Annotated in this window: 45 protein-coding genes and 1 tRNA gene; 26 read left to right on the forward strand and 20 right to left on the reverse strand. The window is 59.7% G+C overall.

All coding sequences use genetic code 11. The annotated features are described in order from the left end of the window. The 5 genes from FHP24_RS27835 to FHP24_RS27855 form a co-directional block, all read right to left on the reverse strand. The coding region (locus FHP24_RS27835) for an electron transfer flavoprotein subunit beta/FixA family protein (protein ID WP_394344675.1) at positions 1-271 on the reverse strand (271 nt) is incomplete at its 3' end. Between the two features lie 139 nt (positions 272-410). Then, entirely contained in the window at positions 411-1,157 is a 747-nt protein-coding gene (locus FHP24_RS27840) for a rhomboid family intramembrane serine protease (RefSeq protein ID WP_139679506.1), read from the reverse strand. A gap of 89 nt (positions 1,158-1,246) precedes the next feature. After that, positions 1,247-1,819 (reverse strand): cob(I)yrinic acid a,c-diamide adenosyltransferase, encoded by a 573-nt coding sequence (locus FHP24_RS27845; protein WP_139679507.1) that lies wholly within the window; start codon positions 1,817-1,819, stop codon positions 1,247-1,249. Between the two features lie 9 nt (positions 1,820-1,828). After that, positions 1,829-2,032 carry a twin transmembrane helix small protein gene (locus FHP24_RS27850; RefSeq protein ID WP_139679508.1) on the reverse strand — a complete coding sequence of 68 codons (204 nt, stop codon included), beginning with the start codon at positions 2,030-2,032 and terminating at the stop codon, positions 1,829-1,831. A gap of 20 nt (positions 2,033-2,052) precedes the next feature. Beyond that, complete coding sequence (locus tag FHP24_RS27855) at positions 2,053-2,886, reverse strand: SDR family oxidoreductase (RefSeq protein WP_139679509.1); 834 nt, start codon at positions 2,884-2,886, stop codon at positions 2,053-2,055. Positions 2,887-2,968: 82 nt separating this feature from the next. On the opposite strand from FHP24_RS27855, the gene FHP24_RS27860 reads away from it, so the two are divergent. Then, on the forward strand, positions 2,969-3,943 hold the full coding sequence (locus FHP24_RS27860; protein WP_139679510.1) for a YihY/virulence factor BrkB family protein: 975 nt from the start codon (positions 2,969-2,971) through the stop codon (positions 3,941-3,943). On the opposite strand, the gene gluQRS is transcribed toward FHP24_RS27860, so the two are convergent. Then, on the reverse strand, positions 3,872-4,753 hold the full coding sequence (gene gluQRS, locus FHP24_RS27865) for a tRNA glutamyl-Q(34) synthetase GluQRS (protein WP_246091975.1): 882 nt from the start codon (positions 4,751-4,753) through the stop codon (positions 3,872-3,874). The two genes, FHP24_RS27860 and gluQRS, sit on opposite strands and share 72 nt — an antisense overlap. On the opposite strand from gluQRS, the gene FHP24_RS27870 reads away from it, so the two are divergent. Together FHP24_RS27870 and FHP24_RS27875 are read left to right on the forward strand one after the other, a co-directional pair. After that, positions 4,752-5,444: a DNA-3-methyladenine glycosylase family protein gene (locus FHP24_RS27870; protein WP_246091976.1), complete on the forward strand. Its 693-nt coding sequence runs from the start codon at positions 4,752-4,754 to the stop codon at positions 5,442-5,444. The two genes, gluQRS and FHP24_RS27870, sit on opposite strands and share 2 nt — an antisense overlap. Before the next feature lie 100 nt (positions 5,445-5,544). Then, positions 5,545-6,102 carry an HNH endonuclease gene (locus tag FHP24_RS27875; protein ID WP_139679512.1) on the forward strand — a complete coding sequence of 186 codons (558 nt, stop codon included), beginning with the start codon at positions 5,545-5,547 and terminating at the stop codon, positions 6,100-6,102. 154 nt (positions 6,103-6,256) lie between these two features. On the opposite strand, the gene FHP24_RS27880 is transcribed toward FHP24_RS27875, so the two are convergent. From FHP24_RS27880 to FHP24_RS27890, 4 genes are all read right to left on the reverse strand, one after another. Then, entirely contained in the window at positions 6,257-6,772 is a 516-nt protein-coding gene (locus FHP24_RS27880) for a disulfide bond formation protein B (RefSeq protein WP_180356159.1), read from the reverse strand. Between the two features lie 250 nt (positions 6,773-7,022). Then, on the reverse strand, positions 7,023-7,433 hold the full coding sequence (locus FHP24_RS27885; RefSeq protein ID WP_139679513.1) for a YkgJ family cysteine cluster protein: 411 nt from the start codon (positions 7,431-7,433) through the stop codon (positions 7,023-7,025). A gap of 204 nt (positions 7,434-7,637) precedes the next feature. Next, positions 7,638-7,766, reverse strand: coding sequence for a hypothetical protein (locus tag FHP24_RS29300; RefSeq protein WP_281287477.1), 129 nt, complete (start codon positions 7,764-7,766; stop codon positions 7,638-7,640). Positions 7,767-8,014: 248 nt separating this feature from the next. Then, positions 8,015-8,099, reverse strand: a tRNA-Leu gene (locus FHP24_RS27890). A gap of 232 nt (positions 8,100-8,331) precedes the next feature. Between FHP24_RS27890 and FHP24_RS27895 the strand changes: the two genes are divergently transcribed. Beyond that, complete coding sequence (locus FHP24_RS27895) at positions 8,332-9,096, forward strand: hypothetical protein (protein ID WP_139679514.1); 765 nt, start codon at positions 8,332-8,334, stop codon at positions 9,094-9,096. A gap of 49 nt (positions 9,097-9,145) precedes the next feature. On the opposite strand, the gene FHP24_RS27900 is transcribed toward FHP24_RS27895, so the two are convergent. The 3 genes from FHP24_RS27900 to secA form a co-directional block, all read right to left on the reverse strand. Next, positions 9,146-10,417: a GNAT family N-acetyltransferase gene (locus tag FHP24_RS27900; RefSeq protein WP_139679515.1), complete on the reverse strand. Its 1,272-nt coding sequence runs from the start codon at positions 10,415-10,417 to the stop codon at positions 9,146-9,148. A gap of 2 nt (positions 10,418-10,419) precedes the next feature. Next, positions 10,420-11,829, reverse strand: coding sequence for a lipopolysaccharide biosynthesis protein (locus tag FHP24_RS27905; protein WP_139679516.1), 1,410 nt, complete (start codon positions 11,827-11,829; stop codon positions 10,420-10,422). Between the two features lie 161 nt (positions 11,830-11,990). Then, positions 11,991-14,702, reverse strand: a complete 2,712-nt coding sequence (secA, locus tag FHP24_RS27910; protein ID WP_139679517.1) for a preprotein translocase subunit SecA — start codon at positions 14,700-14,702, stop codon at positions 11,991-11,993. A gap of 243 nt (positions 14,703-14,945) precedes the next feature. On the opposite strand from secA, the gene FHP24_RS27915 reads away from it, so the two are divergent. The 6 genes from FHP24_RS27915 to FHP24_RS27940 all read left to right on the forward strand — a co-directional run bounded on the left by FHP24_RS27915 (position 14,946) and on the right by FHP24_RS27940 (position 18,999). Next, entirely contained in the window at positions 14,946-15,845 is a 900-nt protein-coding gene (locus FHP24_RS27915) for a peptidylprolyl isomerase (RefSeq protein ID WP_139679518.1), read from the forward strand. Between the two features lie 80 nt (positions 15,846-15,925). Beyond that, positions 15,926-17,167: a bifunctional glutamate N-acetyltransferase/amino-acid acetyltransferase ArgJ gene (gene argJ, locus FHP24_RS27920; RefSeq protein WP_139679519.1), complete on the forward strand. Its 1,242-nt coding sequence runs from the start codon at positions 15,926-15,928 to the stop codon at positions 17,165-17,167. Positions 17,168-17,175: 8 nt separating this feature from the next. Then, positions 17,176-17,946 carry a GNAT family N-acetyltransferase gene (locus FHP24_RS27925; RefSeq protein WP_139679520.1) on the forward strand — a complete coding sequence of 257 codons (771 nt, stop codon included), beginning with the start codon at positions 17,176-17,178 and terminating at the stop codon, positions 17,944-17,946. Continuing rightward, on the forward strand, positions 17,943-18,353 hold the full coding sequence (gene mutT, locus FHP24_RS27930; protein WP_139679521.1) for an 8-oxo-dGTP diphosphatase MutT: 411 nt from the start codon (positions 17,943-17,945) through the stop codon (positions 18,351-18,353). Before FHP24_RS27925 ends, mutT begins: the two co-directional genes overlap by 4 nt. A gap of 102 nt (positions 18,354-18,455) precedes the next feature. Continuing rightward, complete coding sequence (locus tag FHP24_RS27935) at positions 18,456-18,776, forward strand: hypothetical protein (RefSeq protein WP_139679522.1); 321 nt, start codon at positions 18,456-18,458, stop codon at positions 18,774-18,776. A gap of 46 nt (positions 18,777-18,822) precedes the next feature. Continuing rightward, positions 18,823-18,999 (forward strand): Flp family type IVb pilin, encoded by a 177-nt coding sequence (locus FHP24_RS27940; protein ID WP_139679523.1) that lies wholly within the window; start codon positions 18,823-18,825, stop codon positions 18,997-18,999. Positions 19,000-19,005: 6 nt separating this feature from the next. On the opposite strand, the gene FHP24_RS27945 is transcribed toward FHP24_RS27940, so the two are convergent. Further along, on the reverse strand, positions 19,006-19,878 hold the full coding sequence (locus FHP24_RS27945) for a methyltransferase domain-containing protein (protein WP_139679546.1): 873 nt from the start codon (positions 19,876-19,878) through the stop codon (positions 19,006-19,008). 159 nt (positions 19,879-20,037) lie between these two features. Here FHP24_RS27945 and FHP24_RS27950 point away from each other — a divergent pair, with 159 nt between their 5' ends. Genes FHP24_RS27950 through FHP24_RS27970 form a run of 5 tightly spaced genes read left to right on the forward strand, consistent with a single transcriptional unit; the run spans position 20,038 to position 22,994 of the window. Beyond that, entirely contained in the window at positions 20,038-20,814 is a 777-nt protein-coding gene (locus FHP24_RS27950) for a ComF family protein (RefSeq protein WP_139679524.1), read from the forward strand. A 47-nt stretch (positions 20,815-20,861) separates the two neighbouring features. Beyond that, on the forward strand, positions 20,862-21,119 hold the full coding sequence (gene grxC, locus FHP24_RS27955) for a glutaredoxin 3 (protein WP_139679525.1): 258 nt from the start codon (positions 20,862-20,864) through the stop codon (positions 21,117-21,119). A gap of 9 nt (positions 21,120-21,128) precedes the next feature. Further along, positions 21,129-21,998, forward strand: coding sequence for a carbon-nitrogen hydrolase family protein (locus FHP24_RS27960; RefSeq protein WP_139679526.1), 870 nt, complete (start codon positions 21,129-21,131; stop codon positions 21,996-21,998). After that, positions 21,995-22,423 carry a DUF1178 family protein gene (locus tag FHP24_RS27965; protein WP_139679527.1) on the forward strand — a complete coding sequence of 143 codons (429 nt, stop codon included), beginning with the start codon at positions 21,995-21,997 and terminating at the stop codon, positions 22,421-22,423. The genes FHP24_RS27960 and FHP24_RS27965 overlap by 4 nt, the downstream gene beginning before the upstream one ends. A 1-nt stretch (position 22,424) precedes the next feature. After that, the gene (locus FHP24_RS27970) at positions 22,425-22,994 is read left to right on the forward strand and encodes a DUF3291 domain-containing protein (RefSeq protein ID WP_139679528.1); all 570 of its coding nucleotides are present in this window, start codon (positions 22,425-22,427) and stop codon (positions 22,992-22,994) included. Positions 22,995-23,018: 24 nt separating this feature from the next. On the opposite strand, the gene FHP24_RS27975 is transcribed toward FHP24_RS27970, so the two are convergent. The 4 genes from FHP24_RS27975 to FHP24_RS27990 are packed head-to-tail and all read right to left on the reverse strand — an operon-like array spanning position 23,019 to position 24,830. Further along, positions 23,019-23,318, reverse strand: a complete 300-nt coding sequence (locus FHP24_RS27975; RefSeq protein ID WP_139679529.1) for a type II toxin-antitoxin system RelE/ParE family toxin — start codon at positions 23,316-23,318, stop codon at positions 23,019-23,021. Beyond that, entirely contained in the window at positions 23,315-23,584 is a 270-nt protein-coding gene (locus tag FHP24_RS27980) for a type II toxin-antitoxin system ParD family antitoxin (protein WP_139679530.1), read from the reverse strand. The genes FHP24_RS27975 and FHP24_RS27980 overlap by 4 nt, the downstream gene beginning before the upstream one ends. A 48-nt stretch (positions 23,585-23,632) precedes the next feature. Beyond that, positions 23,633-24,379, reverse strand: coding sequence for a bifunctional 2-polyprenyl-6-hydroxyphenol methylase/3-demethylubiquinol 3-O-methyltransferase UbiG (ubiG, locus tag FHP24_RS27985; RefSeq protein ID WP_139679531.1), 747 nt, complete (start codon positions 24,377-24,379; stop codon positions 23,633-23,635). Positions 24,380-24,431: 52 nt separating this feature from the next. Then, positions 24,432-24,830: a hypothetical protein gene (locus tag FHP24_RS27990; RefSeq protein WP_139679532.1), complete on the reverse strand. Its 399-nt coding sequence runs from the start codon at positions 24,828-24,830 to the stop codon at positions 24,432-24,434. Between the two features lie 609 nt (positions 24,831-25,439). Between FHP24_RS27990 and FHP24_RS27995 the strand changes: the two genes are divergently transcribed. The 9 genes from FHP24_RS27995 (at position 25,440) to FHP24_RS28035 (ending at position 35,663) form a co-directional block, all read left to right on the forward strand. Next, on the forward strand, positions 25,440-26,312 hold the full coding sequence (locus tag FHP24_RS27995) for an SH3 domain-containing protein (RefSeq protein ID WP_246091977.1): 873 nt from the start codon (positions 25,440-25,442) through the stop codon (positions 26,310-26,312). A gap of 246 nt (positions 26,313-26,558) precedes the next feature. Next, positions 26,559-27,833 (forward strand): aspartate kinase, encoded by a 1,275-nt coding sequence (locus FHP24_RS28000; RefSeq protein WP_139679533.1) that lies wholly within the window; start codon positions 26,559-26,561, stop codon positions 27,831-27,833. Between the two features lie 83 nt (positions 27,834-27,916). Then, positions 27,917-30,181, forward strand: coding sequence for a phosphoenolpyruvate--protein phosphotransferase (ptsP, locus tag FHP24_RS28005; protein WP_139679548.1), 2,265 nt, complete (start codon positions 27,917-27,919; stop codon positions 30,179-30,181). A gap of 156 nt (positions 30,182-30,337) precedes the next feature. Then, positions 30,338-31,420 carry a peptide chain release factor 1 gene (gene prfA, locus FHP24_RS28010; protein WP_139679534.1) on the forward strand — a complete coding sequence of 361 codons (1,083 nt, stop codon included), beginning with the start codon at positions 30,338-30,340 and terminating at the stop codon, positions 31,418-31,420. Beyond that, complete coding sequence (prmC, locus tag FHP24_RS28015) at positions 31,417-32,322, forward strand: peptide chain release factor N(5)-glutamine methyltransferase (protein WP_139679535.1); 906 nt, start codon at positions 31,417-31,419, stop codon at positions 32,320-32,322. The genes prfA and prmC overlap by 4 nt, the downstream gene beginning before the upstream one ends. Positions 32,323-32,574: 252 nt before the next feature. Then, positions 32,575-33,441: a DUF4167 domain-containing protein gene (locus FHP24_RS28020; protein WP_139679536.1), complete on the forward strand. Its 867-nt coding sequence runs from the start codon at positions 32,575-32,577 to the stop codon at positions 33,439-33,441. A gap of 306 nt (positions 33,442-33,747) precedes the next feature. Further along, on the forward strand, positions 33,748-34,713 hold the full coding sequence (locus tag FHP24_RS28025) for a class 1 fructose-bisphosphatase (RefSeq protein ID WP_139679537.1): 966 nt from the start codon (positions 33,748-33,750) through the stop codon (positions 34,711-34,713). 224 nt (positions 34,714-34,937) lie between these two features. Continuing rightward, positions 34,938-35,279 carry a hypothetical protein gene (locus tag FHP24_RS28030; RefSeq protein ID WP_246091978.1) on the forward strand — a complete coding sequence of 114 codons (342 nt, stop codon included), beginning with the start codon at positions 34,938-34,940 and terminating at the stop codon, positions 35,277-35,279. A 168-nt stretch (positions 35,280-35,447) separates the two neighbouring features. Next, entirely contained in the window at positions 35,448-35,663 is a 216-nt protein-coding gene (locus FHP24_RS28035) for a hypothetical protein (protein WP_139679538.1), read from the forward strand. 202 nt (positions 35,664-35,865) lie between these two features. Here the strand turns inward: FHP24_RS28035 and FHP24_RS28045 are convergent, their stop codons facing one another. Next, positions 35,866-36,045: a hypothetical protein gene (locus tag FHP24_RS28045; RefSeq protein WP_139679540.1), complete on the reverse strand. Its 180-nt coding sequence runs from the start codon at positions 36,043-36,045 to the stop codon at positions 35,866-35,868. Positions 36,046-36,373: 328 nt separating this feature from the next. On the opposite strand from FHP24_RS28045, the gene clpB reads away from it, so the two are divergent. After that, positions 36,374-38,974, forward strand: a complete 2,601-nt coding sequence (clpB, locus tag FHP24_RS28050; protein WP_139679541.1) for an ATP-dependent chaperone ClpB — start codon at positions 36,374-36,376, stop codon at positions 38,972-38,974. 83 nt (positions 38,975-39,057) lie between these two features. Further along, positions 39,058-39,966, forward strand: coding sequence for a S66 peptidase family protein (locus tag FHP24_RS28055; RefSeq protein ID WP_139679542.1), 909 nt, complete (start codon positions 39,058-39,060; stop codon positions 39,964-39,966). 5 nt (positions 39,967-39,971) lie between these two features. Here the strand turns inward: FHP24_RS28055 and FHP24_RS28060 are convergent, their stop codons facing one another. Continuing rightward, a complete protein-coding gene (locus tag FHP24_RS28060) occupies positions 39,972-41,906 on the reverse strand; it encodes a M23 family metallopeptidase (protein WP_139679543.1) in 1,935 nt (644 codons plus the stop codon). Positions 41,907-42,481: the final 575 nt, after the last annotated feature.

The raw sequence follows: 42,481 nt of genomic DNA on the forward strand, positions 1-42,481 counted from the left end.
GATCGTCGGTCTCGATGAGGATCGCCCGGTCGGCGCCCATGGCGAGCGCTGTCCGCAGCGTTTCTTCGGCTTTCGCCGGGCCGATCGAGACGACCACCACTTCTTCGGCCTTGCCTGCTTCCTTCAGGCGAAGCGCCTCTTCGACGGAGATTTCGTCGAACGGGTTCATCGACATCTTGACGTTTGCAAGCTCGACACCCGTGCCATCCGGTTTCACACGGATCTTGACGTTGTAATCGACGACACGCTTAACAGGCACCAGGATCTTCATGGGGTCCTTCCTTGACTATCACCGACGGCAAAATGCGACATTTGCCGTCTCCTCATTGGTCAGTGGGCGACATGGATACGCATTTTTCACCCGATTACAACGCTGTTTCCATGCCGACACTTGCGCATTTGTCATAACCCTATTCGACGTGTGCCGGTACCTGCGGAACGCTCGGTTTGTGATGCACGGCACGCGGCGTGACGATCCGGCGGTCGAACAGCGGAACGCCTGGACGCCGCATGACGAGGACCAGCAAGGCGCCTGCAATGATGCCTCCGACATGGGCGCCCCAGGAGACGGCATCATCCATGTTCAGCGCCAGCATGACGAATTGCTGGGCGATCCATAGCGCCAACGGAATGAAGGCCGGGAGCGGTAGCGGAATACGAAACAGGACCAGTACCCAGACGCGAACCCGCGGATGCAGGAGGAAATACGCGGCCACCACACCGGATATCGCGCCCGACGCGCCGATCAGCGGGCCTTCCGATTCCGGCGTGACGAAACCGTGCAGGGCGGCGCCTGCCGCGGCGCACAGGAGATAGAAGATCAGGAAGCGGAAATGCCCCAGCGCATCCTCGACATTGTCTCCGAAGACCCAGAGAAACAGCATGTTCGGTGCCAGATGCCAGAAATCGATATGCAGGAAGGCGTAGGTGAGGAAGGTCATGTCTTCCGGCACGAGAACCAGCGACGGGTCGAGTACGGCATGGTCGAAGATCAGGGCGGGAATGAAGCCCAGGCCCAGCGAAGCGCGCTCCGCCTGCTCCACGGATGCGAAAGTGGTAAACAGCCATGCGGCCACGTTCAGGACGATCAGGGTGATCGTGACATACTGGACGCGGATATATTTCAGTTCGTTCGTGTCATGCAGCGGGACGAACATATCTGGTCTCCACGGTTTCCGATCTCATTCCTGTGACAAGCACAGGAATGAGGGAGGTTGTTGCTCTCCCCGCGCGCAGTCATCGCGCCTTACCGGTGTTTCCCCGGAACCCACAAAATATCGACCTGACCGCTATCGTTGGCAAAACGGGCGGCGACGAAGAGGAAGTCGGAGAGGCGGTTGATGTATTTCAGCGCCGCGGCGCCGACCGTTTCCTGCCGCGACAACTCGACCATCAGCCGTTCGGCGCGTCTTGCGATGGTTCTTGCCATATGCAGATGAGCGGCAGCCGGGGTGCCGCCGGGAAGGACGAAGGATTTCAGCGGATCGAGTTCGCCGTTCAGGCTGTCGATCTCGCGTTCCAGCCGCTCGGCCTGCGCCTCGATGATGCGCAGCGGCTCGTAATCGAGCGTCTCGCCGGTATCGGGTGTCGCGAGATCCGATCCCAGATCGAAAAGATCGTTCTGGATGCGGGCAAGCATCACGTCCAGCTCGTCGAAACCGACAGTGTGCAGACGGGCAACACCGACTGCGGAATTGGTCTCGTCGACCGTGCCGTATGCCTCTACCCGCAGATCGAATTTTTCGCGGCGCGGGCCGGAAACGAGGCCGGTCGTGCCTTTGTCGCCGGTGCGGGTATAGATCTTGTTGAGCTTGACCATGTCGATTTCCTAAGTGGGCCGACCGCCGCCGGTAATCCAGAGCGTCAGCATGATAAGCGCGATCGCCACCGCCTGCAGGATGACGCGCATTTGCATCAGCTTGTTGGACTTGTTGGCGTCGGTCCCCTTCAGCATGTTGAACAGGCCGCGGATCAGGACAAGCACGACGAGGCCCATCACGATCAGGGTGAGAATGGTGGTAACACTCGACATATCCTGCCTCCCGTCAGTTGTCAGTCGATACGGCGCATGAGCGCGTAGAAGAGCGTGGCCGGAAGCAGCCTCTTCAACAACGCGCCCTGCTTTGCAGGTCTGGTTACCAGATAATGCGGCCGTGGACGAGGCGCGTTCAGGGCATGATCGAGCACCTTTTGAACCGCTTCGGGGCCGAGCTTGTGGCGGTTGATCGGTCCGCGGCCGTCGAGGCGCTTCAGCTGCTGCGCGTAATCGGCTGCATGCACAGAATTTTCGAGGTCGATATGTTCGTTGATCTTGGCAAGCGCGTTGGCGGTGAAACGGGTGGCGATCGGGCCGGGCTCGATGAGGCTCACCTCGATCCCGCTGCCGGCAAGCTCCATGCGCATGGTCAGCGTCAGGCCCTCCAGCGCATATTTCGAGGCCGTGTAGGCGCCGCGAAACCGATAGGGCATCAGCCCGAGGATGGATGAGCAGTTGACGATCCGGCCAGAACCTCTGGCCCGCATGAGAGGAATGATCTGCCGCGTCAGTTCGTGCCAGCCAAAAAGATTGGTCTCGAATTGGACGCGAAGCACGTCGGTGGTCAGATCCTCGACCGCTCCTGGCTGACCATAGGCGCCGTTGTTGAAGAGTGCGTCGATCCGGCCGCCGGTTCGCTCGACCACGGTTTCGACCAGGCGGTCGATCGTTTCCTGTCTGGTATAGTCGAGCAACAGGGCTTCGAGGCCATCAGCCTCGAGCGCGGCAAGATCCTCGGGTCTGCGAACCGTTGCGAAGACACGCCAGCCTTGTTTCTTCAAGGCCCTTGCACAATAGGCACCGATGCCGGAGGAACAGCCGGTCACGATGATCGTTCTTGTCGCAGTCATTTAAGGACACTTCCTCGGCGCTTATCTGTACAAGTGGCGGTGTACCTCCCATATTTCGACGCAAGTCACAACGGAGTCCCCATTGCAGGAAGAAACGCGCCGGCCGCGATGGCACCGATTGGCTTTCAAGGTCCTGTGGGATGCCTATTGGCATTTCACCGAAGATGACGGCTGGGCAATGGCCAGCCATGTGGCGCTGTCCGGGCTTCTGGCGCTTTTCCCGTTCCTGATCTTCGGCACCGCTCTGGCAGGTTTTCTGGGGGCCGGCGGATTTTCCGAAACGGCCATCCATCTGATGTTCGACGCATGGCCGGCCGATATCGCCAATCCGATCGCGTCGGAAATCCAGCGGGTGATCGAGATGCCGCGCGGCGGGCTGCTGACGGTCTCGGTTCTCGCGGCCGCCTATTTCGCCTCGAACGGTGTCGAGGCGCTGCGCATTTCGCTCAACCGCGCCTACCGGGTCACCGAGACACGAGCCTGGTACGTGACGCGTCTGGCGAGCCTCGGTTATGTCATTGTCGCGGTGGTGATTTTCGCGGTTATCAGCATCGTGCTTCTGGCGGTGCCGGTGGCGCAGCGGTTTGCCGAAACCAAATTCCCCTGGCTGATGAGCGACCTCAATGCTCTGGCAAACTGGGGCCTGCTCGGCACCGGCCTGCTGCTGATGATCGGGTTGCTCTTCTCGCATAAATGGCTTCCGGCGGGAGATCGCCGGATCATCGACGTGTTGCCGGGCGTGGTGATGACCATCGTCATCTGGACGCTCTTCGGCCTCGGTTTTGCCGCCTATCTCTCTACCTTCGCCAATTACGCAGCCACTTATGCGGGGCTGGCCTCGATCATGATCGTGCTCGTATTCCTCTACATGGTCGGCGTGATCTTCATGCTGGGCGCGGAACTCAACGCCGCTATCCTGAAATACAAGGTCTATTCGGTGGTCAACCAGGTCAACAAGAAGCGCAAGGCCAAGCGTGCCGCGCGGTCACAACCCGACGAGCCGGCGAATATCGTCGGGCCGGAGCCCATCCTGCCGAAGAGCAGTAATTCCGGTTGAGCCTTCGCTTTTCGACAGTTTTCGCCCGTCGCTGCCGAGGATCAGCCGGTGATGGTGATAGACCGGCTCCGGAAGCCTAAGCAGTTCCTGCAGCAGGCGGTGGATGGCGGTGGCGGAAAACAGATCCTGTCCGCGTACCACATGGGTAATACCCTGCAAGGCATCATCGACGACGACCGACAGATGGTAGGTCGACGGTGCATCCGAGCGCGAGAGGACGACATCGCCCCAGATCGCCGGGTCGGCATCCACGCGTTGCAACGTTCCGTCTCCCGTTTCCTGCCATGAAAGCGGCCTGCCGATCAGGGCCTTGGCCTTGGCGATATCGAGCCGCCAGGCATGGTGGGTCTCGGCCGCAATCAATCCTGCCCTTTCTTCTTCGCTGCGTTCCCTGTCGTCGGGCGGATAAAGCGGCGAGCCGTCCGGGTCGCGCGGCCATGAGCTGCCGGTGTCTTCACTGGCCGCCACGCGCGACCTGATCTCTCCGCGGGTCATGAAGGCGGGATAGATGAGCTGCATTTCCCGCAATCTCTCGAGTGCCTGCCGGTAGAGGTCGAAATGCTGCGACTGGCGGCGGACAGGTTTTTCCCAGTCGAGGCCCAGCCAGCGCAGGTCGCGATAGATCATATCCTCGAATTCGGGTGTGCAACGGGAGAGATCGATGTCTTCCATGCGCAGCAGAAAACGCCCGCCCGCAGCTTTTGCCATATCGTGATTCAGCATCGCCGAAAGCGCGTGGCCGAGATGCAGATGGCCATTGGGGCTTGGCGCGAAGCGGAAGACGGGGCTATCAGAAAAAGGAGAAGACATGCCGTCTTCTGCCACGCTTTCGGCCGTGCGGCCAATGGGGAATGATGTCGTGACGATCATCCGCAACGAGACGGACATCGAAGACGGGCTGGAGCGATTGCTGAAGCTCGATCCGAGACTGGCACCGATCATCGAATTTTCCGGTCCGGTGCCGTTGCGACTGGCCACCCCCGGCTTTGCCGGTCTCGCGTCGATCATCGTGTCGCAAATGGTCTCGCGGGCAAGTGCCGATGCGATCTGGCGGCGGATCGAAGCTGTCGGGCCGGTCACGGCGCAAGCCTATGCGGCACTCGATCCCGATGTGATCGCCACGTTCGGCCTGTCGCGTGCCAAGGCATCGACGCTGAGAGGTCTCGCTCATGCGGTTATCGGCGGCGACATCGATCTGGACGCTATCTGCGCTCTCGATGGCAGCGAAGCCCTTCGACGGCTGGTTCTCCTGCCCGGCATCGGCCCGTGGACGGCCGAGGTCTATCTGATGTTCTGCGGTGGCCATCCCGACATCTTTCCGTCCGGCGATGTGGCGCTTCAGGCATCGGTCGCAAAGGCGTTTCTGATGGAGGCGCGGCCGAATGCAAGACAGCTCAGCGAAATTGCCAAGGTCTGGGCGCCGCACCGGTCCGTTGCCGCCCGGCTTTTCTGGGCGCATTATGCCGCGACCATGCGCCGCGACGCTCTGCCGCTGGTGTAAATCGGGGTGAAGTATCCCGTTGCATTTATAGGGCTTCACAATCCTGTAACAACGGACCTAATATAGAAGAGATAGATGCCGAATCGGGTAGGAGCGTCACTTGACGATTGCAGTCTCCCCGCAGGCCTTGCCGGCGCTCGTCCTGAACGCTGACTACCGGCCGCTGAGTTACTATCCCTTGTCGTTGTGGTCCTGGCAGGACGCGATCAAGGCGGTTTTCCTTGACCGTGTGAATATCATCGCGGAATACGATCATTCGGTCTGCTCCCCCAGCTTCTCGATGAAACTGCCGAGCGTCGTCAGCCTCAAGACCTATGTGCAGCCGACCCGCAACCCGGCCTTCACCCGGTTCAACGTGTTCCTGCGTGACAAGTTCGAGTGCCAGTATTGCGGCGAGCATGACGAGCTGACCTTCGACCACGTCATCCCGCGCGCCCATGGCGGCGAAACGACCTGGGAGAATGTCGTGGCGGCCTGTTCGCCCTGCAATCTGAGGAAGGGTAGCAAGCTGCCGAAACAGGCCCAGATGTTCCCGCACCAGAAGCCCTATGCGCCGAGCGTACAGGACCTGCACAACAATGGCCGGCTTTTTCCGCCGAACTACCTGCACGAAAGCTGGATGGATTATCTCTACTGGGATACCGAGCTGCAGCCGTGATCAGGTCTTCAGACCGCTGATAAACGGGGCAAAGCCTCTTCGCCGTCAGGCTTGGGCTTGTCCCGAGCAGCTGCAAACGCCTGATTTTATTCGGCGCGGACAGATCCTCGGCACAAGGCAGAGGATCCGCAATTTGTCGAAAGTCTGAAGCCGCTTATACGGCCTTTTTCGCGCCGATGAAGGCGACTGCTGCGAGAAAAATGCTGGCGACGACATTCCAGCCGGCAAAAGAGAGGCCGATAACGCGAAGAGCTGCGTCGGCGCAGGAAGGGCCGTGGATCGTGTTCAGGTCGCCCAGAAGATTGCCGGCATTGGTGGTTGTTGCGGTGGTGCCGCCGCAGGCCGTAGGCCCCGGCCAGAAGCCCCATTCAACTCCCGAATGATAGACGCCCATGCCGGCGCCGACGAGCATCATGACGCCGATGACGACCAACAGCACGCGGGTGATCCAGGATGGCAGGCCGAAGGCCGCCGAGCCGACCGCGAGGATGCCGATCGGAATGCCGAAATAATAGGGATCACGCTCTAGCAGGCAGAGCGCGCAGGGAATGTAGCCGCCGATATGCTCGAAGCCCAGTGCGCTGCCGACCGTTGCCGCCATCGCAAAGGTCAAAAAGGCGGCGTAGCCAAGTCCCTTGCGGAATTGAGTGGTTGAACCTGCCAGCGCCATGTGACTCTCCTTCGTGTTCGCCGTCGAGGCTGCGGCCCAGCCGGGGGCCTGCATGTCGCCGTCGTGTTCGTGTTTTGCCGAAGCTGTAGAGCAGAACCCGCCGTTCTGTAAACTGGCGGAACGGGCGGCATAACCGCCAGTGCCTGGCACATTGTCGTGATTAACCGACTATCCTCGGCATTTTAACGGGAGGGCGGCCGGCGGAAAAGTACGCTATCGCTGCAGCGACATCATGTCTGGTGCCGCGGGTCTATCGTTCGATCTTCACCACTTCGTCACGCCAGAACACGATCACATATCCTCCCGTCGCAGCAGCATCCGCTGCCCAGTTCTGGAGCTGGGAGATATACGGCTCGTGGCGCCAGAGGTCGGGGCGATCCGGATCTGCCAGTACGGTGATCTGCCGTCCCTGTCCGTAGACCATCATATGCGATATGGAGGGCTTCCACTCGTCGCCCAGCGTTTCGTCGAGCATCCAGTGACAGAGGAAGTCACGACAGAGTTTCGGGCGCTCTTCGTAGATCGAACAGCCCAGTCCGGCGACGCAATGCATGCACCATTCCTCTGCCGGTTTGTCGAGATAATCGATATCGGGCAGGCGACAGCACAGCGTACAGGTTTCGCAGGAACGGTTCTCAATGGTCACGGGCGCTGGTTTCATGCTCGGATCTTCATGCCTGCGGCTGCTGGAAGCATCAGATCAGAGATGCAGAAACAACTCATGGAAAATGATGCGGTGCCCTTTGCCATCATTGATTTTCAAGATCAATGATCTGCAACGACAACGCATCTCGCGCTTTCACCTCGTGTGAACTCTGCCAAGATGGCGAGGCACTGCTTAAGTCAGCGCCTTACCAAGGCTGGCTCACTTCTTTTTCAAGCTGCTCTCGGTGTTTTTTACCTGGGATCCCAGCGTCGCGGCGGGCGCTGCCGCAGCCTTGTCCTTCTTGGGTTTGCGAGTCTCTTTATTGCTTCGAACTTGACCTTTAGCCATTGTACGCTCCTGCGATATCTGGATACGCATAACCCGCTTAAAACAAAGGGAAAGCAAGCCTTTTTTGGTGACCATCGCGTGAAATTTTTGAAGCTTCTTCGGTCACCGGCAGACCGCGGCGAATGTAATCGGCCCCGGCATGCTGGTGACCGAAGAGGTGTTCTCTATACGGCATGAAAACAACCCGGCGAGCGGAGCTTCACGCCGTCGTTCCGGATATGGAAAGATATATTATTTTCATGAAGTTCTGGTGCCCCGTGCCGGAATCGAACCAGCACTCCTCTCGGAACCTGATTTTGAGTCAGGCGCGTCTACCAATTCCGCCAACGGGGCACAGTAGATGTGGAACGCGCTTACCATGCGCAGCCACGCGGATGCAAGGCGCAAGTTCTGCAAATGTGATCCGCAACGATCCGCTTGCGAACCCGGTGCAGGGCAAGCGGTGCAGACATCATAATTCGTTAATCGTCATCGACGGTACATTAGTGATTTCTGAAACAAATAGACCCGGCGCGAATTCGACTCCGTGGGCTCTGCAGGCCAGGCCCTCAAGGAGGAGAAAGTGATGAAAAAACTATTTGTTTCGGCATTGATGTCCACATGCATTGCCGCTGCCGGACTGACGCCGGTCTACGCTCAAGGGCTATCCGTCGGGGGTGACCGGGGCGTCAGCGCCAGCGTCGGCAGAAGCAGCAGTGGTGGTCTCGGTGTGGGAGCGTCGGTGGGAGGACGAGGCGGCGTCAATGCAGGCGCCAGTGTCGGTGGCCGTTCCGGTGGTGTCGGGGCAGGCGCATCCGTCGGTGGTCGAAACGGTGCAAATGCCGGCGTGGGCGTCGGGCGCAATTCCGGCGTTGCGAGCGCCGGTGCATCCGTCGGAGGGCGCAACGGTGTGAATGCAGGCGCGAATGTCAGCGGTTCGCGCGGGCTTAATGCCGGGGTCGCGGCCTCCGTCGGTGGAAGCAACGGTGTGAACGCGCGGGTCGGGGCCAGCACGTCCAACGGTATCAATGCCAGAACGACGGCGACCGTCGGCGGCGCGGGAGGTCTCGCTGCAGCCCTTGGGCTCGGCGTCGGAGGCACGACTGGCGTCGGTGTGGATGTCGGGGTCGGCATCGGTGGCGGCATACCGGGAACGGGACCAGGTACAGGTCCGGGAACAGGTGGTGCCCCCGGCGGCGGATTGACCGGCCCTCAGAGAGCCGCCTTCAATGCCATGTCGCCCAGCGAACGGCAGAAGCTGCTGAAGCGGTGCGTGGATGTCTCTGGCGGCGGTTACGATCCGGCACTCGTCCAGCTCTGCCGCATGCTGCGGATGACGGCGTCGCGTTAGCCGGGTTCGGTGTTCCAGGGGCTTGCGGCAACGCAGGCCCCTTTTCGGTTCAGGTATCGCGGCCGGCCAGATGCATGATCTTTTCGCGCAGGATACGGGCTATGTTGCGGGTGTTGCGATAGAGGTGGAGCTGGGCTGCGACCTGACGGACGTCACGGTCGCCGTTGCGCGTCAGGCCGATGACGAGACTTCCCATCTCTTCGCGCTGTTCCCACATGCGGCTCATGATCGGGTGATCGGGCACGGCGCAGCTGTCTGTCCGCAGGATGTTGGCGTCTTCCAGATGCCAGTCGGTCAGTTTCATGATCAGAAGCTTGCCCGGCGAATGGCGGCCAAAACTCTCGTCATAGGCGGTTTTCCAAGTATATGCTTCGCCGGCCATCAGGAAAACGATGATCGAGGCGATGGCGCGGCCATCGAGATCGATCGTGTGAATGCGCACCGCGTCGATCTCGGCGAGATTGGTGATCGCTTCACGGGCAAAGGCGGCGCGATAACGGTCGTTGATCAGCGCGGACCGTTTTTTGCCCTTCCAGCCCTTGGCTTCAAGCGCGAGGAATTCCTCCATCCGCAGCCGGACTTCTTCCGGCTGGCGGGCGACGTTGTAGCTCAGGGTTCCCAGCTTTTCGAGATTGCGCCACTGGCGGCGCATCTCGCGCACATGATGCGCAGAGACGGATTGCTTCAGATAGCCGTCGCCATCGAGAAAGCTTTCCAGCATCGGGCGGCGGAACGTATCGGTGGTGGCAACGGGCAAATCGTGAGCGATGGCGACGGCCTTGGCCAGCTGGGCGAAGCGGCCGGTGAGGCGGATATCCGGCAGGACCAGCACCGATGGCAGCTTGGTCTCGCTCAGGGCAAGCACGTCGAACAGGTTGTCGATAGTCTCTGCGGCATCCTCGGCATCGACAAGCGGCGTTCCGAGCGGGCCGAAAGGATTGGCCCATGTGCGGATGATCGACGCACCGACCGAAAAACCTGGACGCTCGACGGTGAAGGGCATTAGCAGCCGCAGGCGCGAGCGCATGCCGTTATCGTCGCGGATGAGGGCGAAGCGCACCTGCTTGTCTTCCACGCGCGGCATTGCAGGCACCAGAAGGCGGGCGGAGAAGAAGATGTTCGGCTCCATCGCCCGGTGCGACAGGAATTCCAGCTCTTCCTGAAGCTCGTAGCCGAGGGTTGCCGGATAAAGCGAAAACTCGCGTCCGGCCCGGCCGATGGGCAGGTTGAGGTCGGCCTCCGGCAAAGCAGGCCGGTCCCGTTCGTTCTGAACGAGTTCTTTTGCATTCTCGATGTCGCCGCCGAAGGGGGGGATCTGCATGGTCAATTCGCCCCCGATCCGGCTTGCGGTTTGCGCGCGAAGGCAAACAGCGTGATGCCGAGCGTGCGGCGGACCGTCAGATGAAGCAGCAGGGATTCGATCATGATTGCAGTTGCAGCCGCAACCGCCGCTCCAGTCAAGCCGAATAGCGGGATCATCACAACATACAGTATCACTGCCGCGATCAGGGTTACGGCATAAACGCCGACGCAAAGCTTCTGGTGCCCAGCCATGCTGAGAAGAATTTCCGCAGGACCGATGGAGGCCTTGGTCAGGATGCCGGCAAACAGGATCACCATCAGCCAATAACCGTCGGTGAAGTTCGGGCCGAACAGCGAAAGAAGCAGTTCGCCGGCCGCGAGTGCACACAGGCCGATGACAAGCGATGGCCAGAAGGTCCAGCGTGTCGCCTGGGCGGCAAAACTTGCAAGCGCATCATGGTCGTTGGCGGCAATAATGGCGGAGAAGCGGGGTGCGGCCGCGGCCTTGACCGAAAAATAGACGAATTGCACCAGCACTATGGTTTTTGCTGCAGCGAAATAGATGCCGACCTGATCGGGCGGGAGATAAAGCCCGACCACGACCACGTCGGCATTGGTCAGCAGGAAGCCGATGCCATCGACGAGGAAAAGCGGCAGGGAATATTTCATCCATGTGCCAAGCTGATAGCGGCGCTGTGCCTCGCCTTTGTCCTGCCGGATCAGCGTGGCGAGCTGGATGAGGTGGGCGAGCGTCGTGACATAGGTGGCGGCAAGCGCCCCACCCATTGCCGTCGTCGCATCATGTGGCGCGTCGATCAATGCCGCTGCCGCCATGAAGGCAAGGATGAGGACCGGTCTCAGGATGAAGGTCGGCGCGAGTGCCGAGACGGTCCAGCCACGCGCCCTTGCCATGCCGTCGAGGATATCGCCGAGCGCGATCAACGGGATGATGAAAAGCGCAATGGCGATCGGAACGAGATAATAGGAGGCGACGCTGTCGCCGAACAGAAACAGGAAGGCGAAGCCCAGTGCGCCGACCGTTGTCGCCGTTATGAGTGCGACAAGGCAGGAGGCGACATTCAGCCCGCGCAGCATCGTGGTTTCGCCCGACGCGATGTGCTGATGATAAAAACGGATGATCGAGGTGTGGAAACCGAGGCAGGAGAGATTGCCGGTCAGGATGACGATCACCCAGACGAAGGCATAGATGCCATATTCAAACTCGCCCATCAGCCGCGCAAGAACGATCTGGGACAGGAAGGCGATTGCGGCCGAGGCGATGCGGATCGCAAATGCCATCAAGGCCTGGCGCTGTGCCCCGGCGGTCGCGCTGCGATCGTTGAGAATGGTGCCGGCTTTTGCGATCAGCGGTGCGATCCGGGCGCGCAGGCCCGGCGGAAGCAGTCTTTCCGCTGTTTCGATAACCGCCATGAAGGGCACGTGTTACTCGTTAAGCCACACAAATACTGACGGAAAACCTGCCACGTCAGGGTTAAGAAACGGTTGGCGGAACCGATCGACTTGTGGATACTGCCGAGGTGAAAAGCAAAACGCCGCCCGGTGGGCGGCGTTTGCGTCGGATACTGTACGCCTCAGGCCTGTTCGAAGGCGCCGTGGCAGTGCTTGTATTTTTTGCCCGAACCGCAGGGGCAAGCCTCGTTGCGGCCGACCTTGCCCCAGGTGGAGGGGTCTTCAGGATGGCGATCTTCGGGAGCGGCGATGAAGTTTTCGCCATCTGCGCCGCTGATCTGGTCTTCACCGGTCGTCGGATCCAGATGATGCTCCTCATAGACCGCTGGCGGTTGCGGCGGCTCGGGGTTCTGCATCAGCTCAACCCGCATCATCTGTGCGGTCACGGCTTCACGCAGGTTGGCAAGCAGGGCCTGGAAAAGTTCGAAGGCTTCCGCCTTGTATTCCTGAAGCGGGTCACGCTGGGCATAACCGCGGAAACCGATCACCGAGCGCAGGTGGTCGAGATTGACGATATGTTCGCGCCACAGGTGATCGAGCGTCTGCAGCACGATCGATCGCTCTACATAGTTCATCACTTCGTTGCCGAAGCGCTCGCGGCGCTCCGTGACCGCAGCCTCGGTCGCCTGGGTGATCCGCTCGCGGATGTCGTCCTCGGCGATACCTTCTTCCTTGGCCCAGTCCTCGATCGGCAGATCGAGGTTGAGCAGGCGCTGGACGTCTGCGTGCAGCCCCGGAACATCCCACTGTTCGGCGTAAGCGCGCTCAGGGATATGCTTGGCGACCATGACCTCGATCACTTCGGTGCGCATGTCCTCGATGGTCTCGGACACGTCTTCCGAATCCATCATCTCGATACGCTGCTCGAAGATCACCTTGCGCTGGTCGTTGGTGACGTCGTCGTATTTCAGCAGGTTTTTACGGATGTCGAAGTTGCGGGCCTCGACCTTCTTCTGGGCGCGTTCCAGCGCCTTGTTGATCCACGGATGGACGATCGCTTCGCCCTCTTTCAGGCCCAACTTCTGCAGCATGCCGTCCATGCGGTCGGAGCCGAAGATGCGCATCAGGTCGTCCTGAAGCGACAGGTAGAATTTCGAGCGGCCCGGGTCGCCCTGACGACCGGAACGGCCGCGCAGCTGGTTGTCGATACGGCGGCTTTCGTGGCGTTCTGTGGCGATGACGTAGAGACCGCCGGCTTCCAGCGCCTTGGCCTTCAATTCCTTGATCTCGGCACGGATCGACGTTTCGAGAGCGTTGCGTTCGGCTTCGTCTTCCATGCCTTCAAGCTCACGCTCGATGCGCATGTCGACATTGCCGCCAAGCTGGATGTCGGTACCGCGGCCGGCCATGTTGGTGGCGATCGTCACGGCACCCGGCACGCCGGCCTGGGAAACGATATAGGCTTCCTGCTCGTGGTAGCGGGCGTTGAGCACGCTGAACTTCTCGAAGCCCGAATCGCGCAGCATGGTGGCCAGGAGTTCGGATTTTTCAATCGAGGTCGTGCCGACCAGAACCGGCTGGTTGCGCTCGCTGGCGGCCTTGATCTCGACGATGATCGCCTTGAACTTTTCCTCAAACGTCCGGTAGACCTCGTCGTCCTCGTCGATACGGGCGATCGGCAGGTTGGTCGGAACCTCGATGACTTCGAGCTTGTAGATATTGCCGAATTCTTCCGCTTCCGTCTGCGCCGTACCGGTCATGCCGGCGAGCTTGGAATACATGCGGAAATAGTTCTGGAAGGTGATCGAGGAGAGCGTCTGGTTCTCCGGCTGGATCTGTACCTTTTCCTTGGCTTCCAGCGCCTGGTGCTGGCCTTCCGAATAACGGCGGCCGGGCATCATGCGGCCGGTGAATTCGTCGATGATGACGATCTCGTCGTTGCGGACGATATAATCCTTGTCGCGGGTGAAGAGCTTGTGGGCCTTCAGCGCGTTGTTGATGTGGTGAACGATCGCGACGTTCTCGACGTCGTAGAGCGATTCACCCTTCAGCAGGCCGGCCTGGCGCAGCAGGTTTTCCAGCTTCTCGGTGCCGACTTCGGAGAAATTGGCCGAACGCTGCTTTTCGTCGATCTCGTAATCTTCTTCGGAAAGAAGCGGGATGTAGGTGTCGATCGTCGTGTAGAGATCGGACCGGTCGTCCAGCGGGCCGGAGATGATCAGCGGCGTGCGGGCTTCGTCGACGAGGATCGAATCCACTTCGTCGACGATCGCGTAATTATGGCCGCGCTGAACCATCTGGCCGCGCTCGTATTTCATGTTGTCGCGCAGATAATCGAAGCCGAGTTCGTTATTGGTCGCGTAGGTAATGTCGCAGGCATAGGCCGCGCGGCGCTGATCGTCGTCGAGGCCGTGGACGATGACGCCGGTCGAAAGACCGAGGAAACCGTAAAGGCGGCTCATGATGGCGGCGTCGCGCTGGGCGAGGTAGTCGTTGACGGTAACGACGTGGACGCCCTTGCCGGACAGCGCATTGAGGTAAACGGCCAGCGTACCGACCAGCGTCTTGCCTTCACCGGTCTTCATCTCGGCGATGGCGCCGTCATGCAGGATCATGCCGCCGGTCAGCTGAACGTCGAAAGGTCGCATGCCGAGCACGCGGAGAGAAGCCTCACGCGCAACGGCAAAGGCCGGGATCATGATGTCCTCGAGCGTCTTGCCGTCGGCCAGCATCTGGCGAAACTCGACCGTCTTGTTGGCGAGCTGCTCATCGGTCAGTGCCTTGGTCGTTTCCTCGATGGCATTGATCTTGGCGAGGGTCGGCTTGTAGCCGCGAACGCGGCGCTCGTTGGCCGAACCGAACAGTTTGCGGGCGATGCCGCCGAAGCTGACCATACGAATGGTCCTTTCTGATCTCAGTGCCATGGGATTGCAGGTTGGAAAAAAGTAGTTCCAGTGCCGGCAAATTGTCCCGCAACGCCCGGAAACTCTTCTGGACGCCAAGTTGCGTGACAGATAAGAGGGGGTCCGAATTATGTCAACGGTTGCGGCCGATACACTATGGCCACATTCCGGTGTTTGTGAAGGATTCACGCCGGATCCAAGCCCAGAGACCGGCATCCATGCGAAAGGTAACTTATGTTGCGTCACAAACTTCTCGTAACGGCGGCCATCGCCGCTGCGATTTCGTTCCAGGCTCCGGCATTCGCGCAGGAAGATAAGGTCGTCGCCAAGGTCGGCGCGCTCGAGATCACCCAGTCGGAACTTGATCTTGCGGTCCAGAACCTCGACCCGCAGCTCGCCCAGTTGCCGGACGAGCAGAAGAAGGTCGCGGCCCTTTCCGGTGCGATCGACGTGAAGCTGCTCGCCAGCGGCGCGCTTGCCGAAGGCATCGACAAGACCGAAGACTTCAAGAAGCGCATGTCCTATATCGGCGATCGTGAGCTTCATAACGCTTACTTCCGCAAGCACGTCGTCGAAGCGACGACCGATGCCGAAGTCAAGGCACGCTACGACAAGGAAATCGCAGCTCTCCCGAAGCAGGAAGAAGTCAAGGCCGCCCATATCCTGGTGAAGACCGAGGATGAAGCCAAGGCGATTATCGCCAAGCTCGACAAGGGTGAAGACTTCGCGAAGCTCGCCAAGGAGAATTCGCAGGACAGCAACAAGGATGACGGCGGCGATCTCGGCTGGTTCGGTCCGGGCCGCATGGTTCCGGAATTCGAAGAAGTTGCTTTCGGTCTCGAAAAGGGCGCCTACACGAAGACCCCGGTCAAGACCCAGTTCGGCTTCCACGTCATCAAGGTCGAAGACAAGCGCGATGCACCGCCGCCAGCTCTGGAACAGGTTCAGGACCAGGTGAAGCAGCTCGTCATGCGCGACAAGTATGTTGCCATTCTCGAAAAGGCCAAGGCCGAGCAGAAGGTCGACATCACTGACGAAGCCCTGAAGAAGGGCTATGAGGACGTCGGCAAGATGCAGGACGGCGCTGCCGACCCGACCGCGGCTCCGGACGCTGCACCGGCTGCCAAGCCTTGATCGAATGATTTCAACGACGGGGGCATTCATGCCCCCGTTTTTCTATCGCCTATTGAAAATCTTTTGCGCAGGTATTGACCATGTCCGCTTCCGTCTCTCCGCTCGCTCCGAAATCCTATCCTGAAATGCCTGTGGTCCGTGGTGTGCGGATGGCAACTGCTGCTGCAGGCATCAAGTACAAGGGTCGCACCGATGTGCTGCTGATGGTGTTCGACAAGCCTGCGGCGGTGGCCGGTGTGTTCACCAAGTCCAAGTGCCCGTCGGCTCCAGTCGATTTCTGCCGCTCGAACCTGTCGCATGGCGTTGCCCGTGCGGTGGTGGTCAATTCCGGCAATGCCAATGCCTTTACCGGCATCAAAGGCAAGGCCGCGACGGCACTGACGGCCAAGTCCGCATCCGAGGCTGTAGGCTGTGGCGAAAACGAAGTCTACCTCGCGTCTACCGGCGTGATCGGCGAACCGCTCGATGCCAGCAAGTTTGCCGGCGTGCTGGGCGAGATGAACACGACCGCGACGGGCGATTTCTGGCAGGAAGCCGCCAAGGCGATCATGACGACCGATACCTATCCGAAGGTCGCGACGCGCACCGTCGAGATCAACGGCGTCACGGTGACGATCAACGGCATCGCCAAAGGCGCCGGCATGATCGCGCCCGACATGGCGACCATGCTCTCCTTCGTCGTGACGGATGCCGATATCGCAGCACCGGCCCTGCAGGCCATGCTGTCGGCCGGTGTCGAGCCGAGCTTCAATTCGATGACGGTGGACAGCGACACGTCGACTTCCGACACGCTGATGCTGTTTGCTACCGGTGCTGCTGCCGAAGGCGGCCAGAAGCAGATTGCCGATGCCAATGATCCGGCACTTGCTTCCTTCCGTGAGGCGCTGAACGCGCTTTTGAAGGATCTGGCGATCCAGGTTGCCCGTGACGGCGAAGGCGCCACCAAGATGCTCGAAATTACCGTGACCGGCGCGGAAAGCGATGCAGCGGCCAAGACGATCGCGTTGTCGATCGCCAATTCGCCGCTGGTCAAGACCGCGGCTGCCGGCGAAGACGCCAACTGGGGCCGGATCGTCATGGCCGTCGGCAAGGCCGGCGAAGCTGCCGACCGTGACAAGCTGGCGATCTGGTTCGGTGACATCCGCGTTGCCGTCAACGGCGAACGCGATCCGGCCTATTCGGAAGACGCCGCATCTGCCGTGATGAAGGGCCAGGACATTCCGGTGAAGGTCGAGCTCGGCCTCGGGTCCGGCACGGCAACCGTCTGGACCTGTGACCTGACGAAGGAATATGTCGCCATCAACGGCGATTACCGGAGCTGATGCGGGTGATGGCGACATCATCCGTCCAACCCGATCTACCGCTGGTCCGCAGGCTGGAGGCCGTGGGCTTTCGCGCCTGGCCGGCCGCCTCCGTCGTTTATGACGGAAGCTGGCAGGTGCGGCTGACCGGTGGGCATCCTTCGAAGCGCGTGAACTGTGTCGTTCCGCTCGATCCGTCCGATCATCGCGATCTCGACCAGCGACTGCAAAAGGCCGCCAAGCGGTTTGCGGATTACGGCAGGACGCTTGTGTTGCGCGAGACGCCGCTGGCGCCGCCTGTCCTGATCCAGCATCTGGAGCGGACCGGCTGGGAGGTCTTCGAGACGGCGGATGTGATGACGGTCGATCTCTCCAGGCTGGAGCTTCCCGATACGCTCGATTATCTGCCGAGCCACGATATCGGGCGTTTCGCCGATGCCTGCCTGCATGTTGCCGAGGAAGACCCGGCCCTGAAGCCAGCGCTTGCCGAAATCCTCAGCGCGATCAAGCCGACATCCGGTTTCTTCATGAAGCAGGACCCGAGCAACGGGGCGGTGGCGACCGTGCTCTGCGTGCAGGATAACGACCTTGCGGGCATTCTGTCGCTTGCCGTCGCAAAGTCGCATCGCCGCGAGCGGCTGGGCACGGACATGTTGTCTTCGGCGCTCAGATGGGCGCGTATCAGCGGTGCGAGAACCGCCTGGCTGCAGGTGGAGGCGACCAACGAGGCTGCGATCGCGCTTTATGATCGGTTCGGCTTCACCAAGGCCTATTCCTATCGTTACTGGCGGAAATCATGACCGAACAACGAAAGCTGCTTCTCGTTTCCGCCTGCGCGCTGATCGATGCCGATGGCCGCATTCTGCTTGCCCAACGGCCGGAGGGAAAGTCGCTGGCGGGGCTGTGGGAGTTTCCGGGCGGCAAGGTCGAGCCTGGCGAAACGCCGGAGGAGACTTTGGTCCGCGAGCTTGAGGAAGAGCTTGGGATCGTGACGAAAGTGGCCTGTCTTGCACCGCTCACCTTCGCGAGCCACACCTACGAGACCTTCCATCTGCTGATGCCGCTTTATGTCTGCCGCCGGTTCGAAGGCGTGCCGACCGGCCGTGAGGGGCAGCAGATCAAGTGGGTCAGACCCAATGCGCTTCGCGATTATCCCATGCCGCCGGCCGACGAGCCGCTGATCCCGATGCTTCAGGATCTGCTTTAAGTAAAATTAGAATCGTCGGATTTATCTCGCGTTAACATTTCATTCAACGGATTCTGGCATGTTCGAAGCCTAGCGCGTAATGATTGGCGAGGCTTCAGGGGCATGGACGACGAGTTCTGGAAAACCGTGCGCAATCGCCAGAGGGCGACGTACCGGTCCGGCAAGACCGGGGCGCTGAATCTTGCGCTGCTTTTCGGGACGGCTGCGATCGCCCTGTCGCTGATCGTGACGCCGATGCTGGCGGAGCGGACAGACCAGAAGCGCCTTGCGCATGTGCAGGAAGACTTCGACATGCTGACGACGGGCTCTATCAAGCCCGCAGAGGCCGGTGCGAAGCACTACACGATCCGCAGGAGCGTTCTGCAGGATACACCAGGTTCGGTTTGCATCGTTCAGGGTTACGGGGCGGATGGCGACTGCTGAGCCGATCAGGCAATGATCGAACCGAATTAAATTCTAAGGACGACCGATGCGCTTGTTCCGCAGCCTTCTCAAGGACCTCAGTGGTGCAACAGCCGTAGAGTACGGTCTGCTTGCGGCCGTCCTCAGCGTCACGCTCGTCGCCGCGCTCGGCAATTATTATGATGTGATGAACAACATGTTCTTCGGGCTTTCCAACACCTACATCAACGCTGCGTCCAGATAGGACGGGTTATCCCTCCAGATTTTTCAGCGCATCGGCGAGGCGAACCTTGGCCGAGCCGGGCTTCAGCGGTTGCTGCTGGCTTTCGTGATGCGACCAGCCGGATGCGTAGATGATCGAGAACGTCGCCCTGATCCGGCCATCGGGATCTGAATAACGCTCCGCATAGATTTCCGCCGCTCTCAGGAAAAACGCTCTTCCCAATGGTTTCCGGCTGCGTCCGGCCAGCGGATTTGCCATGCCCATCGCCCGCAGATCGCGCATCAGCGGGAACAGGCTGTCGTATCGCACCGTATAGTTTTCGGCATCGACGACCGGAAGGGCAAAACCTGCCCGTTGCAGAAGGCCGCCGATATCACGCACATCGGCGAAAGGAATGACGCGCGGGCTTGCGCCGCCCGTCAGTTCGGCCTCGGTGGCAAGCAGGACATCACGCAATTCGGCAAGCGTTCCGGCGCCAGGAATGGCGGCGAGGAACAGGCCGTCGGGTTTGAGAGCGCGGCGGATGCGCACGAACGCGCCCGGCATGTCGTTGACCACGTGCAGCGCCATCGGAGAGAGGACGAGGTTGACCGACGCGGGCTCGATCGGCACGTCATCGAGCGCGGCGATCTGGACCTGATCCCCGGCATTGGCGAAAACCTCACTGGTTTCGGCGCGCCGGATGGTTTCGATCTTGCCGGTCGCCATCGCCTTTCGCGCCGCGATGCCGGTGCCGCCATGCAGTTCGACGGCATCGGGAAACTGCCGTTCCACGACGGAAAGCCGCTCGGCCATTTCGCCTGCGGCAAGATCCAGCAGGAAATCCGCATTGCCGGTGCGGTTGGCAAGCGCTCGTTCGCGTCTGCGGGCCAGCAGTTTTTCGTCGAAGATAAATTCCATCATCACCACCCGATTGTGCTTCGCTAAGGCGCATTCTCTCGCTTAAAGCGCGTCGCGATCCTCCAGATTCGCTCTTTACGCGTTAGCGCCTTGTTTTTCGCATGTCTTTATCCCGAAACCGGTGGCCACTTTCGGGAGACATGCTTTAATGTCAAGTCCATGTCCGAGCGCCTGGCCAACAGTCTTGCGAAAACCCTCGCTGCATCCGCTTCGGCCTGTCTGAGGTGGATCGCCGATATCGTCTATCCGCCGGTATGCCTTGGCTGCGGTGCGATGACCGGGCGACATGGCGCTGTCTGCGCCAGTTGCTGGCGCGAGGTCCGGTTTATCGAGCGGCCCTATTGCGAGGTGCTCGGTCTGCCGTTCTCCTATGATCCGGGGCCGGGCATGCTTTCAGCTCAAGCCATCGCGCACCCTCCGGTGTTCGAGCGGCTGCGTGCCGCGACCATCTTCGACGGTGCAGCCCGCGGCATGGTCCATGGGCTCAAATATAGGGACCGGGGCGACCTTGCGCCAATCATGGCGGGATGGATGGAGCGGGCGGGAGGCGATTGCCTTCAATCCTGCGATGCCATCCTGCCGGTGCCGCTGCACAGGACGCGGTTCGTGTTACGGAAATTCAACCAGGCGGCAGAACTGGCGCGGCATCTTTCAAAGAAAACGGGAAAGCCCTATCTGCCGGCAACGCTGATCCGGACGAAGAGAACGCAGCGGCAGGTGGGCCTGACGGCACGGGCTCGCGAGGATAACGTTCGCGCGGCGTTCAGGGTGGCGGATGGGCATGAGGCAGATGTGTTCGGCAAGCGCATCGTTCTCATCGACGATGTCTATACGACGGGGGCCACCGTTTCCGCCGCGACGCGGGCGTTGAAGAAAGCGGGGGCGGCCGAGGTCAGTGTTTTGACCTTTGCAATGGCACTGGCCGAAACTATATGACAGACATGACAGAATGGCCCGACGATCGTCGGTGCCCGGAGATTATCATGACAGATGTTACTATCTATACCCGCGAATATTGCGGTTATTGCTCGCGTGCCAAAGCGCTGCTTCAATCCAAGGGCGTCGCGTTCGTCGAGCACGATGCAACCTATAGCCAGGAACTTCGCGCCGAGATGATTGCCAAGTCGAATGGTCGTTCGACCTTTCCGCAGATCTTCATCGATGGCGAACATGTGGGCGGCTGCGACGATCTTCATGCGCTCGATCGTGACGGCAAGCTGGACACGATGCTCAAGCAATAGGTCGATCCGATGGTTGTGAAAGTCGCTGCAGTTCAGATGCGGTCCGGCGTTGATCCGGTCAGGAACGCCGAGGACATGTCCCGGCTGGTCCGGGATGCGGCGGCCCGTGGGGCGACCTATGTCCAGACGCCGGAAATGACCGGCATGCTGCAGCGGGACCGCAAGGCCGCCCGCGAGGTTCTGCGTGGCGAGACCGACGACCTGATCGTCGCGACAGCGCGCGGACTGGCCGCGGAACTCGGCATCTTTCTGCATATCGGCTCGACCGCGATTGCCCGGGACGACGGCAAGATCGCCAATCGCGGCTTTCTTTTTGCGCCCGTTGGTACGCAGATCTGTACCTACGACAAGATCCACATGTTCGATGTCGATCTCGACAATGGCGAAAGCTGGCGGGAAAGCTCGGCTTATGAGCCGGGAAACGTATCGAGAGTTGTCGATCTGCCCTTTGCAAAGCTTGGTCTGGCGATCTGTTACGACCTGCGGTTTCCGCAATTGTTCCGTGCCCAGGCGATGGCCGGGGCGAATATCCTGACGGTGCCGGCCTCGTTCACGAAACAGACGGGCGAGGCGCATTGGGAGATCCTGCTGCGGGCACGGGCGATCGAAAATGGTGCGTTCCTGATTGCGGCGGCTCAAGGCGGCGTGCATGAGGACGGCCGTGAGACCTATGGGAACTCGATGATTGTCGATCCCTGGGGCAAGATCCTTGCAAGGGCCGGAGATGACGGCGAAGAGGTGTTGGTCGCCGAGATCGATCCCGACGCAGTAGGGGCTGCCCGCAAAAAAATCCCCAACCTGAAAAACGCACGTGAGTTCGTGCTGGAAGACATTGCCGGCCGGGACGCTGATCCGGGCGCTGGCGGAGTAGCTGCGTGATTAAATATTCCCTGTGCTGTGACAACGCACATACATTCGAAGGCTGGTTTTCCGAGAGCGCCGATTTCGACCGGCAGGTGGAAAGCGGTTTCCTGACCTGTCCGATCTGCAATTCGGGTTCGATTTCCAAGTCGCTGATGGCGCCGTCGGTTTCTACCGCACGGAAGAAAGAAGCCAAGAAGCAGATGGCGATGGATCTCGTCCGACAGGAAGCGATGGTGAAGCTGAGGGAAGCGGTTGCCAATATCCGCGCCAATTCCGAGGATGTCGGCGAAAAGTTTCCCGAAGAGGCGCGCAAGATCCATTATGGCGAGGCGGATGCCCGCGGGATCATCGGCCAGGCAAGCATGGACGAGGTGCGTGATCTGCTCGACGAGGGGATCGACGTGGCGCCTTTGCCCAACCTGACGGACGATACGAATTGAGATGAGCGGCGCGGCGAAACTGGCGATCTACAATTTCGGCCTTTTCGTTGCTCCCTATGACAGTCCCGAGGTTGAAGGTTTTCGGTTGCGGGAACCATCCAATTTTCTTGCCGCCGAGACTGCTCAGGGGTTTATCGGACGCTCCGGTTACGATGGAGAGCCGGGGCCTGAAAGCTGGGTGCAACAGGTCTTTCCCCGTTTCATCGAGGGAAGCGGATTTGATACCGCGCCATCCTCGCTGTCTCTATGGGCCGATCTCGAATCGTTGATGGCATTTTCCTATTCCGGCGTTCATGCCGACGCGCTGAAACATGCCCGGCGCTGGCAGGTAGAAAGGCGATGGCCCGCTCTCGTCTTGTGGTGGACGAAGGGCCGCCCCGATTGGGCCGATGCCGTCAGGCGTTTCGAGCAATTGCACGACCAGGGGCCGGGGCCGACTGCGTTCCATTTCAAAGATCCCTACGGACCGGACGGCGAACGGATATCTATCGACCGTGCCCGCGAACTGGCCGCGCTCAATGCCGAAAGACACAGGGATTTTTTGGCCCATGTGCTTTCGGTGAAAGTTTAGCATAGGGGGCGGGGAGGGGGACGGTCAGTCGTCTGGGAAAAGGATTTTCAAATAATCCTGCGCGCCGTGGAAAATGCGCAAGACTTCGATACGGTTAGCGCGAACCTCGTAAAGAATGAGATACCGGCCATGAGGCCGCTTCCGTATCTCCCGATCCAGGCGTTGTGCGAGCCTTTCAAACGCATAAGGTGCATCCGAAAGTGCAAAGCACTTTTCGTAAAGTTCTTCCACGAAGCTGTCGGAGCGGGTCGGGCTGGATTTTGCGATATATTCGCCGATGATTACAAGGTCTTCTATCGCCTCGCGTGCGATGATGACTTTCATCGGGCTTTTGGCGTTAGGCCAAGTCTGGCACGGACCTCTGTAAAAGCTTCGTCGAGTGGGAGGTAGCGTCCAGCCTCAATGTCATCGATGCCCTTCTGCAACTCGGCATCGAGCTGACGTCTGGCGATATCGTGCTCCCGCCGTTCACGGATCAAATCTTCGACATAGTCGCTGGGCGAACCGAATGATCCGCGCTCGACCTCAGAGCGAACGAAATCCTCTATCTCAGGTTCGAGCGTGACCGTGATTTTCAGGCCTTCCGACATGGTGGTTCCTCACTGTTGCAGGAACTTTATCACGATGGGAACGGGAAATCACGCCTCCCGCTTGGCGAGCAGCATGTAGTTCACGTCCATGTCGGGCGACAGGTTCCAGCGATCCTGCAAGGGATTGAAGAAGACGCCGGTGCGGTGGATGATGTGCAGGCCGGAGGCTTCGAGCGGGCGCTCGATCTCTTCGGGGCGCACCAGCTTTTCGTATTGATGGGTGCCGCGCGGGAGCCAGCGCAGGACGTTTTCGGCAGCGAAGATCGCCAGCGCGCGGGCCTTCAGGGTGCGGTTGATGGTGGCCATGAACATCAGGCCGCCGGGGCGGACCATGCCGGCACAGGTGGTGAGAAAAAGGTTCACATCGGCCACGTGTTCGACGACTTCCATGTTGAGAACGACGTCGAAGGTTTCGCCGGCCGCAGCCAGATCTTCTGCAGTCACCGCGCGATAATCGACGGGGACGCCGCTTTCCTTCGCATGGGCCGAGGCGATGCCGATATTCTTTTCCGAGGGATCGGCACCGATGACGGTGGCGCCCATGCGGGCAACGGGTTCCGACAAAAGGCCGCCGCCGCAGCCGATATCGAGAATGCGCAGGCCTTCAAGCGGCCGATGCGCCTTTGGGTCGCGGTCGAAATTCTGGCAGATGCGCTCGCGGATGTAAGAGAGACGAACGGGATTGAACTTGTGAAGCGGGCGGAATTTTCCGGTCGGGCTCCACCATTCGGCAGCCATTTTCGAAAACCATTCGACCTGATCCTTGTCGACTGTCGTCCGGGCTGCTTCCGTCATCTTTTCGATCCTTCGCGTTTGGATGCTGAAGTCGGACGTTGTGCGAAAGAAGTCAAGTGTGCCGCGCGTTCCTGTGCTGGTTGCGTATGCCGTTCTGGATGAGGTGCAGGAATTCCCAAGGCTTGCGGTGCTTCAATTCCCCGTTTCGCAGATCTGTCAGTTTTTCCGATACGCCCCGGACGGATGCATAATAATCTGCTGTGGCATTGGACATGCACATGGGAAGACCGGCGCAGGCCGTACCGCTCAGCCCGATCTCCTTATGCGCGCGGATCACACCTTTTTGGTGGGCGGAGGGCTGCATGGGACCTTCGCAGAACTGATGCCGGCGGCACATCCTGTAACGGCAATGGCGGCTGCGTATGTTTGTGAGCGTTGCCGCAAGGCGCCACGCTTCTTCATGGGTTTCTGCACGGCGTTTCTCGTATTCGGAAAAATCTTGGCCTTTCATCGGTGATCTCCCTGTTGTCGGTTTGCGGGAAGCACAGTCATCCCTTGGTGACTGAGCGTTTTCAGTTTCGGCCGGGACACGTCGGGTGCCTCGAATTGAATTTTTATAAATGACACTCGGCGTGTCCCGTTCGGTGTGTTTTTCCGCGCAACTCCGGTCCGTCTGCAGCGGCCTGGACGCTTGAGCCCTTGCGGGCTGCCTGACCGGTTTGTGTGCGACACACGCACGCCTTGTTCAGGGGCAGACCATTTTCTGCGCAGCCCCGCATGTCCCGCCTGCATAAGGGCGGTCCACACGATCACCGGCTCCACTTCGCCGGTTACGCGGACCGGTGTAGCCGAAGCGGAACGGGATGATTTTAGGCACGGGGTGGGGACGCGGGGATGGAAGCTGGCCGATTTTTCCTTAAGTGGTTGAATTTGATGATCTCAACCGGTTCGAACGTCCCGCTTTTGCGGTAATTGCGAGGGTGAACGAATGCCCACCGTGTTATTCATGAGCTATTCAGGCGAATGCTGGAACAATCAGGGCCAGTCGACATTTTATGGCAATAAAAACGCGATGCGAAAACAATGTCTCGCTTCGTAAAAGTCCTCAGGAGGAAATCCCTTGAACAAGTTCTTGATGAGTGCTGCCGCCTTCTGCACGCTCCTCGTGGCGCCATCTATCGCTGACGCAGCGGTTCGCGGTACTGCCACTGCGAACGTCAACATGCGATCCGGCCCCAGCACCGGTTATCCGGCCGTCACCGTCATCCCCTATGGCGCGCCGGTGACGATCTATGGCTGCATGAGTTCGGTAAACTGGTGCGACGTTAACTTTGACGGCGGGCGCGGCTGGGTATCCGGCAATTACGTGCAGGCATCCTACCGATCGAACCGGGTTTATGTCGCACCGGATTATTATGGTGGCCTCGGCATCCCGTCGGTGACGTTCGATGTCGATCGTTACTGGGGCAGCTATTACCGCGACCGGAATTTCTATCGCGAGCGTGACCGCTGGCGCGATTATAACTGGCGTGCCGAGCGGCCATTGCCGCCTCCGCCGCGCTGGGACGATGGTCGCCGTCCGCCACCACCTGGCGGCTGGGATCGCAATCGCGATCGCGACAGATGGGACCAGAGCCGGGACCGTGATCGGGACCGTTGGGATCGCGACAGAGACCGTGACCGCGAAGCCCGAGATCGGGACAGAGATCGCGACCGTCCGCGCTTTGACAACAATGACCGGCGTCCTTCGCCGCCTCCTGGTTGGGATCGTGACGACCGGCGTGACCGGGATCGCGACAGAGATCGTGACCGCAGCAGGGAACGTGACAGAGATCGCGACCGTCCGCAGCGCGAAGAGCAGCGGCCACCACGGGCCGAGCGTCCGCAACGTGAGGAACAGCGCCCGCCCCGTGCCGAACGGCCGCAGCGCGAAGAGCAGCAGCAACGTCAGCAACGCAACCAGAACTGCGTCATTGGTCCGAACTGCAACTGATGACGTCGAACTTGATCGAGGAGGGGCCGCGCAAGTGGCCCCTTTTCCGTTTTGCCTTCTGGTTATGGTGAAACCTGCCCTCCACTTTTATGACAGGCGTACTGTTTGCCACTGTTCCGGCCATTGCGTGGCTGCGCCCTTTTCGCTATGAGACGCCAACTCGAAGTCCAGGCTGTGGCCGGGATATTCTGCGGTAGCAAATAGACGCCCCGGCATGGCCGAGGGCGAGTTGGTGGTTTTCGTCGTATGGCTCGCATCGTCATGAAGTTCGGCGGCACGTCCGTCGCCAATCTCGAACGCATTCACAATGTCGCACGCCATGTGAAACGTGAAGTCGATGCCGGGCACGAAGTTGCCGTCGTCGTCTCCGCCATGTCCGGCAAGACCAACGAACTGGTCGGCTGGGTGCAGGACATGCCGAAAGTCGCGGGCGCCAATTCACCGTTCTACGATGCGCGCGAATATGATGCGGTCGTGGCATCCGGCGAACAGGTGACGTCCGGCATCCTGGCGATCGCGCTGCAGTCAATGGGCATCAATGCCCGCTCCTGGCAGGGTTGGCAGATCCCGATCCGTACCGACAGCGCCCATGGCGCGGCGCGTATCCAGGAGATCGACGGGTCCGACATCATCAAGCGGATGGGCGAGGGCCAGGTGGCCGTGGTTGCCGGTTTCCAGGGCATCGGTCCGGATAACCGGATCGCGACCCTCGGTCGCGGCGGTTCCGATACGTCCGCCGTTGCCATTGCCGCAGCCGTCAAGGCTGATCGCTGCGACATCTATACGGATGTGGACGGTGTCTATACGACCGACCCGCGCATCGTGCCGGCAGCGCGCCGGATGAAGAAGGTGTCTTTCGAGGAAATGCTCGAAATGGCCTCGCTTGGTTCGAAGGTGCTGCAGGTGCGCTCTGTCGAGCTGGCCATGGTCCACAAGGTCCGCACCTTCGTGCGCTCCAGTTTCGAAGATCCCGATGCGCCGGGCATGGGAGACTTCTTGAACCCGCCCGGTACTTTGATTTGCGACGAGGAAGAGATCGTGGAACAGGAAGTCGTCACCGGCATCGCTTACGCCAAGGATGAAGCGCAGATTTCGTTGCGCCGTCTCTCCGACCGCCCGGGCGTTTCTGCCGCCATATTCGGCCCGCTGGCCGAAGCCCATATCAATGTCGACATGATCGTCCAGAATATTTCAGAGGACGGATCGAAGACCGACATGACCTTCACCGTGCCTTCGGGCGACGTGCAGAAGGCGATGAAGGTTCTCGAGGACAACAAGGCGAAGATCGGTTTCGACGTCGTGCAGACCGAATCAGGCCTGGCGAAAGTGTCGGTGATCGGTATCGGCATGCGCAGCCATGCGGGCGTCGCCGCCCACGCATTTCAGGCACTTGCCGAAAAAACGATCAACATCAAGGCAATCACCACGTCCGAAATCAAGATTTCCATCCTGATCGACGGCGCCTATTCGGAACTTGCAGTTCGGACTTTGCATTCCGCTTACGGGCTGGATAAGAATTGATCGTAAGCCGGTTTGCCGCGTCCTGATTTGCAGGGCGCGGCCACTTCCGGATTGTAAGAGCTAATTCGGGAGCAGTGATGCCGATGAGAGACCTGTCGGCAGGTCCGCGCGTTCTGTTAAAGCGTCTGCGCGAACTGATGGCCGAGCCATTGGAACCGCAGGAACGCCTCGACCGGATCGTGCGCCAGATCGCCAGCAACATGGTGGCGGAGGTCTGCTCCGTCTACGTGCTGCGTTCGGACGGCGTGCTGGAACTCTATGCGACGGAAGGCCTCAACAAGGAGGCCGTGCATACGTCGCAATTGCAGATGGGGCAGGGCCTCGTCGGCACGATCGCCGCATCCGCGCAGCCGCTCAATCTTTCCGATGCACAATCGCATCCCGCCTTCCGCTACCTGCCGGAGACGGGCGAAGAAATCTATCATTCCTTCCTCGGTGTGCCGATCCTGAGGGCCGGGCGCACGCTCGGGGTCTTGGTCGTTCAGAACAAGGCAAGCCGGAACTATCGCGAGGACGAGGTCGAGGCGCTCGAAACCACCGCGATGGTGATCGCCGAGATGATCGCCACCGGCGATCTCAAGAAGATCACGGCACCCGGGCTGGAACTCGATCTCACCCGTGCGGTGACGATCCAGGGCAATGGTTATAATGAGGGTATCGGGCTCGGCCATGTGGTGCTGCACGAGCACCGCATCGTCGTCACCAATCTCCTGAACGAGGATTCGGACAAGGAACTGGTCCGGCTCGGCGAAGCGCTCGGCTCGCTGCGGATCTCGATCGACGACATGCTGTCGCGCCGCGACGTGGCGCAGGAGGGGGAGCATCGCGAGGTGCTCGAGACCTACCGTATGTTTGCCCATGACCAGGGCTGGGTTCGCCGCATGGAAGAGGCGATCCATAACGGCCTGACCGCCGAAGCGGCGGTCGAAAAGGTGCAGAGCGACACCAAGGCGCGGATGATGCGCATGACGGATTCGTATCTGCGCGAGCGGATGCATGATTTCGACGACCTCGCCAACCGGCTACTGCGCCAGCTGACCGGGTTTTCGGGCCGCAGCATGGACGAGTTGCCGTCCGATTCTATCGTGCTGGCTCGTGCAATGGGTGCGGCGGAACTGCTTGATTATCCGCGGGCCAACCTGCGTGGCCTCGTTCTGGAAGATGGCGCGGTGACCAGCCACGTGGTGATCGTTGCACGGGCCATGGGCATCCCGGTGGTTGGACAGGCGGTAGGGCTTGTGGCGCTTGCCGAAAACGGCGACGCGATCATCATCGATGGCGACGACGGTCAGGTGCATGTTCGGCCGATGTCGGACCTGCAGAATGCCTATGAAGAAAAGGTTCGCCTTCGCGCCAAGCGCCAGGAACAGTTCCGGGCGCTCAGATCCGTAGAGCCTCTGACCCGGGACGGCCGGCATATCAGTCTCAACATGAATGCCGGTCTGCTCGTGGACCTGCCGCAGCTGGCGGAATCGGGAGCGCTCGGCATCGGGCTTTTCCGCACCGAGCTGCAGTTCATGATTGCCTCCACCATGCCGAAGCTGGAAGAGCAGGAATCCTTCTATCGCGGTGTTATCAAGCAGGCGGCCGGGCGTCCGGTGACGTTCCGCACGCTCGATATCGGCGGCGACAAGGTGGTCTCCTATTTCCGCGCGCAGGAAGAGGAAAACCCGGCGCTTGGATGGCGGGCGATCCGTCTGGCGCTGGACCGGCCGGGGCTGCTGCGCACGCAGCTGCGTGCTTTGCTGCGGGCGTCTGCCGGCACCGAGCTGCGGATGATGGTGCCGATGGTGACCGAGGTTTCGGAAATCCGGGCGGTGCGCGATCTGCTGCAGAAGGAAGTGCAGTATCTTTCGAAATTCGGCCATACCTTGCCGCGCAAGCTGCAGTTCGGGGCGATGCTGGAAGTGCCGTCGCTGATGTGGCAGCTCGACGAGCTGATGGCCGAGGTCGATTTCGTTTCGGTCGGGTCGAACGATCTGTTCCAGTTCTCTATGGCGGCCGACCGCGGCAATGCGCGGGTTTCGGAGCGGTTCGACAATCTCGGCAAGCCATTCCTGCGCATCCTGCGCGATATCGCGCGGGCTGGCGAACGCAACCGGACGCTGGTGACGCTCTGTGGAGAGATGGCCGGCAAGCCGCTGTCTGCTATGGCGCTGATCGGCGTCGGGTTCCGCTCGGTCTCGATGGCCGCGACCTCGATCGGGCCGGTCAAGGCGATGCTGCTGGCGCTCGATGCCGGGCAGCTGGAAGCCGAGCTGAATGCAGCGCTGGACGATATCCGGTCGCAGGAGCCGATCCGGGATCTGCTTTTGCGGTTTGCGCAAACGAATAACATTCCGCTTTAGTGATTGAATGGTGGCCAGTGGTCGAGCTATGAGCTTTGACCGTCATCCTCGGGCAATGGATCAAGTCCTATGTCCCGAGGATCTATCCACGCTGATAGGTAGCAGATCCTCGGCACAAGGCCGAGGATGACGAGCGGCATATTTGGAGTTCTATAATTGGCGAAGCTTCCTGTCGAAAAGATGCGCGAGCTGGAACGCCGGTTCGGCGAGATCGAGGCGCGTATGTCGGAAGGTCCCGCTGCCGACGTCTATGTGAAACTCGCATCGGAATATTCCGAACTGCAGCCGGTGGTGGGCAAGATCCGCGAATATGAAAAGACCGTCGCCGAGGTGGCGGACCTGAGGGCGATGCTGTCCGAAAAGGGCATCGACCGCGAGATGCGCGAGCTTGCCGAAATGGAGCTGCCGGATGCGGAAGAGCGCATCGAGGCGTTGGAAAAGGACATGCAGGTGCTGCTCTTGCCGAAGGATGCGGCCGACGAAAAGAGCGCCATCCTGGAAATCCGGGCAGGCACCGGGGGCAACGAGGCGGCGCTTTTTGCCGGCGACCTGTTTCGCATGTACGAACGTTATGCCAGCGCGCATGGATGGAAGGTCGAAGTGCTTTCCGCCAGCGAAGGCGAGGCGGGTGGATATCGCGAAATCATCGCGACAGTTTCCGGCCGAGGCGTATTCTCCAAGCTGAAATTCGAGAGCGGCGTTCATCGCGTGCAGCGCGTGCCGGATACAGAAACGCAGGGGCGCATCCACACGTCGGCGGCAACCGTGGCGGTTCTGCCGGAAGCGGAAGAGATAGACATCGAGATCCGCCCGGACGATATCCGTATCGACACGATGCGCGCATCCGGCGCCGGCGGCCAGCACGTCAACACGACCGACTCTGCGGTGCGCATTACCCACCTGCCGACGGGGCTTATCGTCACCAGTTCGGAAAAGTCGCAGCACCAGAACCGCGCCAAGGCGATGCAGGTTCTGCGTTCGCGTCTTTATGACATGGAACGCCAGAAGGCCGATAGCGAACGGTCTGCCGACCGCAAGAGCCAGGTCGGGTCCGGCGACCGGTCGGAACGTATCCGCACCTACAACTTTCCGCAGGGCCGTGTGACCGACCACCGTATCAACCTGACGCTTTACAAGCTTGACCGGATGATGATGGGCGAAATCGACGAAGTGGTCGATGCGCTGATCGCCGATTACCAGGCCGGTCAGCTGGCGCAGCTGGGCGAGCAACAGGGATGACGACATTAGGCGAAGCCGTAGCCGATGCGAGAGCCCGGTTTTCGGCGGCCGGTTTTTCCGATGCGGCGATCGAGGCGCGGATCCTGATCGGCGGATTGCTGCAGCTTTCAGCCACGGAAATATTCGTTGGCGGCGATCGCATGCTCGATACCGCGGCGGTGGCCCGAATAGAGGATGCCGTTGCGCGCCGCTTGAAACGGGAGCCTGTGCATCGCATATTGGGTAGACGAGAATTCCACGGGCTGGATTTCCTGCTTTCTCAGGAAACGCTGGAACCGAGACCCGATACGGAAGTTCTGGTCGACAGCATTCTCGATCATGCCCGTCAAGCGAGCGACAGAAAATTTCGCATTCTCGATCTCGGAACCGGTACCGGCGCAATTCTTCTGGCATTGCTGGACGCTCTGCCATCGGCGATCGGCACGGCAAGCGATATTTCCGCCGATGCGTTGAATACGGCGGCGGAGAATGCAAGGCAGCTTGGTCTCGATCAACGGTTTACGGCAGTGCAAAGCCACTGGTTTGACAAAATTGACGGGTGTTTCGACATAATCGTGTCAAATCCTCCCTATATACGTAGCGATGTCATCCCCGCTCTGGACCCCGAAGTCCGCGACTTCGATCCTGTTGCAGCATTGGACGGTGGGCCTGACGGGTTATCCGCTTATCGCGAGATCGCAAACCGCGCCGACGGCTTCCTTCAGCCTGACGGTTGCATAGGGGTTGAGATCGGTTTCGATCAGAGACAAGCGGTAACCGAGCTATTCGAAGCCGCAGGTTTCAAGTTGATACAGGCACAGCGAGATTATGGCGACAATGATCGCGTATTGATATTTGCCAAGCCTGTGTTTGATGTTGCGAAGCAAAAGAAAAAGCTTGGAATTACAAATGAAGCGCGATAGCTTGAGCTTACGCATCGGGGCAGCTGGGAATGAACAGCGATTCGTTCGGGTTACGGGTCAATCCTTAATTCTGCTTTTTTCGAAGGGCCGACAAGGTTGAGCACTCCCGGTGCGTGAATCAGGTAATTTGACTTTGAAAGCGGCAGGCCGCGTTGGTCGACCTGCGCGTAACACGCGAAGTCTTGTACCGGCTTTTGACCGGCGAGCCGCGTGGCCCCTTATCAGCGAAGACAGAGAGTTGGTGAACGATAAATGAGGCCAGGACAGCAGAACAAGCGTGGTCGAGGGCGTGGTAACAACAATAACGGCGGCGGCAGCAGCAACGGTGGTGGTGGTAACAACAACTTCCAGCGCAAGGGTGGAAACCCGCTCAGCCGGACCTATGACAGTTCCGGACCGGATGTAAAAATCCGCGGCACTGCCCAGCATATCGCAGAAAAGTATTCAAATCTCGCCCGCGATGCCCAGAGTTCGGGCGACCGCGTGATTGCAGAGAACTACTTGCAGCATGCCGAGCATTACTATCGCATTATCGCGGCCGCGCAGGCCCAGATGCAGGACCGCTTCCAGAGCCAGGATCGCGCCGACTATCAGGATCGTGACGGCAATTCGATCGATCAGGACGATATGGACGGCGGCGATGGCGACGATCTCGGTTACGCGCCGCAGCCCGTCTTCGAAGAGCAGCAGCCACAACCGCAGCCGCAGCGCCGCGAGCAGCCGCCCCAGGGACAGGATCAGCAGCCGCGCGAAAACCGACGCGACCGCGAACCGCGCCGTGACCGGCGTCCAGATCGCCCGGAACGTGCCGAGCGTCCCGTCGAACCGAAGGCAGAGCAGAAGCCTGAGCCAAAGGTAGAGCAGAAGATCGTGGCGGCACCTCAGGTGACCGAGGCAGCCGAGATTTCCGCCCCCGTAGTTGACGGTTCAGGTCCGCAGCCGGTGATCGACGGTACCCCGGCCGAAGTGGCTGTCGAGGAAGCAGCTCAGGCAGAGGCGGCCCCTCGTCGTCGTCGCGCCGCTGCTACCCGTCCTCGCCGCCAGCCCCGCAAGACTGCGGAAGGTGCGGAAGGCGATGATGCTGCTCCGGCACTCGTTACCGAGGAAGCCGGCGAATAAGCCAGGTTACGATCGCGAATAATAGAAAATCCGGCCATCGGCCGGATTTTTTTCGTTTGGGACCGGAATTTTGTCTATGGCGCAAAATGTCCGCATCGAAACGATTGAATGCCGCCTTTTGCCAAGAAACCGCGGCGTGCGTTTAAAAATTCCCTAGGTGTCTAATTTTTCAAACGATTATAATGCTTTACCGCAGTGCGGAAATTCGTTGCGTTGTCGCAAAATTCCGCTCTAGATAGATTTTTAGGCGGTATCCGACCGCAATTTTTGATCATTCCACCCGATAGATCTGCTGGGAGCGATTTCATGACGACATTCGAAACCTACCTTGACGCCCGCAACGGCACTGTGCTGGACGACGATCTTGTGGTCGTTCTTCGCAACATTGCCGAGGCTACACGGCAGATTTCGGACAAGCTCAGAACATCGTCACTGGATGGCCTGACCGGCTCCACCGAAGTGACGAATGTGCAAGGCGAGACGCAGAAGCCGCTCGACATCCTGTCGAACGACATCATGCTGGAAGCCTGCCGCCGGTCTGCCTCGGTTTCCTTCGCGGTATCGGAAGAACTCGATACGGAAGTCGCCATCCATGCAGACGGCAAATATGCGGTCATTTTCGATCCGCTGGACGGGTCTTCCAATCTCGACGTCAACGTCACGGTGGGCACGATCTTCTCGGTGATCAGGGCGACGACGGCCGATGACATCCTGAAGAGCGGACGCGGTCAGCTGATTGCCGGTTATGCCGCCTATGGGCCGCAGACGGGTCTGGTGCTGACGATCGGCCAGGGCGTGCAGATGTTCACGCTGAACGACGAAGGCGTTTACATGCTGACCAATGCCGATGCGAAGATCGTGCCGGAAGCCAAGGAATTCGCCATCAACGCCGCACGCCGTTCTTCCTGGGACGATGCGGTCGCTGCCTATATCGAAGATGCGATCGACAATGGCCACAACATGCGCTGGGTCGGTTCGATGGTCGCCGATACGCACCGCATCTTCAATCGTGGCGGCGTGTTTCTCTATCCGGCCGACCGCAACAAGCCGGCATCCGGCGGTCGTCTTCGGCTGCTCTACGAGGCAAACCCGATCGGTCTTCTGGTGGAAGCTGCCGGCGGAGCGGCAATCATCGGCACGACGACGATCCTCGACATCGAGCCAACCTCGCTACATCAGCGCGTACCTGTGATTTTCGGCTCCAAGACCGAAGTGGACAAGATCAGTGCTGCCTATCAGGAACGTGTTCTGGGAGCTGCTGCGGCGGAGTAACCGGGCCGAGCGCGTTTAGACTTATCCAGTCCGGGGCATCACCAATGCTCCGGATTTTTTTCAGACGACACATAAGGCTGTTCCGCGCAGCAGCGAACGAATAGCGGCGAAAAATTACAAAAAAAACGAAGTTGCGTTGAGCTTTGATAATTATGGGTACTTATTGGTACTCAAAATTAACGGATGGCCTGAATAATTGTCCCGGTTCAGTTCGGAGAATTATCATGATCAGTTCAATATCCAGTTCGACGACATCCACCATCCTGTCATCGTCGACTACCAGCACCAGCACGTCTTCCATCGAGAAACAAATCACCGCGAAGCAAGCCGAACTCGAGGCAGAGGAAGACGAGGAAAAGAAAACCGAAATCCAGGCCGAGATCGACGCGCTCGAAAAGCAGCTGCAAGCGGCGCAACAGTCCGGCAGTTCATCCGAAAAATCTTCAGGGGAGAGCAATCGGGCCGCCAGCGGTTCATCTGAGAAATTCTCAGGGGAGAGCAGCCGGATCGGTACCGGGAATTTCGATGAGACGACGGAATTCGGAGACCGCGTTCTTTACGTCTGAAACCTGACTACTTACGACGCATTCTAGGTTAAAAGACGCGGCGACCACGCCTCTACCGCTCGTGTCCCGAACAATATCGGCTCTCACTACGGTAATATCTACCAATGGCATCTATTCGAATCGATCTTTTGATGTTTATTTCCCAGGAGTACATTTGAGATCGAATAGATGCTTTACGCGATCAGGTATTTTCTTGTCTGGCCTGTCTCGATAACCAGAAAAACAACCGATTGGTTGCCTGCGGTATTCTTTCGCAAGCGGCGCCTTGTCAGCGGCGAATATGCGGCCGGATGCCTGATGATGCGCTTTGTAGACGGAAAACCTATCTATCGGGCAATGACCATCGAGGAAGAGCAGGATTTCAGGGAAGAGACATCCATCTGACTTCCAGAGCATTTCCGCCTTTCTTCGAAACGCGAAACGGCTCTATCTCTTCGTTTAAGCGCAAAACCGGTGCCCACTTTTGCTGGAATTGCTGTAGCTGCGTGATCGCAGAGGGCGGCAGGATGATCGCAACGGGCAGGAAAAGCGTTTTGCCCTCAGGCAACAGAACCAGGCCGGGCGTTTGCGCCGGCCTGGTGAAGGTTCAAAACAAGGTGCGAGCACTTTCGCATTCGTCGCGGGCCTCATCGAATTCATCGACATGAGCCTCGGCGAAAGCCTGGAAATCGGGATCGCGAATATCCGCTATAGCCTGCGGCATGCCGTGGTCCATTATCAGGTTCTTGAATATTCCAATAAGTTGGGTGTTCTTGTCTTCCGACATGGGATTAACCTCTGATGCTACAACGAAGCTCACCCCCGAAAGCCTCGGCTAACGAGATAGGTGTGCGCCTGCTGCGACAAAATGGCCAATCACGAGTTTCTGATTGGCCGATCACGGTCTGCTGATCTGAACCGGTGAAACGCGGCCTCGATCCGGCCTGTTTAGACAAGCGCCAAATCCTTCATCATGCTTCTTTAAAATCGGAAAAAACGCTCCCATATCTTGGGGGAAGCCGGAGTATCCGGTGGGGCTTGCCTCATGGAGGGAGCTCAATCTCAATCATCGGCCTGTGCCTTTTGAAGGGCGGGGCGATTTCAGGAGGTACGACATGAATATCGAGAAATATTCCGAACGGGTGCGCGGTTTTCTGCAGTCGGCCCAAACCCAGGCGCTTTCCGCCGGCCACCAGCAGTTCACGCCGGAGCATCTCTTGAAGGTGCTGCTTGACGATGACCAGGGCATGGCGTCGTCGCTGATCGACCGCGCCGGCGGCAATGCCAAGGACGCGCGGATCGCCAATGATGCGGCGCTTGCAAAATTGCCGAAGGTTTCCGGCGGCAATGGCGAAATCTATCTTTCACAGCCGCTGGCCAAGGTGTTTTCCACCGCGGAAGAAGCCGCCAAGAAGGCCGGTGACTCGTTCGTTACCGTCGAGCGGCTGTTGCTTGCGCTTTTGATCGAGAGTTCCGCTTCGACTTCGGCAACGCTGAAGAAGGCGGGCATCACCGCGCAGGGGCTCAATCAGGTGATCAACGATATCCGCAAGGGCCGCACCGCTGACAGTGCCAATGCGGAACAAGGCTTCGAGGCGCTGAAGAAATATGCCCGCGACCTGACGGCGGATGCGCGTGACGGCAAGCTCGACCCGGTGATCGGTCGCGACGACGAAATCCGCCGCACGATCCAGGTCCTGTCGCGCCGCACCAAGAACAACCCGGTGCTGATCGGTGAACCCGGCGTCGGCAAGACGGCGATCGCCGAAGGTCTGGCACTGCGCATCATCAATGGTGACGTGCCGGAAAGCCTGAAAGACAAGCAGTTGATGGCGCTCGACATGGGTGCCCTGATTGCGGGTGCGAAATATCGCGGCGAATTCGAGGAGCGGCTGAAGAGCGTGCTCAACGAGGTGCAGTCGGAAAACGGCAATATCATCCTGTTCATCGACGAGATGCACACGCTGGTCGGTGCCGGCAAGTCGGATGGCGCGATGGATGCGTCCAACCTGCTGAAGCCGGCGCTTGCCCGCGGCGAGCTGCATTGCGTCGGCGCGACGACGCTCGACGAATATCGCAAGCATGTGGAAAAGGATCCCGCACTTGCCCGTCGTTTCCAGCCCGTCATGGTGGAAGAGCCGACGGTCGAGGACACGATCTCGATCCTGCGCGGTCTGAAGGAGAAATACGAGCAGCACCACAAGGTGCGGATCTCGGATTCGGCGCTTGTCGCCGCCGCTACGCTGTCGAACCGCTATATTACCGACCGGTTTCTGCCGGACAAGGCGATCGACCTGATGGACGAGGCCGCTTCGCGCCTTCGCATGCAGGTGGATTCGAAGCCCGAAGAGCTGGACGAACTCGATCGCCGCATCATGCAGCTGAAGATCGAGCGCGAAGCGTTGAAGAAGGAAACCGATACGGCTTCCGCCGACCGGTTGCAGCGTCTGGAAACCGAAGTCACGTCTCTGGAAGAAGAGGCCGATGCGCTGACGGCCCGCTGGCAGGCGGAAAAGCAGAAGCTCGGCCTTGCCGCAGACCTGAAGAAGCAGCTCGACGATGCCCGCAACGAGTTGGCCGCCGCCCAGCGAAAGGGCGAGTTCCAACGCGCCGGCGAATTGACCTATGGCGTCATTCCGGATCTGGAAAAGCGGCTGGTCGATGCCGAAGCACAGGATACGTCCGCCAACAGCATGGTGCAGGAGGTGGTCAACCCCGATGCGATCGCGCATGTGGTTTCCCGCTGGACCGGTATTCCGGTCGACAAGATGCTGGAAGGCGAACGCGACAAGCTGCTGCGGATGGAAGACGAGCTGGCGAAGTCCGTCATCGGCCAGGGTGATGCGGTTCAGGCGGTCTCAAGGGCGGTGCGCCGTTCGCGCGCTGGCTTGCAGGATCCGAACCGGCCGATCGGCTCGTTCATCTTCCTCGGCCCGACGGGTGTGGGCAAGACGGAGCTGACCAAGTCTCTGGCGCGCTTCCTGTTCGACGACGAGACCGCGATGGTGCGCCTCGACATGTCGGAATACATGGAGAAGCACTCCGTCTCGCGGTTGATCGGCGCCCCTCCGGGTTATGTCGGTTACGAGGAAGGCGGCGCTTTGACCGAGGCGGTCAGGCGCAAGCCCTACCAGATCGTGCTGTTCGACGAGATCGAGAAGGCGCATCCGGATGTCTTCAACGTTCTTCTGCAGGTGCTCGATGACGGGCGTCTGACGGACGGGCAGGGACGCACGGTCGACTTCAAGAACACGATGATCATCATGACCTCCAATCTCGGGGCCGAATATCTGACCGCGCTTCGCGAAGACGAGGATTCGGACAGTGTGCGCGAGCAGGTGATGAGTGTCGTGCGTGCGTCGTTCCGGCCGGAATTCCTGAACCGCGTCGACGAGATCATCCTGTTCCACCGCCTGAAGCGGAACGAGATGGGCGCAATCGTCGATATCCAGCTGCAGCGTCTGCTGAAGCTGCTCGCCGATCGTAAGGTCGAACTGGAACTCGACGGCGATGCCCGCGAATGGCTGGCCGAGAAGGGGTACGACCCGGTCTATGGTGCTCGGCCGCTGAAGCGGGTGATCCAGAAGTTCGTGCAGGATCCGCTCGCCGAGCAGATTCTCGGCGGCCAGATCCCGGACGGTTCCACCGTCAAGGTGACGTCGGGTTCGGATCGGCTGCTGTTCCGGATCAAGGGCAGCATGAGCGAAGCCGCTTAAACTACCGATTATCCGGGCCGCCCTTCGGGGCGGCCCTTTTTTATTAGATGTAATCGACCGTTAAGCGAACGGCATGGGGCGAGATGCAACCGCTTTTTCCCGCAAAGCTCAAACGGGGCGACAAGATCCGGTTTGTCTCACCGGCGAGTACGCCGGACAAAGCCTCCGCTCTGAAGCGTGCGGATGATTTGGGCCGCCTGGGTTTTGACGTCGATTTCGGCAGGCATGCCTTCGATGAGATCGACTTTTATGCCGGCACTCACGACGAACGACTGGCTGATCTGAATGAAGCCTTTCGCGATCCGGATGTGAGAGCCGTTTTTGCCACGCGTGGTGGCCGGGGTTCCTATCGGATCGCAGACAGGCTCGATTTTTCTGCGGTTTTGCGCGACCCGAAACCGCTTCTGGGATTCAGCGATATTACTGCGTTGCACATGATGCTGATGCGCCAATGCGCCCTGGTGGGCGTGCATGGCGCTCTCTATGGCGATGGCAACGGTGCCCTTGAGCCTGAAAATCTCGATATTCTCCTCAGCGTCCTGATGCAGACAGGAGAGTTTTCGTTTAAATCCCGCCAGGAGGAGGCAAGTTCGAAGCTGACGACATCGGGCATGGCCAAAGGGAAACTTATCGGCGGCAATCTCGAAACGCTGTCCACGATGATCGGCTGGGGGCTTCCCGATCTGAACGGAGCGATCCTGTTGATCGAAGCCGTGGACTGCATGCCAGGTCTGACCGATCGGGTCCTAACCCTGCTGATCAAATCCGGCTGCCTCAATGGAATTGTCGGGATTGCGGTCGGTCAGTTTACACTGCGCAACAGAGAGAAAACCGAGGCGATCATCGATATCGTCGGCGATCATATCAGCACACTCGGCGTACCTATACTCGGAGGGCTTCCTTTCGGGCATGGGTCAGGCGCGCTGACAACGCCAATCGGAAGCGCGGCGATATTGGACGCCGACGCCGGTACGCTCGCAGTCAGCTATTAAACGAGTTACTTGCTCGCAACCTCGTTCGACGCCTGCGTGTTCAGCAGGGTATCGATGCGTTTGCGCTCGTCCTCGAAACGGGCAAGCGCCTTGCCTTCGAGCGATTTGCCGCCCGGAAGCCGTACCTTCATTGCATCGACCTTGGTTCCATTGACGATCAGCTCGTAGTGGAGGTGGGCGCCGGTCGATTGGCCGGTGGAGCCAACATAACCGATGACCTGACCCTGGGTTACTTTCGCGCCTTCGCGCACACCGCGGGCAATCGCGCTCTGGTGGTTATAAGAGGAAACATAACCGTTTGCATGGCGGATCAGGGTCTGGTTGCCGTAGCCGCCCGAGTCCCAGCCGGCCTTTTCGACAATGCCGTTGCCGGTAGCGATAATCGGGGTTCCGCGGGGTGCGGCCCAATCGGTGCCGGTATGCATCAGCGCGCGTCCGAGGATCGGGTGGCTGCGCATGCCGAAGCCCGACGTCATGCGGGCGTTCGGAACGGGGCTGCGCAGCAGGAATTGCCTTATGCTGCGGCCGTCCTGATCGAAATAGTCGATCGAGTTGTCTTCGTCGGCATTCTGGAACCGATAGAAGCGGGTGTCGGTATCGCCGAAATGGGCGTTGACATAAAGAAGTTCGGAATCCTTTGAGGCCTGGCCCTTGCTGTCGGTCACCGAGAAGAAGGCTTCGATCTTGTCGGTCGAGCGCAGCTGCGCCTGCAGATCGACATTGCTCGCCAGCAGTTTGACGAGGAGAGCGGTCATATCGGTGCTCATGCCATAGGACAGGGCCGCGCGATAAATCCCGTCATAGACACTGGGCAGATCACGGCCTGCCATGATCTGGGCCGGCTGGTCACTGAATGCCGATGCGACGGCATCGAGCATTGCGGGCTCATCGGCATCGACAAAATGGCTGTGATCATCAAGTCCGACCGTGACGCGGTGTTGACCGTGCTGATAGAGGCTAGCCCGGACGACCATGACCATCTGGCCTTCCTGGATCACGCCGATACGGATGACGTCGCCGGGGCCGAGTTTGTCGCTGCCCAATCGTGTCTGCAGATATCCGGAAATCTCTTGCGCCTTGCTTTCCGGATATCCGACCTGGGTCATCGCCTCGGCGATCGACATCGGCCGGCGAACGGGAATGATGTCGTCGGCATATTCGCGGGTATGAGGCGTAATCGGCTCCGGCGCCGTCACCGACATGTTCTCTTCGACAACGCGGGCGGTCAGGCCCGGGGTCAGGTCCACATCCTCATTGGTGGAGAAACGCTGAGGGTCTACATAATAGAGAGCGGAAAGCTGGGCGTCGCCCGCCGTCAGCACCGAGCCGTTCGAACGGACGTTTTCTTCGACTTCCTCGAGCGTCATCGGGGCGGCATAAGAATAGCTGCTGCCGGAGGTCGGGAAAGCGACCGTCTGCAGGCTGACTTCGGATTCGACATTCGAACCATAGATCAGGCCGGTGCGGCTGGCTGGCGGAGGAGGTGCTTCGCTCGAGGCGAAGATCGCCAGTGGATCGAATTTTGGATAGGTTTCCGGAGCGACGTGATCGGCGGCGAGATTCATCTTCACATGGGCGAAGGGCCGCCGGCGCACGAGCTCGCGATTGCCTTCGTGGACGACGGTCGACACTTCCATGATCTTGCGATCGGTCGGCATGGCGACGATCTTGCCGCCCAGCAGCCGTTTTCCGCGCTGGACTGAATCATTGTCGTGGTCGGGAATGGCGGCGGAGGCTTCTGCCGGGATGGCGAGCTGCTGGCGGCCATCGAGTGCCGCGAAAAGGGCGACGCCCATAAGAACGGAAGAGGTGATGCCGGTGAGGAAGGTGCCGGAGAGCCAGCGGACCGAAATCTCCCGCTTGTCCGGCGCCCGACGACCATCTGCGAGGATGGGCGGTTCGTTGCCGAGCGATCGGAGGGTGTTGCGGGCCGTGTTCATGCCGTCTTAGCCAGTCCCTATATACTCGTTATTGCCATAGACAGTTTATGCTGCCCGCAGGACCTTGGGCCAAACATGTGCCCTTTTCCTCGAAATGAGTCAAATCTTCAGGCCACTTGTCTGTCCGAGGCGAAACGCAGTCCGACACATGTCCGGGCCACGGCTTTGCTCATTCCATGGGATTGTGAATTTGTCGGGGCGGTTTCAAGGCGAAGCGCCGCCATCCAGACAATTCGAGCACTCTATATAGAGGTGTCGAGGCTAAAAGCCGTCCGGATTTGATGGAATTCGCAAAAATCGCAATTAAATCATATGCTTGTCATTTTTCTGTAAAATATCGAATCCTGCCTGTTGACGTTTTTGGGTGAGTGGGACTATAACCCGGTCACTGACGAGGGCGGCGGCGCTGCTAGCGACGATGACCTTCGTTCTAAAGAAAACCACAAAGAGATTGGCGGAAGCTGATTGAGACCGGGCTTCCGGTTTGGTCTCGAGAGAGTAACGTTGTTTTGGTTTTTGAGACGGTTTTTGGCCTTTTTGGTTTGGGATCGTCGGTTATTTGACAATTGAATATG

It is taken from the genome of Aliirhizobium smilacinae (assembly GCF_006335145.1).
Lineage (GTDB): Bacteria > Pseudomonadota > Alphaproteobacteria > Rhizobiales > Rhizobiaceae > Neorhizobium > Neorhizobium smilacinae.

Excerpts from the sequence above, each read along its gene's own strand:
- FHP24_RS27970 (WP_139679528.1), top strand. The coding sequence starts at position 22,425 with ATGAGCGGCGCGGCGAAACTGGCGATCTACAATTTCGGCCTTTTCGTT.
- FHP24_RS28020 (WP_139679536.1), top strand. The coding sequence starts at position 32,575 with ATGAGGCCAGGACAGCAGAACAAGCGTGGTCGAGGGCGTGGTAACAAC.
- FHP24_RS27925 (WP_139679520.1), top strand. The coding sequence starts at position 17,176 with ATGGCGACATCATCCGTCCAACCCGATCTACCGCTGGTCCGCAGGCTG.
- FHP24_RS27840 (WP_139679506.1), bottom strand. The coding sequence starts at position 1,157 with ATGTTCGTCCCGCTGCATGACACGAACGAACTGAAATATATCCGCGTC.
- grxC (WP_139679525.1), top strand. The coding sequence starts at position 20,862 with ATGACAGATGTTACTATCTATACCCGCGAATATTGCGGTTATTGCTCG.
- FHP24_RS27915 (WP_139679518.1), top strand. The coding sequence starts at position 14,946 with ATGTTGCGTCACAAACTTCTCGTAACGGCGGCCATCGCCGCTGCGATT.
- FHP24_RS28060 (WP_139679543.1), bottom strand. The coding sequence starts at position 41,906 with ATGAACACGGCCCGCAACACCCTCCGATCGCTCGGCAACGAACCGCCC.
- mutT (WP_139679521.1), top strand. The coding sequence starts at position 17,943 with ATGACCGAACAACGAAAGCTGCTTCTCGTTTCCGCCTGCGCGCTGATC.
- FHP24_RS27940 (WP_139679523.1), top strand. The coding sequence starts at position 18,823 with ATGCGCTTGTTCCGCAGCCTTCTCAAGGACCTCAGTGGTGCAACAGCC.
- FHP24_RS27905 (WP_139679516.1), bottom strand. The coding sequence starts at position 11,829 with ATGGCGGTTATCGAAACAGCGGAAAGACTGCTTCCGCCGGGCCTGCGC.
- FHP24_RS27885 (WP_139679513.1), bottom strand. The coding sequence starts at position 7,433 with ATGAAACCAGCGCCCGTGACCATTGAGAACCGTTCCTGCGAAACCTGT.
- FHP24_RS29300 (WP_281287477.1), bottom strand. The coding sequence starts at position 7,766 with ATGGCTAAAGGTCAAGTTCGAAGCAATAAAGAGACTCGCAAACCCAAG.
- FHP24_RS27950 (WP_139679524.1), top strand. The coding sequence starts at position 20,038 with ATGTCCGAGCGCCTGGCCAACAGTCTTGCGAAAACCCTCGCTGCATCC.
- FHP24_RS27945 (WP_139679546.1), bottom strand. The coding sequence starts at position 19,878 with ATGGAATTTATCTTCGACGAAAAACTGCTGGCCCGCAGACGCGAACGA.
- FHP24_RS28025 (WP_139679537.1), top strand. The coding sequence starts at position 33,748 with ATGACGACATTCGAAACCTACCTTGACGCCCGCAACGGCACTGTGCTG.
- FHP24_RS27980 (WP_139679530.1), bottom strand. The coding sequence starts at position 23,584 with ATGTCGGAAGGCCTGAAAATCACGGTCACGCTCGAACCTGAGATAGAG.
- FHP24_RS27870 (WP_246091976.1), top strand. The coding sequence starts at position 4,752 with ATGCCGTCTTCTGCCACGCTTTCGGCCGTGCGGCCAATGGGGAATGAT.
- FHP24_RS27975 (WP_139679529.1), bottom strand. The coding sequence starts at position 23,318 with ATGAAAGTCATCATCGCACGCGAGGCGATAGAAGACCTTGTAATCATC.
- clpB (WP_139679541.1), top strand. The coding sequence starts at position 36,374 with ATGAATATCGAGAAATATTCCGAACGGGTGCGCGGTTTTCTGCAGTCG.
- prmC (WP_139679535.1), top strand. The coding sequence starts at position 31,417 with ATGACGACATTAGGCGAAGCCGTAGCCGATGCGAGAGCCCGGTTTTCG.
- FHP24_RS28035 (WP_139679538.1), top strand. The coding sequence starts at position 35,448 with ATGCTTTACGCGATCAGGTATTTTCTTGTCTGGCCTGTCTCGATAACC.
- FHP24_RS28055 (WP_139679542.1), top strand. The coding sequence starts at position 39,058 with ATGCAACCGCTTTTTCCCGCAAAGCTCAAACGGGGCGACAAGATCCGG.
- FHP24_RS27845 (WP_139679507.1), bottom strand. The coding sequence starts at position 1,819 with ATGGTCAAGCTCAACAAGATCTATACCCGCACCGGCGACAAAGGCACG.
- FHP24_RS28045 (WP_139679540.1), bottom strand. The coding sequence starts at position 36,045 with ATGTCGGAAGACAAGAACACCCAACTTATTGGAATATTCAAGAACCTG.
- argJ (WP_139679519.1), top strand. The coding sequence starts at position 15,926 with ATGTCCGCTTCCGTCTCTCCGCTCGCTCCGAAATCCTATCCTGAAATG.
- FHP24_RS27895 (WP_139679514.1), top strand. The coding sequence starts at position 8,332 with ATGAAAAAACTATTTGTTTCGGCATTGATGTCCACATGCATTGCCGCT.
- FHP24_RS27935 (WP_139679522.1), top strand. The coding sequence starts at position 18,456 with ATGGACGACGAGTTCTGGAAAACCGTGCGCAATCGCCAGAGGGCGACG.
- FHP24_RS27900 (WP_139679515.1), bottom strand. The coding sequence starts at position 10,417 with ATGCAGATCCCCCCCTTCGGCGGCGACATCGAGAATGCAAAAGAACTC.
- gluQRS (WP_246091975.1), bottom strand. The coding sequence starts at position 4,753 with ATGTCTTCTCCTTTTTCTGATAGCCCCGTCTTCCGCTTCGCGCCAAGC.
- FHP24_RS27990 (WP_139679532.1), bottom strand. The coding sequence starts at position 24,830 with ATGAAAGGCCAAGATTTTTCCGAATACGAGAAACGCCGTGCAGAAACC.
- ptsP (WP_139679548.1), top strand. The coding sequence starts at position 27,917 with ATGAGAGACCTGTCGGCAGGTCCGCGCGTTCTGTTAAAGCGTCTGCGC.
- ubiG (WP_139679531.1), bottom strand. The coding sequence starts at position 24,379 with ATGACGGAAGCAGCCCGGACGACAGTCGACAAGGATCAGGTCGAATGG.
- FHP24_RS28000 (WP_139679533.1), top strand. The coding sequence starts at position 26,559 with ATGGCTCGCATCGTCATGAAGTTCGGCGGCACGTCCGTCGCCAATCTC.
- FHP24_RS27960 (WP_139679526.1), top strand. The coding sequence starts at position 21,129 with ATGGTTGTGAAAGTCGCTGCAGTTCAGATGCGGTCCGGCGTTGATCCG.
- FHP24_RS27850 (WP_139679508.1), bottom strand. The coding sequence starts at position 2,032 with ATGTCGAGTGTTACCACCATTCTCACCCTGATCGTGATGGGCCTCGTC.
- FHP24_RS27855 (WP_139679509.1), bottom strand. The coding sequence starts at position 2,886 with ATGACTGCGACAAGAACGATCATCGTGACCGGCTGTTCCTCCGGCATC.
- FHP24_RS27880 (WP_180356159.1), bottom strand. The coding sequence starts at position 6,772 with ATGGCGCTGGCAGGTTCAACCACTCAATTCCGCAAGGGACTTGGCTAC.
- FHP24_RS28030 (WP_246091978.1), top strand. The coding sequence starts at position 34,938 with ATGATCAGTTCAATATCCAGTTCGACGACATCCACCATCCTGTCATCG.
- secA (WP_139679517.1), bottom strand. The coding sequence starts at position 14,702 with ATGGTCAGCTTCGGCGGCATCGCCCGCAAACTGTTCGGTTCGGCCAAC.